This window comes from bacterium (assembly GCA_028821235.1).
GTDB lineage: Bacteria > Actinomycetota > Acidimicrobiia > Spongiisociales > Spongiisociaceae > Spongiisocius.
Map to the genome: position 1 here is coordinate 1 of JAPPGV010000151.1, position 43,503 is coordinate 43,503.

Consider the following 43,503-nt stretch of genomic DNA (forward strand, 5'->3'; position numbering starts at 1 on the left):
GCTACTCCCCCACCACGGTTCTGGCCATCGCAGCCATCGTGTCGATGTTCCCCACCTTCGTCCTCGTCAACTCCGGCCTGCTGGACTTGCCGCCGGGTTCGGCGGATGTCTTCCGGAGCCTCGGCGCTCCGCGGGTGGTGCAGCTGCTGAGACTCGCATTGCCTTCCGCGATGCCGAACTTCCTGGTCGCATTCCGCCTCAACGCCGCCGTCGCGTTCATTGCCGCGGTCATCGGTGAGTACCTGACCGGTGTCCGGGGCCTGGGCTGGCTGTTCGCCCTCTCGTTCAGCCGGTTCGATGTCGACCGGGCCTGGGGTGCGGCGATGGTCATAATCGCTCTGTCCATTCTCTCCTACGCACTCGCCAGCCGGGTCGAGGAACGGGGTATCGAACGCTGGACCTGAAGCGAGCCCGGGTTCGGCGTTGATCGAGACCCGCGACCGCTCGGAGTCGGCTGCGGATGCGGCGAAAGCGGTCACATGGCGCCCGATCATGTCGTGTGGCAGGCCCTCTCGGTTGGCGGCGAACCTGCATCGGTATGCTTACCCGGTTCGGCGGATCGGTTCGTCCGGATCCGCGTCCGGAATGAGCAAGCGAGAGTCGGAGTGCGGCTACCAGGAGGACGACGCATGATCACCATTAGGAAGCGGGTCAAGTGGATATCGGTAGTTGCGCTCCTCGCGCTCCTGGCGGTCGCCTGCGGGGACGACGAGACTGCCGAGACGCAGGCGACGCAGGCCACGGCCGCCCCGACCACTACGGCCGCGCCGACCACGACCGAGGCCGAGATGACCGAGACCACCGCGGCAGCTACGACCACCACGGCCGCCCCGACGACCACCGCAGCACCCGCTCCTGCCGAGCCGACCGACATCAGGCTCAGGCTGAGCTGGATCGCCGACCCCGGCTTCATGGGACTTTACGAGGCCGTCGAACAGGGATTCTTCGATGACGAGAACATCAACGTCACCATCGAGCACGGTGGCCCGAACGTACCCAACTCGACCCAGGTGGTCGCGGGCGGAGCCGCCGATATCGGCGTCACCGATCCGTTCTCGCTCGCTCTGGCCATGTCGGAGGGAGCGGACTTCGTGGTGTTCGGCGTCAGGATGCAGTCCGACCCGACTGGTATCGGCTCGCTCTGCGACAACCCGATCAACTCGCCGGCCGACATCGCCGGAAAGAAGATCGCAGGCGGCACCACTGACGGATTCCTGATCGATGCGTTGCTGACCGCCAACGGGTTGGAGCCCGGCACCTACGAGCTGATTCCGGCCGGCTGGGATATGTCGCCGGTGGTCGATGGAACGGTCGACGGCATGCTGATCTGGGTCAACAGCCATCCCCTCCCGCTGAACGCGCAGGGGATCTGCAACGTCAGCTGGACGTTCAGCGAGATGGGTCTGCCCGCCTACCAGGACCTATTCTTCACTACGACAGAGTTCATGGACAACAATCGCGAAGCGATCGTGGGCTTCCTCCGGGCCAACATCAGGGGCTGGGAGTACGCCTTCAACGATCCCGCCCACGCGATCGATCTGGTGATGAACACGTGGGGCGGGGTCGATCTCGGCCTGGTCCTCGAGGACCAGTTCCCCATCCATGAAGCACAGATACCCCTGATGACCAGCCCCCTCACCGATGAGAAGGGCCTGTTCTGGTTCGATCTCGACCAGATCCAGAACATCCAGAACGGTTACGTGCTGACGGCTACCGGGCTTGAATCGGTTCCGGACGCCGCCGACGTCTACGACATCTCGATCCTCGAGTCTGCCTACGAAGGCTGCGGATCCTCATTGCTGGACTGCTAGAAGCGAGTTCTCGACCGATAGAGCGCTGCCTCTCCGAAAGGAGGGGCAGCGCCTCTTTTTCCTATACTCCGGCGCCGGCCGGACCGTGTCTAGGAGGAGCTCCTACAAGCCGAGCTTGTACAGCCGGTTGGCGGTGCCCCCCATGATGGCCTCCATCTCGTCGTCTGAGATTTCAGCCGTACCCCGCCTCTCGGCGACCTCGTTCACGGCGCGGAAGAGCTCGGGGACCGTCGCCACGTTCTTGCCGATCCTGATCTTGTCGTTCCCGTCCGACCCGTACAGGGCCCGATCGATAGCCCCGAAGTCCTTGATCTTCAGCAGCGCGTCGTAGAGCTGCTCCGCGCTCCCCCCTCCGAACCACGCCAGGTCCATGTAGAAGTTGGGATGGCGGGCGGCAACGGCGATTCCCTCATCGATCCATGGAAAGGCCAGGTAGAAGACCACCTTAAGGTCGCGGAGCTCCCTGCCCACGTCGTCCAGCAGGATCGGATTCGAGTACTTCATGGGAGCGTTGATGATCGGCGTCCACCCCGTGAAGAGGTCCACGGGAACGTCGAGCTCGATGCACTTCTCGTAGAACGGATACACCCGGCGGTCGTTGATGGCATGGTCGTGGTACGCGGTCTTGAGCGCCAGGGCCACGAACCCGTGCTCCTTGATGAAGTACTCGGTCTCGGCGAAGGCGTCCTGCGGATCGCGCAACGGATCGACCGCCACCTGGCCGAGGAGCCGGCCCGGATGCTTCGCCACCTCTTGGGCGATCCACTCGTTGGGGATGTACACCCCGTGGTCGCCGGGATGGTCCGGATGCGAGGTGGTACGCCGGATGTCGCCCCCCTGTACGATCGCGATGTCGATTCCGGCATCGTCGATCATGTCCACGATGTCCTGGCCATACCGCGATACGCCCGTGCCACCGTACGGCAGGTACATCTCCTCCATCCACCACTTGGGGACCTGGCTCGGTGTCAAACCGATGTACTGGTGGCAGTCGACGGTGACCATGGTCGCTCCTAGTGGTGGGTTGCCTGGCTTGATCCCGCACAGTACTAGCAGGGTCCGGCCATGATCAGGCCCGGCCGGTGGGGGCATAGAATCCGGCCATGCGAACCGGTCTTTCTGTTGAGGACTTGGGTGACCTGCTCGATCGCCCGCTCCTGGCGACGCTGGCGACCTACGGTCGGGACGGGCTGGTCCTGCTGTCGCCCGTGTGGTTCGAATGGCGGGACGGCGGGTTCAACATCGCGATCGGCCGCGACGACGTGAAGGCGAGGCACCTGAGGCGGGACCGGCGGGCGTCGGTCGTGGTGGCGGAGGCCGAACCGCCCATGCGCGGCCTCGAGATACGCGGTTCCGCTCAGCTGTTGGCCCAGAGCCCCGATGTCGACCGCCGGATCGTCAAGCGTTACGTTGCCGCAACCGAAGTAGACGCGTACCTGGCCGGACTACCTCCGGGTACGCTCGTCCGGCTCGAGCCCGGCGAACTCCGGGCATGGGACTTCCCTGACGAGCACCACTGAGCCGGAGCCATCCGGTGCCGGCGGTGGGTACCGGCTAAGTCTGCCCGCCGTGCTTGTCTCCACCGTCGACGCGGACCTCGCAACCGGTCATCATGGCTGCCAGGTCGGACGCGCAGAACAAGGCAACCCGGGCAACATCGTCAGGCACGCCGGCGCGGCCGAGCGGCAACTCCCGGCTCATCCGCCAGCGGGAGTGTACGGCGGACTCATGGGACCGGAGGCCTAAGCATGCCCAACAGTCAAGGCTTCGGGAGCCTCTGGCTAGGGTGGCCAGATGGATTTCAAGGGACTACGTGACCGGCTGCGGGCCAGGAAGGCGGATGCCGGCGAACGGTTGGCCCTCCGGCGGACGGCGGCTCGCGACCAGTTGGAGGCCAAGGGGATAGATGCCGCGGAGCAGCTGGCGAGAAGGAAGGCGGTCCGCGCAGAGCGGAACGCGTCCGAGAAGGCCCGGAAGGCAGAGCAGAAGACCGCCGACAAGGCCGAGCGGGAAGCCGAGCGCATAAAGAGACAGAAGGTCCGGAAGCAGCGGAACCGTTTCGCTCTGGTCCAGGCCAGTGGGTCAGTTGTCGGGTGCGTCCTCTGGTCGGTCCTGATAATCGCGGTCATCATCGCGGGAGTGGTCTGGATATTCCGGGGCTTGGCCTGGGTACTTTGACACCTCACGACAAGACGCAGTAAGACGACAAGACTCCTGCTCAACCCTGTGTACATCTTGAACGCGGGCCCAACGCACACCTAAGGGCTGATCCGGAAGAGCTCCGCAGCGGTATCGCCATGATCCCGGCAATCTCCCTATCGCCGGCAATCTCCCTATCGGTAGTCTCGGTTTCCTGTCACGGGCGATCCGGTGGGCCTCATGTAGAAGTCCCTGGCGTCGGGGCTGTCCGATCCGTACGAGCATCACTGAACCGGAGCCCTCTGGTGCCGGTGATGGTTCCGCTCTACTACGTCTGACCGCCGTGCTTGTCTCCACCGTCGACGCGGACCTCGCAACCGGTCATCATGGCTGCCAGGTCGGACGCGCAGAACAAGGCAACCCGGGCCACATCGTCAGGTACGCCGGCGCGGCCGAGCGGTAGTTCCCGGCTCATCTGCTCCGCGAGGCCGTCGAGGGCCCAGCCCCCCTCCGCAGCCGACTCCTCCATCCCCGGCGTGAGGATGACCGTGGGGGCCAGTGCCAGGACCCGGATCCCGTGCTTTCCGAGCTCCGCCGCCATCCTTCTGGTGAGCGCCACCACCCCCTGCTTCGAAGCGACATAGTGCGGGGCGCCTTCCCGGACGTAGGCGGGCGCCGTCGAGATGTTGATGATGACACCCCCCGTCCGCCGGGCGATCATCCGGGCGGCCGCCTCCCGGGCGCCCAGATAGGTACCCCGCAGGTTGACGTCGAGGACGCGATCCCACTGGTCGTCATCGATGTCGAACAGGGCGTCATCCGGGTAGATGCCCGCATTGTTCGCCCAGATGTCGATCCCGCCCGTCCGGGCTACGGCGAGATCGGCCAGCGCTATGATCGACCGCCGGTCCGTGACGTCCACGCCGGCTGCAACGGCCCGGTCGGTCCCGAGCGACCTTACCGCTTCCGAGGCGCGTTCCCCGTCCACGTCGGCGACGATGACCTCAGCGCCGGCCTCGACGAACCGTCGAGCGATCGCGTAACCGATGCCCCGGCCGGCTCCCGTGACCACCGCGGTGCGCCCGCGGAGAGATATGAGGTCTTCGATCGTCCGGTCGCTCATGTCCGCGATGGCCACATCCACTTCCTTCGTTCTGGACGGATCCGGCGCGCGAGCGGTCGAACGTGGCTCCTACGCGGTGATCCGGAAGAGCTCCGCCGCCGTGCCGCCCATGATCCCGGCCATCTCCTCATCGGTGATTTCGGTGCCCTGCTCGCGTGCGATCCGGCGGGCATCACGGTAGAGCTCCCTCGCGTCGGTGTTGTCCGATCCGAAGACCACACGGTTGATAGCGCCGAGTTCCTTGAGCTTCACAAGGGCGCCCGCCAGGATTTCGGGTCCCCAGGCGGTCCATCCCGCCATCTCGGCGTAGAAGTTGGGGTGCTTGGCGACCACCGCGACCCCCTCATCCACCCACGGGTATCCGAGATGCGCCACGATGACCTTCAGATCCCGGTAGCGACGTCCGATGTCATCCAGCTGGATCGGGTCCTGGAACTCCATCGCCGAGTTGATGGTGGCCGTCCACCCGGTGTGGATCATCACCGGTATGTCCAACTCAAGACACTTTCCGTAGAGCGGGTCCAGCCGCCGGTCATTCGGAGCGTAGTGGTGATAGGTCGGCACAAGCTTGAGCAGCCGGAAGTCCAGTTCCTTGACGCATCTCTCCAACTCGAGCACCGCCGCCGGGATGTCCCGGAGCGGATCCATCGCCGCCACGCCATAGAGTCGCCCCCCGGACTGGGCGACCTGGTGAGCGACGTAGTCGTTGGGGACGAAGACGCGGTGGTCGGCAGGATGATCGGGGTGGTAGGTCGTGCGGCGGATGTCTCCACCCTGGATCATGCCGATATCGAATCCGGTGGCATCGAGGTGTTCGACGATATCTGAACCGTTCACGGAACCGACGTCCCATCCCCATGGCGCGTACATCTCCCGTACCCACCACTCGGGAGCGTGCTCGGGCACCTCGGTCACGTGCAGGTGACAATCGATCGTTAACATCGGTCAGCCTCCCAATCCGTAAAGGCGCGCTGCGTTACCGCCGAGGATCGCCGCCATCTCCTCGTCCGTGAACGGCTCCGCCCCCCTCTCCCGGGCAACCCGGTTAACACTGCGGTACACGTCCGGCACCGTGGCCTCCTCCCGGCCGACCCGCACCTTGTCGCTGTTGTTGGATCCGTAGAGCACCCGGTCGAGCGCCGACAGCGACCGGAACCGGTCCAGGGTCTCGAACAGAGGCTCGGGCCCGAGTTCGGCGAAGTGATACATGTCGCCGTGGAAGTTGGGGTGTTTCGCCACCAGCAGGATGCACTGGTCGATCCAAGGATCGGCCATCGAGATGATCACTTTGAGGTCGCGGAATCGACGGCCGACCTCGTCGAGTTGCACCGGATCGGCGTTTTCGAGCTTGGCCGTGATGATCGGGGTCCATCCGGTGAAGAAGTGGGCGGGGATGCCCAACTCGATGCATTTCTCGTAGATCGGATCCAGGCGCCGGTCGTTGGGCGAGAAGTGAAGGTAGGAACCGAGCAGCTTGAGGGCGCGGAAGTCCAGCTCGTTGACGCACCGGTCCAGTTCCTCCAGGGCGGCGCCCATGTCCCGGATCGGGTCGATGACGGCCACTCCCTTCAACCGGTCCGGGAAGAGGGCAACCTGGTGGGCCGTGTAGTCGTTGGGAACGAAGACATCGTGCTCGGCGGAATGATCAGGATGGTAGGTCGTGCGCCGCATGTCTCCACCCTGGACCAGACCTACATCGACTCCGGAACGATCCAGGAGGTCGACGATCCACTGCCCGTCGTAGTTGGTGAGAGCCCCACCCCCGTACGGCCGGTACATCTCGGTCAACCACCACTCGGGTATGTGGTCCGGGACCACCCCGAGGTGCAGATGACAGTCGACGCTGACCAACGAGGCCTCCCATCGTGGATAGTTCGGTACGGCGGTCGGGCGGTCATTGTACAAGGCGGCCCGGGCGAGACTTCCCGGCGCCACCGGGATGTAGGCTGGCGCCGGCCGGATCTCAGGGGACGTTCTCGGGCATCCTCCGTCTCGGCGCCACATGGGAGGACTTGGAATGATGAGGCTGTCGGGCGCGAGGGTCGTCATAACGGGTGCGGGGTCAGGGATCGGTCGCACTGTGGCCGAGCGGTTCGTGGCGTCCGGCGCCGGAGTGCACATATGCGACATCGACGCCGGCGCATTGGCCGCAACCCGGGAAGAAGTGCCCGGTATCTCGACGACCTTGGCCGATGTCGGGTCGGAAGAGGACATCGGCAGGGTGTTCGACGACGCGGTCGGACGACTGGGAGGGCTGGACGTCCTGGTGAACAATGCCGGGCCGAGCGGCCCCACGGTCCCGGTCGACGAACTTACCTACCAGGACTGGCGCGCCTGCATAAGTGGCAACCTCGATGGTGCTTTTCTCAGCACGCGAGCCGCGGCGCCGCACCTCAAGAAGGCCGGGACCGGAGCCATCGTCAACATGTCATCCGTTTCGGGACTCTTCGGTTCCCCCCTACGGAGCCCGTACGCGGCGGCCAAGTGGGCGTTGCTCGGCCTGACCAAGACCTGGGCCTCCGAGTTCGGCCCCTACGGCATCCGGGTGAACGCGGTCTGTCCGGGAGGCGTGGCCGGCCCGCGGCTCGACCGGGTCATGCAGGACCTGGCCGACGAGCGGGGCGTTCCCTTCCAGGAGGTGTCCGACGAATGGAAGATGCAGGCCTCCCTCCGGACCTTCATCGAACCCGACGAGATCGCGAATCTCGTCCTGTACCTGTGCTCCCCACTGAGCGCCGGCATCACGGGAGCGGTCATCCCCATCGACGGCCACCTCGAGACCCTGGTCGGCTAACCGCGGTTACCGGACCACTAGGGTGGCGAGCCATGCGACCTAGCCCGGGAGAAGTACAGCGCATCACCGTGGTGGGCGCCGGGACGATGGGGCATTCGATCGCCCAAGTCTTCGCCCAAGCCGGGATCGATGTGGACTTGGTGGACCTCGACGAGACGGCATTGGCGCGCGCCCCCGGACTGGTAGAGGCCAACCTACGAATCCTGGTCGATGCAGGCCGCTTGGCTTCTCACGAGATCCCGACGATCCTGGGGCGCCTCCATCCGACCACCTCACTGGCCGAGGCAGCGGCCCGGGCCGAGTTCGCTATGGAAGTGGTGAGCGAGACCATCGCCGCCAAGCAGGCGGTCGTCGACGCGTTCGAGGATGCGGCCGCGCCCGATGTGGTGCTCGCGAGCAACACCTCGGCCTTGGACCTGTTCACGCAGGTGACGGCCGCCAGACCCGAGCGGTTCGTCTGCGCCCACTGGTTCATGCCTGCGTACATCATCCCTCTGGTGGAGGTCGCCGGCGGACCCGACTCGTCCGGAGACTCGCTCGAGTGGACGGCCGACCTGCTCCGGCGCATCGGGAAGCAGCCGCTCGTGATGAATCGGTTCGCTATCGGCTTCATCGCCAACAAGGTCATGATGGCGATGGGGGCTGCGGCGGAGGAGCTGATGGACGACGGCGCCGCGACCTTGCAGGACATCGACTTCGCGTTGAAGACCAGCGTGGGCGTGCGGCTGGGGCTGGTGGGCATCTTCCAGAGTCTGGACTTCAACGGACTCGACCTGATCGCCGAAGGCACGGCGGAGATGGGCCTCGAAGTGCCCCCCTACCTCAAAGAGGTCGTCGACCAGGGCTTCTACGGACCCAAGACGGGCCGAGGCTTCTATGACTACGGCGGCCGCTCCGAGCGAGAGGTGGTGCGCAAGCGGGACCTGGCCTACCTGGCCGTACTGGACGCCCTGGAGGAGGCAGACGCCTTCTCGCCGTTGTAGAACCCCTCTTCGGGAACTATCGGGTCCCGGAGGTGATCACAGGCGACCGGCGCCGTGCTCGGGGTACAGCTCTTGGTAGAGCTTCCCCCGCTGGTACGGGTAGGCAGCCAGGACGGTTTCGTCGATCTCGATCCCCAGCCCGGGCCCGGTGGGGACCGCCATGCGGCCGTTCTCGACGCGATCCATACCGAAGATGGGGTCGACCAGCAGATCGTCCCGTAGCGGCTGGTACGGATCGGGGTCGTACTCGAGCACCTCGGGCTCGATGGCGGCCGCGAGATGGAGACCAGCAGCCACTCCTACCGCGGTCAGGCCTCCGATGTGGGGGACCACCGCGAGATCGTGGGCCTTCGCCAGGGCCGCCACCTCCATGCAGGCCAGTATGCCTCCGCAAACCGTCGGGTCCGGCTGGAGGACGTCCGCGGCGCGATGATGCACCACGTTCCTGAATCCGGCCAGGGAGAAGACGCGCTCGCCGACCGCGATGCGGACCGGCGATTCGGCCCGGAGCTCGGCGAGCGCCTCGATCATGTACTGGGGAAGGGGTTCCTCGTAGAAGCTCACGTCGTACGGTTCCATCTTCCGCGCCAGGCGGATCGCCTCGCGGAGCGTGTACGTCCAGTAGCCGTCCGCCATCAGAAGGCAGTCATCGCCGATGACGCGCCTGGTCCGGGCGATCAACTCGACATCCCGATCCGGGTCGTTGCCCAGCCGCACCTTGATGGCTTTGATCCCGACCTCGAGGACATCATCGAAGTACGTCTCGTGCCAGCCGAGGTCCACCTCGAACGAAGTCGTCCCCGTGGCGTACAGAGGCAAGCTGCCCACGCCGGCGCCGAGTATGGCCGCCAGGGAGACACCGTGCTCCTGGCCGAAGATGTCCCACAATGCGATCTCGATGGCGCCGATGACCTGCGCCGAGACGCCGTCCCAACCAAGGTAGCCGTCCAGCCACAGGTGCATCTCGGCCAAGCGGGCCCTGATGGCCAGCGGGTTCTTGCCGACCAGCACGTCGGCGAGGACATCATTGACGATGGTCTCCACGACCGTGGGGTACGAATGCCCGTAGGACGAGCTCGCCTCGCCCCATCCCACGTGCCCGGCGTCGGTGTCGATCTTGACCAGCGAGAAGCTGCGATGCATCTCCGGGTCGACCTTCATGTAACCGGCCGAGAAGGCCGTGATCCGGGTGATCTTCACGCGGTCACCGCCCAGAGGCCGGGCCGGAGTGTCATTGCCGGGTCCGGGCCTCGAACTTGCCCACGAGGGTGGGAGCGGGAACCTCCACCGGTGCGGTCTCCAGGTATCCGGTGACGCTCACGATCGTGTCCCGGAACCAGATGTCGAACGGGTTGTCGGATGCCGTCATCTTGTCGAGGATGGCCTCGGGGTCGACGCCGTCGATGGCCACGATGGCCAGATCCATCCCGGGAAGGCGCTGCTCCCAGACCACCTCGCGCGAGACGCCCATCCGCCGGTGATGGTCGGCCCACTCCTCGTACCGGGGTCCGGTGACCTCCCGCATCATCCGGCGCCACGCCTCCCGCTTCCCGGGAAGGATCGGTGCCACTATCAGAAACTCGGTCGTCTCCGCCAACGAGGTCTCCCATTCTCCGGGCAGGTGCGGAGTGTATCAATCGGGTGGGTCGCCCCACGCGCCCGTATTGGGTGCTCCTAGACTCGTCGGGTGCGGTTGCTGCCGACTCGCCCACCCGACCGGAGCGCACCGGCGTGAAGGTTTTTGACTTCGATCCGGGCAGGATCCACCTCTTGAGCTTGAGCCAGGGGGATGACCTGCTGGGCTCGCTGACAGAGTTCGCCCGATCCAACGGCGTCCTAGGCGCGACGATCACCTTTCTCGGCTCGGTGAGCCGTGCCGACCTCTCCTGGTACGACCCGGATACCGGCGACTACCGCACCTTCGTCCGGGAGGAGCAACTCGAGGTCGCGGGCGGGACGGGCAACATCTCCCTGTACGAAGGCCAACCGCTGGTGCACATACACGCTGTGTTCGCCGACTCGACAGGCCGGACAATTGCCGGCCACATCAACCGGGGAACCACCGTGTTCGCGATGGAAGCCACCGTCCAGCAACTCGTGGGCGATCCGCCGGAGTTCTGGGGGACTCTATGAACCGGTGCCGGTTGCCGACCGCAGTGCCTTACACGGCCATGCCGGTCGGCTGTCGCCGCAAACGATCCGAGACCAGCGGTCTGCCTGCGAAGTGGACCGCTAGTCTCCGTTTCGGCGGAACCCCCTAAGGAGGCGCCATTGACTGACCGCAACACCGGTGACGTGGGCGGAGAAATCGCCGACGGGTCACCGGTCATCTCGCTGCGGGATGTGAGCAAGGAGTTCAAGCTGCGGAGGGGAGAGTCGCTGCTGGCGGTCTCCGACGTCAGCTTCGATGTGGCGGCCGGGGAGTTCGTGGCGCTAATCGGTCCATCCGGCTGTGGTAAGTCGACCTTGCTACGGCTGGTGGGATCGCTGGAGACACCTTCCCTTGGAACAGTGGTCGTGAACGGGCGACAGCCTGCCGAGTTGGCGGCTGCGCATCGCCTGGGCGTGGCCTTCCAAGATCACGCTCTGCTCCCCTGGCTCAGTTCGTGGGACAACATCGCTCTGCCTTTCCACGTGGCCGGGATGAAGCCGGACCGCGAGCGCATCTCCGATCTCATCTCCCTCGTCGGTATGGCGGGGTTCGAGAAGGCGAGGCCGAAGCAGCTCTCGGGCGGGATGCGCCAGCGCGTCGCCATCGCCCGCGCCCTCGCCCTGAACCCCGAAGTCCTGCTTCTCGACGAGCCGTTCGGAGCTCTCGATGCGGTGACCCGCCGGCAGATGAACATGGAACTGCAGCGGATCTGGTCCGCTCAGCAGCACACCACGATTCTCGTGACCCATTCGGTGGACGAGGCCCTCTTCCTCGCCGACCGCGTCATCGTTCTGACCGAGCGGCCGGGGCAGGTGAAGTTGGTACAGGAAGTGGAGTTCGAGAGGCCTCGGACACGGGAGCTGGCGACCACTCCGGAATTCCACGCGATAGCCGACGAGCTCACCCTGGCCTTGGACTCTACGGAGACCTGAGAGCCCTCTTCCCGCAGATCAGCCCAGGCCGCGGATCAGGCTGCCCTGTGCTCGGAACCGACCAGAAGGAAAGTGGCGCCCCGTCAGTCGGAGACGCCACTTCCCTATAACCGGGAGACCCGGGCGATCAGCACTCGAGGAGCGAAGCTCCGCAGCCGGCGAACGCATCGTCGAGCAAGCTGGTGTCGATCATCGACTCGGCACTGGGAAGGTTCTCGATGCCTGTCAGAGCCAGGACGTCCCACATGGTGGACGCCATGAGATCGAAGTCCATCTGGAAAAGACCCTTCTCGTCGGTGAGGCTGCTCGTCATCAGAGGTACCTGAGCGTCATGTACGGGCCGCTGGAACGAGATGTCCATGCCGATCTCGGCCCCTCCCCACTTGTTCATCATGAGGTCGATGGCGGCATCCGGATCGGCGAAGGCCGCTTCCCAGCCCTTGATCATCGCCCGCAGGAATCCCACCATCGCATCGCGGTTGGCGTCCAGGAAGCTTCGGTTGACGAACGCCAGGTCGTGATACATCTGCATGCCCAGGTCGGCATAGGACACGGCCACGTTGTCGATGCCCATGAAGTCGAGAATGACGGGGTGGCTGTTCATGTAGTTGATCTGGCCACGCACCAAGCCTTCAGCGACCGGTGACGGGTCGTAACCAACCGGGACCATGTCGTAACACCCGGCCTCCAGCCCGTTGAGGGTCAGCAGCGCGTCGAGTTGGACTATGTCACCGGGGGTGGCCCCGATCTTGCTGCCGCATATGTCGTTCGCAGTCAGGATCGGGTCCGAGGCCAGGGAACTGATCCCCAGGATGCCCTCTTGAAGCCTTGTCCCGAAGATCACGAACTCATCGCCCTGTGACACTGCATCGGCAATGATGGCCAGACCTCCGAAGCCGATGTCCGCAGCTCCCCCGGCCAGGATCTGGACGGGATGCGGCACGTTCGGGCCGCCGTACTCGAACTCGGCCACTACGTTCTCCTCGGTGAAGAACCCCAATTCGTCCGCCATGTAAAGCCCCAGGAATCCTGGATCCGCCGTCCAGTTCAGCCGGACACGGATGACCGTCGGTTCCATGGGAGCTTCCGTGGTCGGCGCCGCCGTGGTATCAGGCGCCGCAGTTGTCGCGGGCGCGGCCGTCGTATCAGGCGCGGCTGTCGTTGCCGGAGCGGCCGTCGTTGCCGGGGCCGCGGTCGTGGCGGGCGCAGCCGTCGTGGCGGCAGGCTCGTCATCCCCGCACGCGGCCGCCAGCAAGGCCAATACGAGAATCATCCCGCCTAGTCGTGATCTACGTGAGTACCGCAATGGTCTCCTCCTACTTCGCCTCGGATGCTTCAGTCTGCCACCCCTAGTGGGGGAATGCACCTGGTTTTGTCCACGCCGAGTACGGCAGGAGGCCGGTACTGCCTAGAGCATCCGCTGCTGCCCGCGCTCCTCGAGCCGGCTGGCGCCGACGTATACGACCACCGACAGGACGACTATTACCACCGCGGAGCCCCAGGCCCGAGCCATTTCGAGACCGCCGTACGAGAGAGCGAATAGCCACCCGAGGCCGTCGCGGCCGGTGAGGTACTCCCCCAAGATCGCGGCGACGATCGCCAGCGCCCCGTTCAGCCGGAGCGCGGTGAGGAAGTCGGGTACTGCCGAAGGCAACGCCAGGTGACGCAATCTGGCGCGGCGCCGTGCTCCCATGACGGAGAACACATCGTCGGCGCCGGGGGGTGTGGAACGGAGACCGGAACTGACCAGCACGAAGGTCGGGAACATCGAGACCAGGGCGGCAACCGCCACAACCGTGGTCCGCGTGTAACCGATCACCCTCGCCATGATCGGGACGGTCGCTACCAGCGGAACGGAGTACATGATGATCATGGGTGTGGTGAGCATGCCCCTCAGCACCGGAGACAGCCAACTCGCCAGTGCCGCCGCCAGCCCGATGAGGCTTCCGACCAGCAGACCCACCGCAGCCATCTGCATCGTGTTGAAGGTGTACGAGAGATAGGTGCCGGGATCCCCGGCGATGTCGCTCACCACCGATTCGGGGGTGGGGGCCACGATGGGACTGACGTCCCAGATCGTGACCGCGAACTGCCAGAAGCCGATCACGAAGACGAAGGGCCACACCGTGAGAGCAATATCCACCAGTCGGCGGCTCCAGGAGGCGGGCTCCCTCTCTCCCTCCTTCGATCGGCCGGAGCCGGCCAGTTCCCGCACGTCCTGGCGGACGGAGAAGTCGCGACGCCGGACTAGTTCTTCCACCAGGGCGAAGAGGCCGAAAGCCACGATCGCTATGAAGGCCGTCAGCCCAGCGGCTGCCCAGAGCCGGGCGGTGAAGAACTGCTGGAGGGCCACGACCATCACCAGGCCCAATCCCGGCTCGGTCGTGCCGAACCACTCGCCGAAGACCACGCCGAACATGGCGGCGGGAGCGCCGAGCTTGGCCGCGTACACGATCGAAGGCAGCACCGCCGGTATCTCGAGCCTCCAGAAGCGGCTGGTCCTGGACGCCCCCAGAACGGTGAACACGTCCTGATGGGATGCGCTCACGAGGTTGAAACCGGAACTCACCGCGATGAAGCTCGAGAAGAACACGGCCAGGCTCGCGAAGACCACCGGAGTCGCCGACGACGACACCACCATGACGATGAGCGGGCCCAGAGCGATCCAGGGGATGGAATTGACGACGGTGGCCAGGCGCCCGATGCCCCGGCGGAGCGGAATGATGACCAGCCCGATGATGGCCAGAGAGATTCCCAATGCCATCCCGGCAGCGAATCCCCGCACCGCGTCCCGGATCGTGCCTGCGGCGGCCCGACGCAGTATCTCCCTGTCCTTGGAAAGAGACTCGAGAACATCCGTGAAGGGCGGCCAACCCCTACCGAACACCTCGAATTGGCCGACCAGTTCCCATCCCGCGAGGAGGACTCCCACGCCTGCAACCCCCAGGGCGGCCGATCGCCAACCGGATACTCCCCTTGCGGAGACAGCCCCTCCGGTTGCCATAATCCATCGTCCCTTCGGGAGCCGGTTAGTGGTCTGCCTGCGGAGGCATACCATCTCGAAAAATCTTACCCGCCGGTCCTGGCCGCCGAACGGCTGAATCCAACGATGCGGGAAGGCGTAGACCGCTAGCGTTGTAACGCACCCGACGGGAACGACATGAGAACCATCACTGTTCAGGCCACCATCCGCCAGGATCACCTGGACAAGTTCCTAACGGCGTCGATCGCCAACGCCCGTGCGTCTGTGGCGACCGAGCCAGGGTGCCGCCGTTTCGACATCTTCGGTGACGATACGGACCCGGCCAGGGTGGGATTCAACGAGATCTACGACGATGACGGCGCGGTCGAAGCGCACGGCGAGTCGGCGCACTTCGAAACCTGGTTTTCGGCTACCGACGGAATGCTCGATCAAACGGTCTGGGCAACGTGTCGCAACCTCTATACCTACACCTTGAAGTCCCGTCGCGTGACCGGCGAAGGATCCGGCGGTCAATCATCAACCGGAGGGATCAGGGTCTACCAGGCGCGTATCTCCCTGGAGCCCGATGACGCAGACGGCTTCATCGCCTCGGTGCGGGACCAGGCACGCGCCGCGGCTGTGTGTGAGGAGGGCCTACTCCGGTTCGACATCAACCAGAACATCGATCTCCCGACCGAGATCTGGCTCTACAAGGTCCATGCCGATGCCGCTGCGGCGGGCGACCACGCGGCCGCGCCCTACACGGCTGCTCATCTCGATCGGTACGGGGGGTACTACTCGGACGGAGCGCTCGAGCCCATCTCGGGACCGAACATCTGGCCACCGGACACCGGGTGGTGAGCCCAACCGCCGGAAGCTCCACGGGGGATCCGACCGCCTCGGAGCACGTCACCTGCGACCTGCTGGTCACTGGAGGTGTGGTGGTCACCGTGGACGACCGGCGCCGCGTGATCGACCCGGGAGCGGTGGCCATAACCGGGGACCGGATCGTCGCGGTCGGCCCCGCCCGTGATCTGGGCCACTATCGGGCGAGCCGGGTCATCGACGCCACCGGCGGGGCGGTACTGCCCGGGCTCGTGGACACCCACCAGCACCTGTTCCAGTACTTGACGAGGGGTCTCGGAGAAGGCCTGGAACTGTGGCCTTGGCTGTCGGACTTCATGTGGCCGGTCACCACCGCCATCTCCATCGATGAGGCCAGGATCGGCGCTCAGCTCGGAGCGGTGGAGGCCGCTCGCTCCGGCGTCACCACTGTGCTCGACAACCATTACGCCCCCACCGACTTCGCATCCACCCTCGCCGTGGCGGACGCCATCGAGGCGGTCGGGCTGCGAGGGGCGGTCGCCAGGGGCATGACCGGCGAGCTGACCGGGATGGCGGCCAAGCACGGCCTGGCGGGCGAGTTGTTCCGCTACTCCAACCAGGAGGAGATCGACATCACCCGGGCCTGTATCGAGGCCCGCCCGGCCGGCGCCCGGGTGGGCGTCTGGCCGGCGCCCCTCAACATCATCTACGTCAGCCAGGACCTCGTGGTCGATGCGGTCGGTCTGGCACACGAGAAAGGGATCGGCTGGCACTCGCACTGCTCGGAGGCGGTGAACGACCCGGTCTTCTATCTCGAGGAGTACGACCGCAGGCCGGTGCTGTGGCTGGCTGAGCGGGGGCTCTTGGGCCGGGGCGCCACCCTGGCCCACGGGATCTTCCTCGACGACCGCGAGGTCGAACTCGTCGGGGACTCCCGGACCGGTATCGCCTACTGCCCGATCTCCCATCAGTACATCGCCCTGGGAGTGATGCGTCTCCGTGACCTGCGCGGCGCCGGCGCAACCGTTGCTCTCGGTCTGGACGGGGGCAGCGGGCACCGGCTGGACATGTTCGCCTGCATGAAGCAGGCGGTCCTCCTCCAGCGCGTCCATTCCCAGAACCCCACCGAGTCGAACGGTGAGGAAGCGATCGAGCTGGCCACCCGCGCCGGCGCCGAGTACATGGGGATCGAAGCCGGTGTCATCGCGCCGGGGAAGCTCGCGGACCTGGTGATCGTGGATCAGTCCGCTCCTCACCATTCACCGCTCCACCGCACGGTGGCTTCTGTCGTCTACTCGACCGGCCCCGCCGACGTGACCCATACGATCGTCGGCGGCGATGTCATCTTCGAGAACGGCAGCTGCACGATGGTGGACGAAGCGGCCGTCGTCGAGGAAGCGAACGGGCGAGCCGCGGACCTCGTCGCCCGGGCGGGTCTCTCCCCGCTGCTCGAACCGTGGCGGATGACCGCAACACCCCCGACCACGCTTGATCGGTCGGAGGGCTAGGTTCTTTATGATTCGGGCCTCGTAAGGTGGTCCCTCGGTACCAGGACGAGGCACCGACCGGGGGTTGACAGCTGTCTCGAAAGGAACACCGATGGGCGAAATCGAAGCGACTTGGGACTTTCGCGACCCGTACCTCTGGATGCGGAAGACGGCTCGGAGTGCGCTGCCGCCCCTGATCATCACCGCGGCCATCAGCGGCGGTGGCCATGGCAAGGAGTCGAACCCGGCTCTTCCCGAGACCCCGGAGGAGCAGGCGGAGGAAGCCCGGAGGGCATACGAGGCCGGCGCGTCGCAGATACACGTGCATGTGCGGGATCCCGACGACTGGAGTCAGTGCACCGGCAACCCCGCCGACTACGGGAAGGTCAACGGGATGATCCGGGAGCTGTGCCCGGATGTGATCATCAACAACAGCACCGGCGGCGGGCCCACCCTGACCACGGAGGAACGGTACTCGCCGCTGTTCGCCGACCCGGCCCCTGACGTGGCCACCCTCAACCTGGGTCCGTTCGTGTCGAAGTTCACCATGCCCGAGCGGCCTTCCCACCTTCCACATCCCCGGGGGCCGGTCGACTACGACATGTGCAGCGGCACCACCTACGGCGAACTGAACCACTACGCGTCCGTGATCGCCGAGCGCGGGATGAAGCCGGAGCTGGAGGTCTACGACCCTGGGCAGTACTGGGTGCTGCGCGATCTGATCTACAACGAGAACGTGACACCCCCTTACATGGTGCAATTCGTCCTGGGTGCCCAGACCGCGTCGTTCCCGACCCCTGCCAACCTAATGTCGCTCGTCAGTGAACTCCCGGCCGGCGCGCTCTACTCGGTGATCGGTACCGGGCCGTTCCAGATCCCGATGAACGTCCTGGGAATCCTGCTCGGAGGCCATGTGCGGGTTGGTCTGGAGGACAACATCTACTACCGGCGGGGCGAGAAGGCCACCGGCAACGCCCAGCTGGTGAGCCGCATCCGCAGGATCGCCGAAGACATGAACCGCGAGATCGCCACGCCCGCCCAGGCCCGCCAGATGCTGGGCCTCCCGCAGGTCGCATGAAGCCCGGACCTCGGCGGAAGCGTCCCGAGCCCGCCGCGAGGCGCGAGGGGACGCCGGCGTGAACTCCGGCTCGCGCCGCCAGATCCTGGACGTCGGCGCCTTCGACGTGTCCGGTGTGCGGGCCGGCGACGAGACCGCTTTCGCAGACGGCATCCTGACCATCAACATCGAGGAGTTGGAGGAACAGCTCTCCACAGATCCGGATCTTGCCGCGGTCTCGGTGGAGATCATCCGGCCCGGGGAATCGGTCAGGGTGATAAACGCGATCGATGCGGTGGAGCCGAGGATCAAGGTGGACCCTTCAGGCACGGACTTCTCGGGTCTCCTGACCGTGCCCCGGCTGGTGGGTACGGGAACCACCCACGCCCTGAAAGGGGTGGCGGTCGTGGAGACCGCCCTTCCGGTACCGGGCGAACCGCGCTACTGGCGGGAGGCCGTCTTCGACATGGCCGGCCCCACAGCCGGATACTCGCCCCTGTCGGAGCTCATCATCGTGGTGGTCTCGTGTGAACCGACCACCGCACTGCTGGAGAGCGAGGACCGCCCCACCAACGTCTTCGAGGGAACGCCGGAGGCTGTCGAGTACAACAAGGCGGTCCGGCTTGCAGGCCTGAAGGCAGCCCGGTACCTGGCCGAGACAACCCTCGGGAAGAGACCCGACCGGGTGGACACCTACGACCTGGCCCCCTCGCCGGTCAACGGCCTGCCGGCGGTCGTGTACCTGTACCAGCTGGCCATCCCGTTCCTGCATGGCGAGATCGCTCCCGGGGCCGGGGCCATCGGCGGCGCCGCCCACCTGCCCACCCCGATCCACCCGAACGAGCTGCTCGACGGGGCGCTGGTGTGCGGCTGGAACGCCATCGCGTGCATGCGGGAACTCACCTACACCGTGCAGAACCACGCCATCATCGAGGATCTCTACGCCCGCCACGGCAAGGACGTCGACTTCCGGGGTGTGGTCCTCTTCACCAACGGAGACACCCGCGCCGCCAAGGAGCGCCTCGCCAACCACGCGGCCAACCTGGCGATCATGATGGGCGCCGAAGGGGCGCTGATCAACTACGCCGGCGGTGGGCATCCCGCCGTCGACGCCATGATGATTTGCAGGAACCTGGAGCGACGGGGAGTGACCACGACGATGCTGTCTATGGAGATGGCGGCCAACCCGGGTGAGTCCGGCTTCGTCCACTTCGTTCCGGAAGCCGATGCCATCGTGAGCACCGGAAACTACGAGGAGACCGTCCTCTTCGAGCCCGTGGAGCGGGTGATCGGTGGTGACGCCCTGATCCGGATCGAAGAGGACCCGGCCGGTGCGTTCGAGGCCCCGCTGGCGATCGTGATGGCCAGCACCCACCAGTTCGGCGGAACCCATATCCGCGGCGAGGAGTACTGAGAGGTAACCGATGGCGAGAATCGTTCACTATCTCAACCAGTTCTTCGGGGGACTGGGCGGCGAGGACCAAGCAGGCATGGGACCGGTCTCCGAACCGGGTCCGGTGGGAAGCGGCCGGGGCCTGACCCGCTTCCTGGAAGGCGAGGACCGGATCGTCGGGACCGTCATCGGCGGTGACAACTACATGGCACAAGGCGGGAGCCGCGCCGTGGACGAGGCGATCGGGTTGATCGCCGGGTTCGACCCGGACGTCGTGGTGGCCGGACCGGCCTTCGGATCCGGACGGTACGGCCTGGCCTGCGGCGCGGTCTGCAAGGCGGTGATCGAGCACCTCGGCGTACCGGCGGTCACCGGACTCCATCCCGACAGCCCGGGCGCCGCCGACTACCGAGCCTGGGTCCCGACCCTCGCCACCGCCGAGACAGCCGCCGGCATGGGCACCGCACTGGAGCGCCTCGCGCATCTGGCTTCCAGGCTGGGACGGGGCGAAGAACTCGGCAGCGCCGCCGAGGAAGGCACGCTTACCAAGGGGCTCCGGCGCAATACGTTCGAGGGCCTGCGGGGTTCCACCCGGGCGATCGAGATGCTGCTCACGAAGATGCGCGGAGAGCCCTTCGCTACCGAGTGGCCGCTCCCCCGCTACGAACCCGCCGAGGCCTCCGAGCCGATCACGACGGGCGCCCCCTTCCGGTTGGCGCTGGTGACCGAGGCGGGGATAGTCCCGGCGGGCAACCCCGACCGCCTGCCTTCCGGATGGGCGACCGACTGGATGAGATATCCGATCCAGGACCGGGAAGGCTTCGCGGAGGGTGAGTTCGAATCGGTCCATGGCGGTATCGACACCAGCTTCGCCAACCAGGATCCCGACCGCCAGGTACCGCTCGACGCCGCCCGGTCCATGGAGCAGGTGGGCCGGCTCAGCCTTCACCCAGAGCTACTGAGCACCACGGGCAACATGGGCACCCTGCGCGACATGACCCGCATCGGCGCCGAGATGGGACGCGCCCTGATCGCTGACGGGGTTCAGGCCGCGATCGTGGGTTCGACCTGAGGGACGGGGACGCGTAGCGGGTCTACGCTCGCCAAGTCGATCGAGAACCAGGGCATTCCGGCCGCGCTGGTCACGGCGCTGGTCCCTCTGGCCGAGTCCGTTGGCGTACTCAGGATCGTCCAGGGCAAGGCCGTCACCCATCCCTTCGGGGATCCGGACCTGGACACAGCCGACGAGACGGAGTATCGGCGCCGGGTCGTGGAGACCGCCATCTCGGCCCTCGAGGCCGAGGTCTCGGAGCCCACCGTCTTCGACGTCCAAGCGATGTCCTAGGTCGTCCTGGGTCGCGCCAGGTGTCGACGCTTAGCCCCAATTCTTCATGGATCGGGGGTTTGTACGGTGAATGGAGCGCGAGTCTCGGGCTCCTGACCTGGGGTTATAGCGATTTGGTAGTTGCGTCTTGGCTTGGCGTGACCGTTCACCTGCCCGGTGTTGGAGCGGTAGGCGTCAATTCATGAGGTTGACTGCCCAATGTTCGTTGGTGCGGCGGGAAACCTGAAGAATCAGGGCTAGGTAAGCACCTTCCGCAGGCTCTCCGCCCACTCCTCCGGGACAATCGACGTTAGGCCCTCGTTCGTTCCCATCTGGATCCAGGTCCAGTCGCTGGAATGGTGTGGCTCGACCACGTAGACGCGGGGAATGAAGCGGGCCCGGAATCGGGAGGGCTTTCCGTCACCCGGTGCCGTCGGGTGCAGCAAGCCGTTGAACGAACTCACCCCCAGGGCGGTGTGAGCGGCGGCCAGCCGACACATCCACGCTGCCATCCCGAACAAATGCGCATCGGTCGCCTCCTGGAGATGCCACGGGTCTCCGCCGACGGGGACAACGACGGTTTCGGGGACCAACGACATCGGGGCAAAGTCGGCGACCGCGGCAAACCCGCCCATCTCGCCGAGCCAGCGGGGACCGTCTCGTTCAACGGCGAGGAAGTCGTCCCAGAAGTCCGATTCGTGCTCGACATGATGGCGCTCCTCGCCGAGCAGCTCCGCCCGCTGCCGGTCCGGAAGGCGACCCGACGCAACTGCCTGGATGTGAGGGTGCGGGATGCTGGAACCCGACGCCGGCCAGAAGTTCCAGCCCAGCACACCCCGGTCACGCGGCGATCGTACATCGCGGAAGAACTCCCGCATGAGGGCAAGCGCGTCGGCGACGTCTTCGGGAACAAGGTCATTCGGTTCGACGAGCGGCCGATCGCCGATTGTCGCCACGGGCGAGAGCTCGTCGTAGGGGCTGAGGTTCGGGAACAGCACGCACCGGCCCCTCGTGTATCGCTCCTGAAGGCCCTCATCCGTGAACTTGGGGGTGACCTGCGTGACGAGCGGCGGCGCGAAGACCGGAAGCTCTGCAGCTTTGATCTCCTCGGCCAGCACGTATTCCTGGCGCGGCGGAATGCCGAAATGAGCCACCCTCGTGGTGTGTCCGGTTAGCGGGTGCACTCGGATGTCGATCGGTTTCTCGGCCGGGGCGAATTCCCTGCGCGGGTCAAGGTAGTGGCTGACGCTCTTCCTGCTCTCGAATACGACGCTCATGGCTGTGCCCTCAGTCCGTCCACGTGGAACCGTGGTACGAAGCGGCGAGTCCGTTCCTCTTCAAAGTTCGAGTGCATCCACCGGATGTCTCTCTCCTTCGTTGCTCCGGCGTGGCTTCGTCCTCCCCTAGGGTTTGAACTTGTCTCTACTTGGGGACGCTCAGTCACCCAATAGATGAGATGCCTTCCGACTTCTTCAAGCCGTCCAGGAAACCCGACGTCGAGCGTTTGTGGAAGACATCAGGATGATTCAGATGCGGAAAGGGCTCCCCTTCAGGCACTGGGACACCCAAGAAGTCGCAAACAGGCTCCCAGCCTTCGGTGACCGCATACACGAGCAAGCGGTCTGGGGGGAACTGCTTCTTGACATCTTCGTTCCACTGGACATAACGCTTGACCGCGTACTCCTTCTCTGTAAAGCGCCCTTCGAAGTACCCATCCTCAAGGATTCGAGACTGCATAGCATGGCTGCGCCTGATACAATCCGCAAGATACGGATCTAGATCCTTGTCTGCCTCAACTTCCGCTGCGTAGATCTGATTTGCGTGGGAAGGGCCTGCCTGAAATACGGTGTCAGCAATGTCGCCATACCATTCCTCAGGGTCTCTCACGCTTAGGATCAGTTTTGCGTCGGGGTACTCTTCCAAGATCTGCTGGGCAAAGATGTAGCCGGGATAACCTACGATAGCATTGTAGTTACTGAAGAAGGAGGCGAAGTCCACCGCTTTCCCCTGCTCCATCGACTCCCAAAAATCCATCCCCCTCGGGTGTGTGAATAGTTCACTGGAGTTATAGCAGGGGCCGAATCCAAGCACCTCGATAACCCGACGGATAGTCGTAGTACCGGTACGCGACAACCCAGTACCAATGATGCCTATGCTCATTCCAATTCCTCTCCTTGATATCTCGGATGTCTTGTGTAATTCGCGGTCATGAGCCGCATCCGACATAACTCATGACCCATGTGGAGCCTTACAGGTGGATATTGCAAGGCAATAAGTCGCCACTAATCCGTAGCAGTTTCAGATTGCACCCTCGCGGCCTCGATCTCTTCACGTAGCGACCCGGAGAGTTCACGTTTCAACTCTACAAAGTCGGCCGATGTAGTGACCTCGTCTATGTATCGCGGTCTTGGGAGCGGGTTCCTGAAGACCGCTTTCACCGTCCCAGGCCGGGCGGACATCAGCACGATCTTGTCCGAGAGGACTATGGCCTCGTCGAGATCATGGGTTATGAAGACAACGGTGGCACGGTATTGATCCCATACCTCCAATAGCAACCCTTGCATCAGCTCACGTGTTTGGGCATCGAGAGCACCAAATGGCTCATCCATCAACATGACGCGGGGGTTGCTGGCGAGGATTCGTGCAAGACCCACCCGCTGCTTCATACCCCCCGAGAGTTCATGCGGATACTTCGCTTCGAAACCTGTCAGGTGTACCTGGTCAACTTTCTCCCGGGCGATTCTTGTCCGCGTTTCTTTGTCCACCTTTTGCATCTTGAGTCCAAACGCGGCGTTCTGAACCACGTTAAGCCACGGAAAAAGAGCATAGTCCTGGAAGACAACTCCGCACTCGGGTGGAGGCCCCTCGATCTCTCTGCCGTCGATGCTTGCAGAGCCGCCTGTGCAGTCCACGAACCCGGCAACTACATTGACTATCGTCGATTTACCGCACCCACTTGGACCGATGATGGCGACGAATTCCTCAGGTGCGATCTCGATGGAGAAATCACGGACAGCGTGGACCTGCTCGCCCTTTGTGGCCTGAAAGGTCACGTCCAGATTCTCAAGCGACACGCGTGCACCACGGAGGTCGCTGGCTACATGGGTCTGTGTTTGCCCGCTGCGCAATTGTCTCCGACCGATACCAGACATCACCTCCTCGCCTCACCCGCCCAGAAGACCAGTCGTCGGGATATCCGGGAGAAGATCAGGTCGCCTAGCCCCCCGAGCATGCCGAGCGTCATCAAGCCGACCATCATCCTGTCGGCCCGGAAGATCTCGCGTGAGTGCGAAATGCGAAAGCCCACGCCCGCTGATGCCCCTGTCAACTCCGCTGCCACGACGACGATGAACGCGACGGCGACGCCAGCTCGCAGGCCGGCAATGATGAACGGAAGGGCTGACGGCAGGACCACCTGAACAAACAGCTTGCGTCCCCTCGCTCCGAGAGAGCGAGCAGCGCGCAATAGGACCGGGTCGACGGTTGAGACCCCGATGTGGGTGGCGAGCCATACGTGGAAGAACACACCGTAGGATATCAGGAACAGCTTTGAGGATTCGCCCAAGCCGAACCAGAATATCGATATTGAAACCCAGGCAATCGAGGGTATCGGCCTGAGCAGCTGAATGACAGGTTCTAGCAACGCTCGGACAATAGGAATCCTCCCAGTCATCAACCCGGTGGTGATTGCGATACTCGAACCAACAAGAAAGCCGCTGACCACTCGTCTTCCGCTAACCATGATGTCGTTGGACCACAAACCCGATTGGATCATCCGCCAGAGTTCCTGGAACACCCATGTTGGAGGCGGAAACAGATTCATACCCAGCCTGCCGAAGCGACTGACCAACTCCCACACGGTCAAGAACAACAATATCGAGACGGTGTTCGTCGTAATGCTCGGATTGCTACCCCAGTGTCGAATCCGTGCCCTGAGCCTTGTAAGTTTGGATGTTGTCTTGGCTTTCCCCGTCATAGGCAACGCACCTTTGTGATCTGTGAAAGTATGACTTCGCTTACCGATGGCCGCACTCCACCACGGAGGCGGCCATCGGTTCCGCACTTCGACTAGGGAAGCGACACGAGATCTGGTGCGACTTGCTCGAGTGGTCCTTCAATGATGAAGCTCCGGAAGTCCGGCATGTCTGCCCCTTCGGGAGCCAAGTCATTTGTCAGCTGCCAGTCCGCTCGAATCACGGATTCGTCAATCAGAGATTGATCGAGCCAGACCTTCCAGGAGTACACTTCCATCAAGCCCGCCGCTGTCTCAACGTCGATTTCGGAGATCTCTGCGACGCACTCCGTGGCCCCGTCCATATCGGCGGCCGCAAACTCATCAGCCAGAACCATGGCCTCCATGAAACGCCTGTATGCCTCAGGGTTCTCGGCGACAAGATCTTGCATTCCGATGAGCAAGAAGAGCGATTGGTGTATAGGCGGATCGGGCTGTCTCAGGACGACTGCGCCGTCCCCCAACTCCTCCAGCGCGGCGGCGTGTTGAGGCGCGAAGCTCGCAAAGGCATCGATATCACCTCGAACTAGGGCAATCACCATGTCGGGTGGTCTCAGGTTCACAATCTCCACATCGTCCACGGCCATGCCGTGATATGTAAGGAACTCGCTGAGGAAGAAGTGGACATCGGTTCCGAGTGTCACACCGATCTTCTTGCCCTCCAGATCAGCAGGCGTGGAGATCCCCGACTCAGCTCTTGCCGTGACCTTCTCACCGGGGGAACGAGCGTTCTCGGCGAGAATCGCGATCGGCTGGCCCTGGAAGGCAGCGAAGATCGCCGGCGAGATAGCCGTCGTGGCAAGGTCAGTCTGACCGCCAATGAGCGCATCCGTCGCAGCACGTCCTGTAGCGAACCGAACAAGCTCGACATCAAGTCCCACTTGCTCGTAGTAGCCCTCGCACTGGGCAATCACGGGCTGGATCCACACATGCGGCGACGACAGAGCCAGACTCAGCTCCATCATCTCAACCGGGGCCGCCGTCGTCTCAACCGGGGCCGCCGTGGTCTCAACCGGGGCGGCGGTCGTAGCAACCGGCTCCTCGCCATTGTCGCCACAAGCTGCTACAAGCAGCGCGATCACGACCATGTAGAGAACTGGCCTTCGTGCCCTATCTCTGTACATTCTCTTCGGTCCTTCCTCCTCGCGACGCCAGCTGGGGCCCAGAGCACCGAGCCTCAAACGGATCACAAGGCGTTGTGAGATTCGCTACCAGAGTCGTCACTGGTAGAGTCTCAATTAATGATTCCCGTCGCATAACTACCCATTTCGGCACATCACATATGGATTTTGCGCATTACACTAAAGCGCAGCTTTTTATCTGAGTAATAGATAGTTGAATAGACGATTGGCCGATTATCTATATCGTAGTGTGTGTCATTGCACTGGAGCAGCGGAGTTCCCAGGTTGATCTTCAACAGGCCAGCAACACGTTCGGTGGCCACGGACGGGATCAGGTTGGAAAGCGTGTAGCTCAGGTAAACACCACAGCGATCCGGCAGAACGTGAAAGAGGAGCTTCTCTAGGTCTTCTGTCTTGTAGGCCACGGTGATGATGTCTGCGGAAAGCCTGTCGACGAGATACACAGCCGGCTCATCATCCGCCAGGAAGACCCGGCGAACCACGAGGACGTCGGAATGGACCGGTATGTCCAACAGAGCTGCGGTTTCCGCATCGGCCGAGCTGACCTCGTGCTCGATCAGGTCGACCGACGGTGAGTATCCGGCGCTCTCGATCAACCCGTTGATTTGAAACGGTCGGTCAGCACGGACACTGAGGCGCAGGATGTTGGGGTTGGTATACGTGCCCGACCCCTGTTTACGCAGGACCAAGCCTTCGCTGGTGAGCATGGCGAGTGCCTGAGAAACAGTACCTCTGCTCACGCCGAGCATGTCGGCGAGCTCGTACTCAGTAGGTATCCGCTCTCCGTTGGGGTACTCGTTCCGGATCAGTTCCCTCAGTCCGCTCGCGACTTGAACCTTCAGCGGGACGTTCCTCGTGATCTTGACAGAGGCCTCCTACAGGTCGGGGCGCAGCAGACGGAGGCGACAAGCCTCAAATCGCTATTTGTTAGTCCTATGTCATTGTTGCTCGGACCGAGGCTCTCGTCAACTGCAAGGAGGGGGTTTCTTCCGCAAGCCGTACTCCGGCGTGAGCCATCGTCGACCCCACTCGGTGAGAATGCTCGGCCTTGAGGCCAGGTTGAGGCTGCTTTGGTGACGATACGAAGCCATGCGCCTCCGCCCACCTCTAGGTCACGAACCCGCTCGGAACTCCTGTCCTACACCTTGAGACAGGGGAACCCGCCCTGCGGCCATGCCGACCACTCCCCGGACCGATTCCAGTTCGACAGTGGTCTAGGCGCCGATCTTGTAGATGCCGGCGGCCGAACCGCCCAGGATGGCCGCCATCTCCTCGTCCGAGAACGGAGGGGCGCCCCGTCGTTCGGCCACCTCGTTGACGCTCCGGTACACGTCCGGGACGGTTGACTCCTCCCGACCCACGCGCACCTTGTCGCTGTTGTTGGACCCGTACAGCACCCGGTCGAGGGCGGACAACGACCGGAACGTCTCCAGCGCCCCGTAGAGGGGTCCCGGTCCCATTTCCGAGTAGTGGTACATGTCGGCGTAGAAGTTCGGATGTTTCGCGACCATGAGGATGCATTGATCGATCCATGGCACACCGAGCGCCACGATGAGCTTGAGGTCCCGGTAGCGGCGGCCGACCTCGTCGATGAGCACCGGATCGGCGTGTTCCAGCTTGGCGGTGATGGTCGGGGTCCAACCCGTGAAGATGTGCACCGGGATGTCCAGTTCGATGCATCGCTCGTAGATGGGGTCGAGCCTGCGATCGTTCGGCGAGTAGTGCTGGTACGCCGCCACGAGCTTCACAGCACGGAAGTCCAGTTCCAGGACACAGCGGTCGATCTCTTCCAGCGCTGCCGCGACATCGCGGATCGGGTCCACGCACACGACCCCCTTGAGCCGATCCGGGAACATTGCCACCTGCTCGGCGGTGTAGTCGTTGGGAACGAACACCTCATGCTCCTCCGGAAAGTCCGGATGCCACGTGGTGCGGCGGATATCGGCGCCCTGCACCAGACCAACATCGACACCGGACCGGTCAAGCAGGTCGACCATCCAGGCCCCGTCGGTCGACCCGAAGCCGCCCCCGTAAGGGCGGTACATCTCGGTCATCCACCAGTCGGGCACCTGGCTGGGCGTCTCGGTCAGATGAAGATGGCAGTCAACCGTGACCATCTATCCCTCCTGTGCTATCGGCCGGTTCGCGACCACCTACGCTCCGAGTCTTTGACGGACCTAGACCTGGATGAACTCGAGCCAGTTTCCCTCCGGGTCCTGGAAGTAGACCACGCCCCAATCGTCACCATCCGGGGTCTTCGAAAAGATCGGATCCGTAACGAAGGAGACACCTTTCCCGGCCAGTTCCTCATGGGCCTCGAGGAGATCGTCCACCAGGAAACAGACGTGGGTGGCGCCCAGCCTGTTCAACTCGATATGGCCGTCGCTCGACAGGGGTTCCAGATACTGGATGAGCTCGAGCATGTGGCCGTCATCCCCGAGACCGAGGAACATCTCGATGCGGCGAGCTCCCGGTATTCCGGCGTGATCACCTTCTGGTCCCGCCTCCATTTCATAGCGTTCGAGGACGGTCAGCCCGAGATCTTCCGTATAGAACCGCAGCATCTCGTCCAGGTCCCGGACCACGATTCCCGAGTGGTTGAGGCTGGTGATCATGGTGCGCCCTTCGATCGTGGTAACGCACGCATGCTATACCGCGGGTGTCCGGGTGACCCGGTCACCCGTCTTTGCGAGACCGTGGCCCGCCGGGTTCGGGCTGGAACGGACCGTCGCGAGCGTCGAGAAACGCCCTGATCCCACCCCGGCGATACGCCTCGTGGAGGTGCCGGACCTCGGACGAATCGCCGGATGCGTGGGCGATGGTGGCGAGGAACGCCATCACATTGTGGGCGTTCCGCAGTCCCATCGCCTCCAGGCCATAGGTGGTGATGGCCTTGTTGAGACGCACCGAGTCGGGCGGCACCATGGCGATCCTCGCCGCCAGGGCGTTGGCCCGCTCCAGCAACCGGTCGGCCGGCACCACCTCGTTCACGACCCCGATCCGCAACGCCTCCGCGGCGTCGAAGTGGTCGCCGGTGAGGGTGTAGCGGTGGGCGTTCTTCCACCCGGCCAGCACGGCGAACAGGATGGACGAACTCGATATCCCCCGGACCTCCGGCTGGCCGAAGGTCGCGTCCTCGGAGGCGATCGTGATGTCCGAGCACAACGCGTACCAGAACCCGCCGCCCAGGCACCATCCGTTGACCGCGGCGATCACCGGTGTCGAGAGTTCCATGACATGCATGAAGCCCTCCACGCTCCTTTGGTTGGTATCGAGCCATTGGCGCAACGTGGCGGCAGTGGTGGCGTCGTCGCCGGCAACGTCCTCTTCGAAGTCATAGCCTGCGGAGAACGCCCGTCCTGCTCCGGTGAGGACGATCACCCTTATGGCCGGATCGGCATCGGCCTCGTCGAGCGCGTGATGGAGTTCCCGTTCGAGCCCATGCGATAGCGCGTTCATCGCATCCGGACGGTCGAGGGTGATGGTGGCCACCGCATCGTCCCGGCTGAACGTGACGAACTCGTAATCCAACTCGGCGCCCTCCATCGTGAGACCCGCCTTGCCACGAATGCTTGGCATGTCTACGGGAGCGGATGAAGCGGCCCGCTGTACACGCAGGACAGGCGGTTGTTCGATGTTCCTCACACTATCAGCAGCCCGGCGAGTGTCTCCGAGCCGCAAGAACGCGAAAATCGCGAACACGCGGCCTACCTTGCGGGCCCATCCCCCAGCCACCACCTCCTTCGGTCCGTGCGCGTTCCGCTATCCCCTGGCGGGTCCGCTCCCGAATTGATCCCGGTTCCGGTTCCCTCGACGTCGAAAAGCAGGTAACCGGTGGTGCTTGTGGCTGCCGGGCAGTATGCGGCGGGTGTGTGCCATGTTCAACCCCCTTGTACGCACGGGCGTTCAGCCGGCGGTACCGGGAACCCTCGTACCGGCAGGGGGTCCGGTGGCGCCTGGTCAGCAAGACCGGGTCCAGGATTCAGGGCAGAGGAATACGCCCGGCCGGTTGTACACTCGCCGCCATCGCACCGGGGAGCAGACCGCATGTTGGAAGATCTGGGTGTCGAGGGGTTCGTGGGGACGCCGTTCCACAAGCGGACGGCAGCAGCCGTCGAGACATCTTCCTGGTTTCCCTGGCCCCCGTACATCGTGCCCGACATCTATACCGACTTCAGGGAGGAGCTGGCGGCGATGCGAACGGCCGCCACCCTCAACGAGATGTCTCCCCTGTCGAAGACCCGCATCGGCGGCCCCGATGCTCCCCGGCTGGCGAACCGGATCCTCCCCCGGAACGCTCTCACCCAGGAGGTGGGCCAGGTCCTCTACTCGCCGTGGTGCAACGAGGAGGGAAGGATGGTCGCGGATGGCCTCGTCTTCCGCTTCGGCGCAGAGGACTACGTGTTCGTGGCCGGGCCTCAGGAACAGTGGTTCAAGATGAACGCCGCCGGGCTCGACGTCGAGGTCGAGGACATCAGCCAGTCGATCGGCATCCTCGCCCTCCAGGGACCCGAGTCAACCGAGGTTCTGGAGCGTGCCACCGGCCGGGACTGGTCCTCCCTGGGGTTCTCCCGGATGGCAAAGACGGAAATAGGCGGAGCGATCGTGGATGTGAGCCGCCAGGGCTTCACGGGCGAGGTCGGCTACGAGCTATGGGTGTCGCCGGAGGGCGCCTGCCCGATGTGGGACGCGCTGATGGATGCAGGCGGGAAATACGGGCTTAGGCCCGCCGGGGAGTATGCCATCGACATCGCCCGGGTGGAGGCCGGCCTCCTGATCATCGGCGCCGACTACATGGGGGCCGGACCAGATCCGACCCCGCCTGTCGACGACCCTACCCAGATGCGCGAATGCTCCCCGTTCGAGCTTCGATTGGGTCGCTTCATCGACTTCGACAAGCCGGACTTCTTGGGGCGGCAAGCCCTTCTGGACGAGCAGGCCGCCGGGGGCGCGCCTCGACGGATGGTGGGGCTCAGTATCGACTGGCGGGCGATGCTGGAGTACCAGCTCGAGCGGGGCGAGTTCGTGCAGATGTTTCCCCGGGTGCACGACATGCCCCTCCCCGTGATCGACTCGGGCCGGCGGGTGGGATACGCCACCAGCGTCACCTGGGGACCGACAGTCGGGATGCTCATCGGTCTCGGCCACATCGACAGGGAATCGGCAAGCCTGGGAGCGCAACACACCGTGCTGTGGTCGGCTGCCGGTCAGACGGTGGAGATCGCGGCCGAGGTCGTCCCCCTGCCGTTCAGACCCCACCGGCGCGCCTGAGCCACCGGAGGAGCGGCAGGCCGTGGCAATGTCATAGACGCCACGAGTCCCGCAACGATCAGCCTCCACGTCCCCAAGGTCTCGCCATCTCCTTCCGTGAACCAGGCCGCTCCCCCGACCGTTCAACCGCGATGACCCGCTAGTAGCGTGCACGATGCGCACCGGATTGAGACCAAGGAGACCGGCACAGTGAAGAGGAAGGGACTGACATCGGCACAGCACGCCGAAGAGGGCGTCCCCCCGTACGAGGACCATATCGGCGAGAGCCGACCGTACTGGCGGGACATCATTCTGGGTGTCAACGACGGGCTCGTCTCGATGCTGTTGCTCGTGGCCGGGGTTGTCGGCGGAGGTCTCAACACCGACCAAGTCCTGCTGGCGGGGGTGGCCGGCGCGATCGCGGGCGCCATTTCCATGGCCGCCGGGGAGTACCTGGCAACCAAGTCTCAGGACGATGTCCTGGCGGCGGAGTTGGATTTGGAGCGCTCGCACATTCGCCACCACCGCGAGAAGGAGTTGGAGCAACTGGGCGACATGTTCTCCGACATGGGACTCCACGATGACGATGTCAGGAACATCGTGGAGGCGTTCGACCGTTCGGACGAGGGCATGCTGAACGCGATGAAGGTGCTTGAATTCGGCATCGTCGACTCGGAGCGTCGTTCTCCCGTCATCGCTATGACCATGTCGGGGCTGCTCTTTCTGGCGGGCTCGAGCACCTCAGTCCTCCCCTTCGTCTTGACGAACGACACCGGCGTCGGGCTCTGGTGGGCCGCCGCCCTGACTTCCGTCGGACTGTTCACCGTCGGCTCGGTCAAGGCCATCGTGGCCCGCACGAGCATGGTTCGCGCCGGGTTGGAGAACATGCTGATCGCCGGACTCGGCGGCGTACTGGCCTGGTACATAGGGAGCCTGGTCGGGTCCGCAGTCGGTTGATCTCTGCTCGACCGGTGCGCTAGGGGTTCAGATCAGCTGCCGGATACGGTATGCGGCCGGCCTCCTCGAAGGACCCACAGCCTTATCCGCCTGCCATCCAGGACGACTCACGCCTTGCGAGCCGCCTCCTGGATCAGGAAGATGTCGATGAGCCACCAGACACCTAGCCCGCCCCCGGTGAACAGCTTCCCGAGGCCCAAGCCGACATGGCCTAGATAGAACCGGTCCACACCCAGACCCCCTAGGAATATCGACAGCAACAGGGCCGTCGTCGGTGACTTGTCCTCGGTCATGAGCATTCCTCCCCGCTTGCTGTTCAAGGAAGCTACACCGCTCCCGCTACGTCAAGAGAGGACCCGCTTCTGCGACGATGTGGGACAACAGGTCGTCGTCAAGGTGGAGCTGAGGGGATTTGAACCCCTGATGCCTGTTCGGGGCTATATCCCCAGGTCACATTGTGTTTTGTCCGTTTGGGTTACTACTTCTGGTACTACAGTATGTTCGGGAGCACCACCCCGGTAACCAGCCTTATCCTCCTCGACTATATCTACCCAACGTGACAGCAACCAACACAGCACACCATCCCACCCAGCCGTCTCTCCAACCTGGTCCTAGGGTTCACCCGGATGGCATATGCGCCTGGGGATCGGCCATGTCGCGGATGTCGTCGGTGGGTCGATCACCAGGCTAACGGCGGGGGCCGATCAGGTTTCGAACTCGTGGGACTCGAAGCCGAGTTGGGTGGCGTTTTCCTTGACTATGCGTTGGGTGCGGGTGTCGTAGCCGTCTGAGCGGGCGTTGATCTCCACGGTGATGGTGACCTCCTGGCCCGTTCCGTCCAGGTGTTTGGTGACCTCTTCGAGGATGGTGCCTAGGTCACGGATGGCGCGGACCGTATCGAGTTCCTTTCGACCGTAGAAGCGGGTGGGTTGGGGCGTGGTAGGAGGCCGGCGCGGGTCGGGATCTCCTGGCTTCCACGTTTCCTCGGTTTCACGCGGGACCTCGTCTTCTTCGTCTGCGAGCTTTGACTCGGCGTCCAGCTGTGCCAGGGCCCGGTCTGGACGAACCAGTACCGCGGTGAGGCTTTGGGTCACCTCCACCTGGGCGGCGGTCTGTAGGCCTGGGTATCGGTCCCCCTCGGTGTCGTAGGTGTCGGCGTAGGCGAAGGTGTCGTGCTGCCAGTTCAGGTCGGCCACGCCTCTGGCGATGGCTGCGGCGAGGACGCCGAAGCCGGCGAGGCGGGGCATGTAGAGGTAGCGGCAGTAGTAGGACCAGAGCGTTCGGACGCCAACGTGGTCCCCGTCCCATAGTGGAGCTTCTGGTCGGTCCAGGTCGCGTCGTACGAGCGTGCCTGCGTAGGCGGTTATCAGGTGCTGGGATGACTCCAGCTTGTTGACGACACGCTCGAAGAGGCCGGCCGCTCCGCTGACCCGGACGGATGCCCACCGGATGTCGGCCTGCCCCGGGGACTGGACCGGGTAGAGCACCTGGGAGAAGGTTTCGCCGATCCGCAACTCGACGGTTCGGTCGGCCTCGTCCAGTCTGGTCTTGGCCTGGTTGACATCGGCGGGTGTGAGGTTGAGGTAGTGCTCACCTTGCTCGTCGAGGATGGATTGCCAGGCCAGCCGGCTGCGGATCGCCTGGCGCAACTCGGGTACGCGGGCTTTCTCGGCGGCCAGGAACACCAGCATGTTGCGGTTGATCCGCCGGCCGCCCCGACGCTCATCAAGGATGGTCTGGGCAGTCTCGACCGCGGGAGATGTGTCGCCCCGCTCGAAAGGGCTCTCTGGATGGAGGACCACCAGCCGGACTGAGTCGTCCTCGTCCGGGACGTCGCCGCTGTCCTGGAAGACGTGGACACCACCCAGCGGAGCGGGACAGCGGAGCTTGGCGAGGTGACCGCGCAGGTATTCATCGGCTTCGTCGTCACCGAAGCGGGACAAGGCCCGGTCGGCCGCCAAGCGGGTGAGCGACGGCTTGGTGTCGTACCAGTAGCGCAACTGCTGGTTGTAGAGGTAGGTGGCCTCGTCTGCGAGATGACGGAGCGCATCCCCGAACACGCCGGGCCTCTCCCCCGGCTGCACGCAGCCCAGCACGATGCGGGTCCGGTCGATACCCCTCTGACTGGTGGGCAGTGGCGCGGATCCGAGGTAGGTGGAACGGGCCACCCGGCGACAGGCCCCGTACCTACCCAGGTTCTTGCGGTCCCGGTCGAAGCGTTGCGGAAGTGACCCGGAACCGTCGACATCGGTGTCGATGATCGGTTTCCACTGGTCGGTCAGGTACCGGGTCAACTCGGGAACCACCTTGGCCGAGTCCATCGGGACCACCCCGGGCATGATCATCAGCGACCGGTCGTCCCTGTCCCACAGCACCGAGATGACGCTCGCCATCAACCGCAGCACCCCGCGGGTCCGCTGGAACCGTTCCAACGTGGACCAGTCCTGGTAGAGGCGGTCGAACAGTTCGGGATGGATCGGATAGGCGGCGTCCATGCGCCGGGCATAGTCGCGTTCCCTGGTCTCCGATGGGAACTCCCCGACATTGTCTTTGTACAGGTTTTGGTACGCCTTGACCACCGCGTCCCGATGACGGGCCATTGATGGCTCGATCGGCTCGAACAGGCGACGCCGGACGATCTCGAAGGACTCCTCAGATGATGCCGGGCGCCATTGCGCAGCCTTGCGGCCCAGCACGTGACGTAAACGCTCGAGCGCCTTCCGGCCCTTCTCTCCGCCGACCTCCATGCTGTCGTGGCTGGGGTCGCTCGACTCGGGAACTGACACCACCAGCAGCGCGTTGTCGACCGCGGCGGCAGCCTCGGTCAGCGCCTGGGCGAAGGTGAACTGGGTGTCGAAGTCACCGGCCGGCCGCTGCCCCTCCTCGGGAGACATCGGCAGGCCGCGTGCGTACGCCACCCACTCGTCGATGAGGATCATGACCGGCCCGTACCGTTTGAAGAGGTCCACGAGGCTCTCACCCGGGTTGGCCGCGTTGCGATCGGCGTCCTCGACCATCCGGTACGCCTCGGCGCCGCCCAGCTGGTAGGCGATGTCCCCCCACATGGTGTGGACCTCGACCCCGTCCTCCTTCTTGTGAACCGACGCGGATTCGGCCCACTGCCCGGTGAAGACCGCCCGTCGCACTCCTGATGGAACCGAGAGTTCGTCCTCGGCAAGCGCCTCGTCGACACCCCTCAATCGGGAGGTATCTGACGCAAGGTGATACAGAGCGATGAGGCTGTGGGTCTTGCCTCCACCGAACCCGGTCTGGAGTTCCACCACCGGATCGCCACCCTTCCCTGAGAGGCGCCGCGCCGCGGTACGTATCAAATCCCCTAAACCGTCGGTGATGAACGTCCGCTCGAAAAAGCTCACCGGGTCCCCGTACTCCGGAGCGGCCTCTCCTCTCACCACCTGGCGAAGATCAGCTGCGAACTCCGCCTGCGCAAAGCGCCCCTCCCGCACATCGCGATGCGGGGTCACCACCTCCCGCCACGGCTTGAGACCCGCCAGCGGCTCGCCCTTGGTCGCCTCCGCAGCTGCCCGACGTTCCGCCGTGCGCCGCTCCTCGGCGAACACCTGCCGACGAAGGCTCTGCTTGAGTTCCTGGACCTGCATCGCCGACTCGCCGGCTCGGAACGCTTCGAGCATCATCTCGCAGTGGTCAAGGATGCGGAGGGTCTGCTCCGAGCTGAACCTCTTGTTGTGCGCCCAGTCGTTGCGGGCATCCCACAACAGGTGCAGGTAGCTCCGGGTCGACCGCGACAGAGTGTCACGGAAGAACTGATCCCAGGTGGCGTCCATGCCCTTGAGCAGGAACACCAGATCGTCCGGATTGCCGAAACGGTCCTGATGGCGCAGCCGCTGGTTGACTCGATCCAGCCACCGCATCCCGTACTGAGCCCGCCAGATCCTCTCCACCTCGGGACGGATGGCGTCCCGCACCAACGTCAGCGCCTTGCCCACCCGCTCGTGATTGGTCACGGCCATCCGTCTATCCCCTCAAGTCAAGAGTCTGCGCCACCGGACCCTGCCTCGCAGCGGCACGGCGCTCAATGTCGTGCCACGCACCGATGAGCCGGTTGTAAGCAACTGCATCCGAACTCCAACCCTTTCGGTCTGCGATCTGATAGAGCAGGTAGGTAAGTCGGCGGGCCCGGTCGCCCATACCGCCGCCCACCTTCTGCAAGAGGTCAGCGGCGTCATCCTCCGAATTGTCCAGACGGGCGATCAAATGCTGTGCCACCTCCCACACGGTGATCCGTTTGTCGGTAAGCGGATCCCACTCCTCATCGAGGTCGTCCCCGGCTACCAGCCGCACCTTGCCAGCCTTCAATTCCGCGATGGCAGCCTCGACCACCCCGGCCACCGACGTGTTCTTCGCCTTGGCGAGCGTTTCCGCATCTCCGAACGGACCGTGGTCGCGGCCGAACTGCTCATACCAGGTCAACGCCCAGCGCGTATCTCCGTCGAGCTCGGTCTCCTCTGAAGATAGGACCTCCTCCAATGCCTCATTGATCAGAGCGAGGGCGGTCCGAACCGGCATCGAAGTCCCGTCGGCTTCCAACACTCTTGCATAGCGTGAGAACACTTCCATGCCAGGTCCGATCGCGGACTGAGCCATGTCCACCGGAGCGATGGCCTGATCCTGCAACAACCGAACCGCCTGCGGCAGTCCGGCATGAAGTGCATCAATGAACTCGCGCCGGGTGGCGAGCGGTGCATCGGGCTGACGCGGGCGGCAGGCGATCACGACCGAGGAAGCCAACACGGCTGCTCCACCCTGGGCCAGCAGCTTGTTGCTCAGCTCCGTCCTGACCGGCCAGGTACCCGTTACTTGGAACCGAGCATCCACCAAGCCTTGGAGGAACGTCTCCCAACCAGTCGAGACTTGTTCGCCTCGCTTGGTCTCCTGCTGCTTGTAGGCGTAGAAGATCGTGGCCGGGAAACGGGGATGCTGCACAGTCCCCAGCCGCTTCAAGAACCCTGCCATTCCCTTCTCGAAATGCGCCCTAGCGTCCTCCTTCGATCCGGCCCGATAGCGATTGGCGATCATCTCCTCCGACTTTGGAGTCAGCAGCGTGGCAGTCTCCTGAGGCCAAATGTCTCCCAGGTTTCTGCGAAGCCACACATAGAAGAAATCTGACAGGTCTGCATAGGAAATGTTGTCGTAATATGGAGGGTCGGTACACACCGTCGGCGATGGAGCTTCTCCCAGCCGTGCCCCTGCATCTCCCTGCTCGACGTCACCGAATCCCCTACCCGGTGCCGCGGCAACCGCTTTCTGGGCCCAAGCAACCTGACCCAACCAATTCCCCGACGACCGTGAAAACGGGTTCGATTCTGCGTAGTCCCATACCATCGGGATGGCCTGGCGGCCGAAGGTATTACGCATCTTCTCCCCGCTATTGTGCCAACTACAGAGAGCCGACCAGTAGTCAGCACACTTATCAACTACGAAGGCCAAGTAGGTGACTACTGCGTCAGCGTAAGCGTCAGCCCCGAAACCGCCATCATGGATCCGCAACCGCTCGTCTTCCATACCAGCATCAAGGGCGTCGGCCCGTACTCTCTCTCGCACCTCTGCCAAGAGGTCCGAGAACGTCGTCAAAGCCACCAACTGTCTAGACGTGAATAGCTTCCACCATTCGTCCAAGCCGTAGACGTATACGGTGCCACCGGTGAGCTTCTTCGGATTCCGTCCTTGGGGTCTCCAAGCAGGAGCACAAGGTTCCGGCAACTCAGTAGGAGGCAGGTACACCCGGCCTCGTGGTCTGCCCTCGGCGACAACGGCCAGCAACTGGGCACCCATGCGTCCGGCCCGTGATTCCGACTTGATGTAGTCGCCTGGGATCGCCGCTCCTGTGGCGATGCAGACACCCCTGCCACGTGTGACAGTACGCGGGTAACGCGGTTCCCCACCTTCTCGTATTCGGTAAGTGATCTTCGTCGCATCCCTATCGATGACCGGCTCCACCCACACCTTGGGCCTGCCGGCCTTGCGACGAAGCACCCAAGACGCCACCAGAGGCACTTGACCCGGCCAGGCCGGATCCGGCGACCGGACAGTCCTAGCCCAGATCCAGGCAATTGGAGTCAGCTTCTCCCCATCCAGACCAGTCGCATCCGGGTACAGTTGCCCGATCCGTTCGAACGCTCGGTCGCGCATCCACCGTCCGTAGTATCCGATGTCCTCGGCTAAGCCCTGAGCCCGCTCCCACGACTCCGAGCCGAACCTGTCGCGGGCGTCGGGATTGACGGGTGCCAGGCCAGCGAATCTCGGCGGGATCTCCACCAGGGCCTTGGAGATCAGCACCGCCACCGGGTTCAGATCACCTCCATAGGCCGGCAATCCGAGCCGCTGTGCCTCTAACGGGATCGTCCCACCCCCACAGAACGGATCCAGTACGTTCGGCAACTCCCCGTCACACGACGTCTCGATCTCAGTCCGCGCCTCCGCTAGCAACTCCGTGTTGTTGGAGTTCTCCCACACCACCAAGCGCTCGAGAATCCCGAATAACCGTCTCCGCTCAACTGCCTGATCCTCCTCCGTAGGGAACCGATCAGGATGAGCCGACGGATCATCCACTAGCGAAGCCCACAACACCGCCCGCGCCGCCGCCAGCGGCCGTCGCGCCCACCACAGATGCAACTTCGACGGATGCCCATGCCGGATCGCCTTCTCCCGCGCCGAAGCCGCACTGATCGCATCCAGCGGCAACGCCACCTCAATCAACTTCCGCTTGTAGCTCAACCTCTAGCCGCCATTCGCATGATCGTACCGCTTACCCGTGACAGCCTCGTCATCCAAGCGTCCCCGTTGCTCCCACCACAGGCAAAGCCCTCTGCTCTGTCCGACCCTTGGGCCAACGACACGGCCACGCTAAGATGAAACATCACGCATGTGATTCCGTGACGAGGGCCGACTACGCGCCCTTGCCCGGCGATCAAGCCAAACGATTGGCTCGCTATGCCTAGACCTTCAACTGAACGGCCCAGGTACATCTGGCCTGACAAGGCCCGTACTATGCGCGGGCTTGCGCCTTTGGCTATGTCGGCTGCTGAATACCTTCAAAAGTCGGCCGATCCGTACTTTTCAAGTGTACGTGATCTTCTGGAGGACTGGATATGCCACTACCCAACATCTCACCGATCGCAACTAGTAGCTAGGTTACGTGACAAGAACGATGACCAGTTTGACTCCGCATTCTGGGAACTCTACCTGCATGAGGCCTACCGTCGCTCGGGCTACTCAATCGAAGTGGAGCCTAAGCTGAGTAACACACCCAGGCGGCCGGATTTCCGTATGACTACTTCGAACGCAGTCTTCTACCTAGAAGCCACTTCGGTAAGGAAACCCAGTCTGAAAATAAAGGCAGAGCGGCGCCTAGCACCCTTGCTTGATGCTCTCATTGAAGCAACGTCCCCCGCACCCTTCCATGTCATGTTAACTTGCCATCGCTTTGGCAAGCAGAGTCTCCCTAGTAAACGGGCAGTTAGAAAGGTCCAAAGCTGGCTATCTACCTTAGACTATGTTTCAATAAAACAAGGATATGAGGATTTGGGTATCAGACATTTGCCAAGACGACAATTCGACATCGACGGATGGAACCTCGAATTCACAGCTTTCCCGTACGATTCTCAATCACAATCCGACTATCAACTGCTGAAAATGTGGTCGGACATGTCGACTGGAATCAAGGAGCCTCTTCTCGATCTCAGAACAGCGATCTTCCGTTCAGTCCGTGGAAAAGCTAACGCTTATCCCAATCTTGAGTACCCTCTCATTATAGCCATACAAATCAATGATCAGTGGCATGCTGATGACCATCACGTCTCACGCGCTCTGTACGGGAGACATTGGTTCCCTCAGCCGTATACGTCCAGTGGCAGAACGCTCCTCATGGATGGTGATTCACTGTGGATTACTAACGATAACAAATACAAGAATAGCCACATATCTCAGGTAATTACCGCGACGAACCTCAACATCGGCAATCTCCATGCTCAACCACATCTGTGGCCGAATCCCGATCCGAGTGTTGCCAAGCTTACTCATCCCGATCTCTTTACAGACGTAGCCACCAATCAACCGGGTACATCTGCCAGCATATACTTTCGCAGCTTACCTTTCCCTTAGCTAAGACTTTATTGGCTAACGGCGATGAGGCCCGGCCACAGGACCGACGAGCCAGCAAGGTGCCTACACCAACTCATGTTTGTGGCTCACCAGGTTTCTGCACCCAGTCCGACACTCGTGCGATTTCTGCAACTTGGCCGCGGCACTCTCTCGCCCCAAGTCAGTGTGACCACCCGGCCCAGGTACCGACCGTGGGCTCCGGTGGCGCGGTCCCGCGCGGATCCTCTGTCGTAGACGACTTCTAGGTCCGCAGGGGATGTTGTGAAGGCCTTGAGGTTCGCACACGACCACCTGTGAACCGTCCGGATCGGGAATGCCCCGGGCTTATCCGGAATCCGATGTCACACAATTGTACGGGACAGCTCAGGGGTATCACGTTGCCAAGTCACGAGGCGACCGAGGACTCGCGGCTCAAACACTTCGGCGCCGTGGCGGTCGTACGGGTCCATCGACGGCATGCGCCTGAAGCACGGATCAGATGGAGAGGTTAGGGCACAGGCCGTTAGGCCCGAACGCTTGGGAACAAGGCGGCTGCGGGTCTATTGCGATTAGAGGGCACGCCATCTGTTTGACGATCGTGCCCTCTAATCAGTTTGAATTGGCCGGGCTTATGGCCAGCCCTAGAATCTTAGTTGCTACGACCGAGTAATCTTAGAAGTAATCTTAGAAGCCAAACACACTATTCCTAGAATGATTATGTCTTAAGCCAAAAATATAAGGATCAGAAGAATTCTGAGATCGACCAGTAAGATGTTGTCGACAATGGTTCCATTAATATCCCTTTTCTTAGTCGATCTAAAGATCAAAATATCGCTACCTCCTTTCTTGCGAATCTTAGGCCTAACTCGAAGCACAGGAGTTAAGGGCTCAATATCTGTCTTTGCCAAAGAGAAGAATGAACAGTTCGTACAACCAATGAGAACTTACTTTGAGTACATCATGTCTACCAGGAGATTAGGTGCCGAGGGACTTGGCTGTGCAACAGCATGGCAAGGCTCTCCTGAGCAGTCAAGTCAAGGGCCGCAGTCCAAGGGCCGCGGTCGAGATCAGGCAGACTAGGAGGTCACCATACACCCTGCACTACGCTATAATGAGTGTCTATCTTTATCAAATGATCGGCAACCGGCACCGTCGCTCCGATTGCAAGGACCCGGGAAGATCGCCCTGTGTGCATCCGTGATCTCTCTGGGGAGCGGCGGTTAGGAGGTGACCCATGCACGCGGATTTGCTCAAGGAGCTTCGTACAAGGCGCGACGCCACCATACCGCCCATCTCCCGGTACCAGGAGGACACCCAGACCTCCCAGATACTCGATGACGGTGTATGGCAAGACTCCTGGAACTCCCGACTCGTCGGGGAAACCAAGAAGTGCGACATCGAGACCGGCGAGGACCAGAAGGGCACATGATCGACCTGCTCGTGTTGACGAACGAGCGGGACTACTCAATCGACCGGGTGATCAGGTGGCTCGGTGAGAACGAGCCCCAGACCCGGATCGAACGGGTGAACCGCGAGAGCCTGGCCTCGATTGGGGAAGTGTCGGCTACGTTGGATCAACTCAAGTGGCGGGTTCGAGAAGCCCCGCGCGTGGCCTGGCTGAGGCAGTTTCTCCCGGAACGGGATCCCTTCGGCCAATCGCCGACACCAGGAGAGATCGACGACATTCTGGTTGCCCGTCGGCAATGGCTCACCTGGCTCCATCTCTTTGAACAGGTGGGGACGCGCTGGTTCAACGATCCCGCCCGCACCTACCACGCCGAGTCGAAGGTACGGCAGTTGGCCGTTGCGGGACGCCTGGGGTTCGATGTGCCCCCGACCCTGCTAACGACGGATCGAGACCGCGCAGTGGCGTTCGACGCCGTACATGGGCCTTGCGTCGTGAAGTCTGTCGCAGCGGCATTCTGGGAGTTTTCGGATCAATCATTCGTCTTCACTATGGACGCACAGCATGCCCTTGCCGCCGACCGCGGATCCTGGCAGCGCCAGCCCGTTCTGGTGCAGCAGCGGATAGATGGGACGCATGACGCACGGTTGTTCGTGATCGGAGATTCGGTGGTGGCGGCGATGTGTCCCAGAAACGCCTTGGACTGGCGTACAGACGGTGCTGGCGAGTGGTCTCGTTGGTACCCGGATCAGCGAACCACCGAGCTTGCCGTGGCCTTCGTATGTGACTTCGGGCTCGAATACGGAGCGTTCGACTTTATTCTCGGGTCGCGTGAACACGCCGGTCCCGTGTTCCTGGAATGCAATCCATCTGGTGAGTTCGGGTTTCTCGACGATGTACTGGAACGGATGCCCTCGCAGCTGATCGGTCGTGTACTAGCTGGTCTCGTTTCCGATGTCACGCGATAGGGGCCGTCCGAGAGATAACACCGGTAGGTCAGACTGGAACCTACCGATACAGCAGTTATGGTCGGTCAGCCGGTCGATCTGTTCGTGGTGCTGGAGGCTTATCCGTCCCACGTTGATCCCGGCTCTGCGCGCCAATCCGAGAGTTCCCCAGGACACAACCGAGCAGCTGGAGGCCGGGGAAGAGCAGTGGCACAAGAGACTGAAGAAGCAATCCGCTGAAGAACGTGCCGCGATCGTACACCTGCTCTATGCCGTGTTCGAGACCGACCAGGACCGTGTCCGGGGATTGGAATCGAAGGCACGCGGTGTCGCGCAGACCGCCGCCTTGGTGCTAGCAGGGAACGCCGTCACCCTTGTCCTCGCACCATCTCGCGGAATCTGGCGAGTCGTCGTGGTCTTGTTGGTTATCGCTTCGCTGGTGTATGGAGCTGCTGCGGTTGGGGCGGCCCTCTACGCGGACAAGCCCAGGAGAAGGCACCTTTTGGGCGCAGAGGACGTACTCCCGCTGGAGAGGGCGGGCGCTGCTCTGGTGAGAGCGACGAGGGCAAACCGAGCGGCAAGCATCCAACAGTCCAACCTGACGGAGTCAGCCATCCACGATGTCGCACGCGCTTGATGGCGATCAGCGAAATTCCCCAGAGTTGGTCAGCGAATTTCCCCACCCTG

At 63.3% G+C, this 43,503-nt stretch carries 38 protein-coding genes and 1 pseudogene; 18 read left to right on the forward strand and 21 right to left on the reverse strand.

Going from position 1 to position 43,503, the window contains the following annotated elements; all coding sequences use genetic code 11:
• Both OXK16_15615 and OXK16_15620 read left to right on the forward strand, forming a co-directional pair.
• The coding region (locus OXK16_15615) for an ABC transporter permease subunit (protein ID MDE0377370.1) at window positions 1-404 on the forward strand (404 nt) is incomplete at its 5' end.
• Window positions 405-629: 225 nt separating this feature from the next.
• Entirely contained in the window at window positions 630-1,811 is a 1,182-nt protein-coding gene (locus tag OXK16_15620) for an ABC transporter substrate-binding protein (GenBank protein MDE0377371.1), read from the forward strand.
• A 102-nt stretch (window positions 1,812-1,913) separates the two neighbouring features.
• Here OXK16_15620 and OXK16_15625 read toward each other — a convergent pair whose 3' ends face one another.
• Window positions 1,914-2,816, reverse strand: a complete 903-nt coding sequence (locus OXK16_15625; protein MDE0377372.1) for an amidohydrolase family protein — start codon at window positions 2,814-2,816, stop codon at window positions 1,914-1,916.
• Between the two features lie 98 nt (window positions 2,817-2,914).
• On the opposite strand from OXK16_15625, the gene OXK16_15630 reads away from it, so the two are divergent.
• A complete protein-coding gene (locus OXK16_15630; protein MDE0377373.1) occupies window positions 2,915-3,331 on the forward strand; it encodes a pyridoxamine 5'-phosphate oxidase family protein in 417 nt (138 codons plus the stop codon).
• Between the two features lie 34 nt (window positions 3,332-3,365).
• Here OXK16_15630 and OXK16_15635 read toward each other — a convergent pair.
• Window positions 3,366-3,503: pseudogene (locus OXK16_15635) on the reverse strand (SDR family oxidoreductase).
• A 102-nt stretch (window positions 3,504-3,605) separates the two neighbouring features.
• Here OXK16_15635 and OXK16_15640 point away from each other — a divergent pair.
• Complete coding sequence (locus OXK16_15640; protein ID MDE0377374.1) at window positions 3,606-3,989, forward strand: hypothetical protein; 384 nt, start codon at window positions 3,606-3,608, stop codon at window positions 3,987-3,989.
• Between the two features lie 289 nt (window positions 3,990-4,278).
• On the opposite strand, the gene OXK16_15645 is transcribed toward OXK16_15640, so the two are convergent.
• The 3 genes from OXK16_15645 to OXK16_15655 are packed head-to-tail and all read right to left on the reverse strand — an operon-like array spanning window position 4,279 to window position 6,924.
• Window positions 4,279-5,088, reverse strand: a complete 810-nt coding sequence (locus tag OXK16_15645) for an SDR family NAD(P)-dependent oxidoreductase (protein ID MDE0377375.1) — start codon at window positions 5,086-5,088, stop codon at window positions 4,279-4,281.
• Between the two features lie 54 nt (window positions 5,089-5,142).
• Complete coding sequence (locus tag OXK16_15650) at window positions 5,143-6,015, reverse strand: amidohydrolase family protein (GenBank protein MDE0377376.1); 873 nt, start codon at window positions 6,013-6,015, stop codon at window positions 5,143-5,145.
• 3 nt (window positions 6,016-6,018) lie between these two features.
• Entirely contained in the window at window positions 6,019-6,924 is a 906-nt protein-coding gene (locus OXK16_15655) for an amidohydrolase family protein (protein ID MDE0377377.1), read from the reverse strand.
• A 166-nt stretch (window positions 6,925-7,090) separates the two neighbouring features.
• On the opposite strand from OXK16_15655, the gene OXK16_15660 reads away from it, so the two are divergent.
• Entirely contained in the window at window positions 7,091-7,867 is a 777-nt protein-coding gene (locus tag OXK16_15660) for an SDR family oxidoreductase (protein MDE0377378.1), read from the forward strand.
• 32 nt (window positions 7,868-7,899) lie between these two features.
• Window positions 7,900-8,850 carry a 3-hydroxyacyl-CoA dehydrogenase family protein gene (locus OXK16_15665; GenBank protein MDE0377379.1) on the forward strand — a complete coding sequence of 317 codons (951 nt, stop codon included), beginning with the start codon at window positions 7,900-7,902 and terminating at the stop codon, window positions 8,848-8,850.
• Between the two features lie 36 nt (window positions 8,851-8,886).
• On the opposite strand, the gene OXK16_15670 is transcribed toward OXK16_15665, so the two are convergent.
• Both OXK16_15670 and OXK16_15675 read right to left on the reverse strand, forming a co-directional pair.
• On the reverse strand, window positions 8,887-10,050 hold the full coding sequence (locus OXK16_15670) for a mandelate racemase/muconate lactonizing enzyme family protein (GenBank protein MDE0377380.1): 1,164 nt from the start codon (window positions 10,048-10,050) through the stop codon (window positions 8,887-8,889).
• Window positions 10,051-10,081: 31 nt separating this feature from the next.
• Window positions 10,082-10,447: a hypothetical protein gene (locus OXK16_15675; GenBank protein MDE0377381.1), complete on the reverse strand. Its 366-nt coding sequence runs from the start codon at window positions 10,445-10,447 to the stop codon at window positions 10,082-10,084.
• Window positions 10,448-10,581: 134 nt separating this feature from the next.
• Here OXK16_15675 and OXK16_15680 point away from each other — a divergent pair, with 134 nt between their 5' ends.
• Both OXK16_15680 and OXK16_15685 read left to right on the forward strand, forming a co-directional pair.
• Window positions 10,582-10,983 carry a DNA-binding protein gene (locus OXK16_15680; GenBank protein MDE0377382.1) on the forward strand — a complete coding sequence of 134 codons (402 nt, stop codon included), beginning with the start codon at window positions 10,582-10,584 and terminating at the stop codon, window positions 10,981-10,983.
• 138 nt (window positions 10,984-11,121) lie between these two features.
• Window positions 11,122-11,934: an ABC transporter ATP-binding protein gene (locus OXK16_15685; protein MDE0377383.1), complete on the forward strand. Its 813-nt coding sequence runs from the start codon at window positions 11,122-11,124 to the stop codon at window positions 11,932-11,934.
• Window positions 11,935-12,061: 127 nt separating this feature from the next.
• Here OXK16_15685 and OXK16_15690 read toward each other — a convergent pair whose 3' ends face one another.
• Together OXK16_15690 and OXK16_15695 are read right to left on the reverse strand one after the other, a co-directional pair.
• Window positions 12,062-13,207, reverse strand: coding sequence for an ABC transporter substrate-binding protein (locus tag OXK16_15690; protein ID MDE0377384.1), 1,146 nt, complete (start codon window positions 13,205-13,207; stop codon window positions 12,062-12,064).
• Window positions 13,208-13,342: 135 nt separating this feature from the next.
• The gene (locus OXK16_15695; protein ID MDE0377385.1) at window positions 13,343-14,866 is read right to left on the reverse strand and encodes an ABC transporter permease subunit; all 1,524 of its coding nucleotides are present in this window, start codon (window positions 14,864-14,866) and stop codon (window positions 13,343-13,345) included.
• 228 nt (window positions 14,867-15,094) lie between these two features.
• On the opposite strand from OXK16_15695, the gene OXK16_15700 reads away from it, so the two are divergent.
• The 5 genes from OXK16_15700 (at window position 15,095) to OXK16_15720 (ending at window position 21,003) form a co-directional block, all read left to right on the forward strand.
• Complete coding sequence (locus OXK16_15700; GenBank protein MDE0377386.1) at window positions 15,095-15,757, forward strand: putative quinol monooxygenase; 663 nt, start codon at window positions 15,095-15,097, stop codon at window positions 15,755-15,757.
• Window positions 15,754-17,229 (forward strand): amidohydrolase family protein, encoded by a 1,476-nt coding sequence (locus OXK16_15705; protein MDE0377387.1) that lies wholly within the window; start codon window positions 15,754-15,756, stop codon window positions 17,227-17,229. Before OXK16_15700 ends, OXK16_15705 begins: the two co-directional genes overlap by 4 nt.
• A 91-nt stretch (window positions 17,230-17,320) precedes the next feature.
• Window positions 17,321-18,286 (forward strand): 3-keto-5-aminohexanoate cleavage protein, encoded by a 966-nt coding sequence (locus OXK16_15710; protein ID MDE0377388.1) that lies wholly within the window; start codon window positions 17,321-17,323, stop codon window positions 18,284-18,286.
• Window positions 18,287-18,344: 58 nt separating this feature from the next.
• A complete protein-coding gene (locus OXK16_15715; GenBank protein MDE0377389.1) occupies window positions 18,345-19,679 on the forward strand; it encodes a hypothetical protein in 1,335 nt (444 codons plus the stop codon).
• Window positions 19,680-19,689: 10 nt separating this feature from the next.
• Window positions 19,690-21,003 carry a glycine/betaine/sarcosine/D-proline family reductase selenoprotein B gene (locus OXK16_15720; GenBank protein MDE0377390.1) on the forward strand — a complete coding sequence of 438 codons (1,314 nt, stop codon included), beginning with the start codon at window positions 19,690-19,692 and terminating at the stop codon, window positions 21,001-21,003.
• A gap of 236 nt (window positions 21,004-21,239) precedes the next feature.
• On the opposite strand, the gene OXK16_15725 is transcribed toward OXK16_15720, so the two are convergent.
• The 9 genes from OXK16_15725 to OXK16_15765 all read right to left on the reverse strand — a co-directional run bounded on the left by OXK16_15725 (window position 21,240) and on the right by OXK16_15765 (window position 29,715).
• Window positions 21,240-22,259: a hypothetical protein gene (locus tag OXK16_15725; GenBank protein ID MDE0377391.1), complete on the reverse strand. Its 1,020-nt coding sequence runs from the start codon at window positions 22,257-22,259 to the stop codon at window positions 21,240-21,242.
• 163 nt (window positions 22,260-22,422) lie between these two features.
• Window positions 22,423-23,142 carry a sulfotransferase family protein gene (locus OXK16_15730; protein MDE0377392.1) on the reverse strand — a complete coding sequence of 240 codons (720 nt, stop codon included), beginning with the start codon at window positions 23,140-23,142 and terminating at the stop codon, window positions 22,423-22,425.
• 122 nt (window positions 23,143-23,264) lie between these two features.
• The gene (locus tag OXK16_15735; GenBank protein MDE0377393.1) at window positions 23,265-24,056 is read right to left on the reverse strand and encodes an ABC transporter ATP-binding protein; all 792 of its coding nucleotides are present in this window, start codon (window positions 24,054-24,056) and stop codon (window positions 23,265-23,267) included.
• 77 nt (window positions 24,057-24,133) lie between these two features.
• The gene (locus OXK16_15740; GenBank protein MDE0377394.1) at window positions 24,134-24,958 is read right to left on the reverse strand and encodes an ABC transporter permease; all 825 of its coding nucleotides are present in this window, start codon (window positions 24,956-24,958) and stop codon (window positions 24,134-24,136) included.
• 92 nt (window positions 24,959-25,050) lie between these two features.
• Window positions 25,051-26,118, reverse strand: coding sequence for an NrtA/SsuA/CpmA family ABC transporter substrate-binding protein (locus OXK16_15745; GenBank protein ID MDE0377395.1), 1,068 nt, complete (start codon window positions 26,116-26,118; stop codon window positions 25,051-25,053).
• 152 nt (window positions 26,119-26,270) lie between these two features.
• Window positions 26,271-26,978, reverse strand: coding sequence for a GntR family transcriptional regulator (locus OXK16_15750; GenBank protein MDE0377396.1), 708 nt, complete (start codon window positions 26,976-26,978; stop codon window positions 26,271-26,273).
• 372 nt (window positions 26,979-27,350) lie between these two features.
• Complete coding sequence (locus tag OXK16_15755; GenBank protein ID MDE0377397.1) at window positions 27,351-28,253, reverse strand: amidohydrolase family protein; 903 nt, start codon at window positions 28,251-28,253, stop codon at window positions 27,351-27,353.
• Window positions 28,254-28,313: 60 nt separating this feature from the next.
• Entirely contained in the window at window positions 28,314-28,751 is a 438-nt protein-coding gene (locus OXK16_15760; protein ID MDE0377398.1) for a VOC family protein, read from the reverse strand.
• 61 nt (window positions 28,752-28,812) lie between these two features.
• Window positions 28,813-29,715 (reverse strand): enoyl-CoA hydratase/isomerase family protein, encoded by a 903-nt coding sequence (locus tag OXK16_15765; protein MDE0377399.1) that lies wholly within the window; start codon window positions 29,713-29,715, stop codon window positions 28,813-28,815.
• Window positions 29,716-30,183: 468 nt separating this feature from the next.
• Here OXK16_15765 and OXK16_15770 point away from each other — a divergent pair, with 468 nt between their 5' ends.
• Window positions 30,184-31,407, forward strand: coding sequence for an aminomethyltransferase family protein (locus OXK16_15770; GenBank protein ID MDE0377400.1), 1,224 nt, complete (start codon window positions 30,184-30,186; stop codon window positions 31,405-31,407).
• Window positions 31,408-31,596: 189 nt separating this feature from the next.
• On the forward strand, window positions 31,597-32,343 hold the full coding sequence (locus tag OXK16_15775) for a VIT1/CCC1 transporter family protein (protein MDE0377401.1): 747 nt from the start codon (window positions 31,597-31,599) through the stop codon (window positions 32,341-32,343).
• Between the two features lie 107 nt (window positions 32,344-32,450).
• Here the strand turns inward: OXK16_15775 and OXK16_15780 are convergent, their stop codons facing one another.
• From OXK16_15780 to OXK16_15790, 3 genes are all read right to left on the reverse strand, one after another.
• Entirely contained in the window at window positions 32,451-32,636 is a 186-nt protein-coding gene (locus tag OXK16_15780; GenBank protein ID MDE0377402.1) for a TM2 domain-containing protein, read from the reverse strand.
• A gap of 411 nt (window positions 32,637-33,047) precedes the next feature.
• Window positions 33,048-36,335 carry a DUF499 domain-containing protein gene (locus OXK16_15785; protein MDE0377403.1) on the reverse strand — a complete coding sequence of 1,096 codons (3,288 nt, stop codon included), beginning with the start codon at window positions 36,333-36,335 and terminating at the stop codon, window positions 33,048-33,050.
• A 4-nt stretch (window positions 36,336-36,339) separates the two neighbouring features.
• Complete coding sequence (locus OXK16_15790) at window positions 36,340-39,081, reverse strand: DUF1156 domain-containing protein (GenBank protein MDE0377404.1); 2,742 nt, start codon at window positions 39,079-39,081, stop codon at window positions 36,340-36,342.
• A gap of 2,617 nt (window positions 39,082-41,698) precedes the next feature.
• On the opposite strand from OXK16_15790, the gene OXK16_15795 reads away from it, so the two are divergent.
• The 3 genes from OXK16_15795 (at window position 41,699) to OXK16_15805 (ending at window position 43,453) form a co-directional block, all read left to right on the forward strand.
• Window positions 41,699-41,893, forward strand: coding sequence for a hypothetical protein (locus tag OXK16_15795; GenBank protein ID MDE0377405.1), 195 nt, complete (start codon window positions 41,699-41,701; stop codon window positions 41,891-41,893).
• Window positions 41,890-42,837, forward strand: coding sequence for a hypothetical protein (locus OXK16_15800; protein ID MDE0377406.1), 948 nt, complete (start codon window positions 41,890-41,892; stop codon window positions 42,835-42,837). Before OXK16_15795 ends, OXK16_15800 begins: the two co-directional genes overlap by 4 nt.
• A 112-nt stretch (window positions 42,838-42,949) precedes the next feature.
• The gene (locus tag OXK16_15805; protein ID MDE0377407.1) at window positions 42,950-43,453 is read left to right on the forward strand and encodes a hypothetical protein; all 504 of its coding nucleotides are present in this window, start codon (window positions 42,950-42,952) and stop codon (window positions 43,451-43,453) included.
• Window positions 43,454-43,503: the final 50 nt, after the last annotated feature.

What these genes read in the sequence shown, in the direction of transcription:
- OXK16_15690 (MDE0377384.1), bottom strand. Translation starts at nt 13,207, where the DNA reads ATGATTCTCGTATTGGCCTTGCTGGCGGCCGCGTGCGGGGATGACGAG.
- OXK16_15725 (MDE0377391.1), bottom strand. Translation starts at nt 22,259, where the DNA reads ATGAGCGTCGTATTCGAGAGCAGGAAGAGCGTCAGCCACTACCTTGAC.
- OXK16_15780 (MDE0377402.1), bottom strand. Translation starts at nt 32,636, where the DNA reads ATGACCGAGGACAAGTCACCGACGACGGCCCTGTTGCTGTCGATATTC.
- OXK16_15770 (MDE0377400.1), top strand. Translation starts at nt 30,184, where the DNA reads ATGTTGGAAGATCTGGGTGTCGAGGGGTTCGTGGGGACGCCGTTCCAC.
- OXK16_15660 (MDE0377378.1), top strand. Translation starts at nt 7,091, where the DNA reads ATGATGAGGCTGTCGGGCGCGAGGGTCGTCATAACGGGTGCGGGGTCA.
- OXK16_15785 (MDE0377403.1), bottom strand. Translation starts at nt 36,335, where the DNA reads ATGGCCGTGACCAATCACGAGCGGGTGGGCAAGGCGCTGACGTTGGTG.
- OXK16_15625 (MDE0377372.1), bottom strand. Translation starts at nt 2,816, where the DNA reads ATGGTCACCGTCGACTGCCACCAGTACATCGGTTTGACACCGAGCCAG.
- OXK16_15630 (MDE0377373.1), top strand. Translation starts at nt 2,915, where the DNA reads ATGCGAACCGGTCTTTCTGTTGAGGACTTGGGTGACCTGCTCGATCGC.
- OXK16_15740 (MDE0377394.1), bottom strand. Translation starts at nt 24,958, where the DNA reads ATGACGGGGAAAGCCAAGACAACATCCAAACTTACAAGGCTCAGGGCA.
- OXK16_15650 (MDE0377376.1), bottom strand. Translation starts at nt 6,015, where the DNA reads ATGTTAACGATCGATTGTCACCTGCACGTGACCGAGGTGCCCGAGCAC.
- OXK16_15745 (MDE0377395.1), bottom strand. Translation starts at nt 26,118, where the DNA reads ATGTACAGAGATAGGGCACGAAGGCCAGTTCTCTACATGGTCGTGATC.
- OXK16_15640 (MDE0377374.1), top strand. Translation starts at nt 3,606, where the DNA reads ATGGATTTCAAGGGACTACGTGACCGGCTGCGGGCCAGGAAGGCGGAT.
- OXK16_15620 (MDE0377371.1), top strand. Translation starts at nt 630, where the DNA reads ATGATCACCATTAGGAAGCGGGTCAAGTGGATATCGGTAGTTGCGCTC.
- OXK16_15730 (MDE0377392.1), bottom strand. Translation starts at nt 23,142, where the DNA reads ATGAGCATAGGCATCATTGGTACTGGGTTGTCGCGTACCGGTACTACG.
- OXK16_15800 (MDE0377406.1), top strand. Translation starts at nt 41,890, where the DNA reads ATGATCGACCTGCTCGTGTTGACGAACGAGCGGGACTACTCAATCGAC.
- OXK16_15765 (MDE0377399.1), bottom strand. Translation starts at nt 29,715, where the DNA reads ATGCCAAGCATTCGTGGCAAGGCGGGTCTCACGATGGAGGGCGCCGAG.
- OXK16_15795 (MDE0377405.1), top strand. Translation starts at nt 41,699, where the DNA reads ATGCACGCGGATTTGCTCAAGGAGCTTCGTACAAGGCGCGACGCCACC.
- OXK16_15755 (MDE0377397.1), bottom strand. Translation starts at nt 28,253, where the DNA reads ATGGTCACGGTTGACTGCCATCTTCATCTGACCGAGACGCCCAGCCAG.
- OXK16_15710 (MDE0377388.1), top strand. Translation starts at nt 17,321, where the DNA reads ATGGGCGAAATCGAAGCGACTTGGGACTTTCGCGACCCGTACCTCTGG.
- OXK16_15700 (MDE0377386.1), top strand. Translation starts at nt 15,095, where the DNA reads ATGAGAACCATCACTGTTCAGGCCACCATCCGCCAGGATCACCTGGAC.
- OXK16_15760 (MDE0377398.1), bottom strand. Translation starts at nt 28,751, where the DNA reads ATGATCACCAGCCTCAACCACTCGGGAATCGTGGTCCGGGACCTGGAC.
- OXK16_15665 (MDE0377379.1), top strand. Translation starts at nt 7,900, where the DNA reads ATGCGACCTAGCCCGGGAGAAGTACAGCGCATCACCGTGGTGGGCGCC.